The sequence below is a fragment of the Bacillus sp. AR2-1 genome, from assembly GCF_008368755.1.
Lineage (GTDB): Bacteria > Bacillota > Bacilli > Bacillales > Bacillaceae_G > Bacillus_A > Bacillus_A wiedmannii.
In genome coordinates this window covers 345,440-388,385 of sequence record NZ_QORY01000017.1, presented here as the reverse complement: position 1 = coordinate 388,385, position 42,946 = coordinate 345,440, and the positions used below count along the sequence as shown (strand labels likewise).

40 protein-coding genes, 1 pseudogene, 1 riboswitch and 1 other annotated feature are annotated in these 42,946 nt (G+C 34.8%); of the genes and pseudogenes, 12 read left to right on the top strand and 29 right to left on the bottom strand.

Going from position 1 to position 42,946, the window contains the following annotated elements; genetic code table 11:
* Positions 1–126: 126 nt before the first annotated feature.
* Entirely contained in the window at positions 127–939 is an 813-nt protein-coding gene (locus DT250_RS20735) for a polyphosphate kinase 2 family protein (RefSeq protein WP_149213659.1), read from the bottom strand.
* Positions 940–1,188: 249 nt separating this feature from the next.
* Here DT250_RS20735 and DT250_RS20730 point away from each other — a divergent pair, with 249 nt between their 5' ends.
* Entirely contained in the window at positions 1,189–1,653 is a 465-nt protein-coding gene (locus DT250_RS20730) for a hypothetical protein (RefSeq protein WP_149213658.1), read from the top strand.
* A 19-nt stretch (positions 1,654–1,672) separates the two neighbouring features.
* On the opposite strand, the gene DT250_RS20725 is transcribed toward DT250_RS20730, so the two are convergent.
* Positions 1,673–1,951, bottom strand: coding sequence for a hypothetical protein (locus DT250_RS20725; protein WP_149213657.1), 279 nt, complete (start codon positions 1,949–1,951; stop codon positions 1,673–1,675).
* Between the two features lie 29 nt (positions 1,952–1,980).
* On the bottom strand, positions 1,981–3,243 hold the full coding sequence (locus tag DT250_RS20720; RefSeq protein ID WP_149213656.1) for an MFS transporter: 1,263 nt from the start codon (positions 3,241–3,243) through the stop codon (positions 1,981–1,983).
* 137 nt (positions 3,244–3,380) lie between these two features.
* Here DT250_RS20720 and DT250_RS20715 point away from each other — a divergent pair, with 137 nt between their 5' ends.
* Positions 3,381–3,866, top strand: a complete 486-nt coding sequence (locus DT250_RS20715; RefSeq protein WP_149213655.1) for an 8-oxo-dGTP diphosphatase — start codon at positions 3,381–3,383, stop codon at positions 3,864–3,866.
* A 28-nt stretch (positions 3,867–3,894) separates the two neighbouring features.
* Here the strand turns inward: DT250_RS20715 and DT250_RS20710 are convergent, their stop codons facing one another.
* Genes DT250_RS20710 through DT250_RS20700 form a run of 3 tightly spaced genes read right to left on the bottom strand, consistent with a single transcriptional unit; the run spans position 3,895 to position 7,049 of the window.
* Complete coding sequence (locus DT250_RS20710) at positions 3,895–5,520, bottom strand: YndJ family protein (RefSeq protein ID WP_149213654.1); 1,626 nt, start codon at positions 5,518–5,520, stop codon at positions 3,895–3,897.
* 5 nt (positions 5,521–5,525) lie between these two features.
* On the bottom strand, positions 5,526–6,137 hold the full coding sequence (locus tag DT250_RS20705; protein WP_149213653.1) for a DUF4166 domain-containing protein: 612 nt from the start codon (positions 6,135–6,137) through the stop codon (positions 5,526–5,528).
* A gap of 3 nt (positions 6,138–6,140) precedes the next feature.
* Positions 6,141–7,049, bottom strand: coding sequence for a DoxX-like family protein (locus tag DT250_RS20700; RefSeq protein WP_149213652.1), 909 nt, complete (start codon positions 7,047–7,049; stop codon positions 6,141–6,143).
* A gap of 191 nt (positions 7,050–7,240) precedes the next feature.
* Positions 7,241–7,427: riboswitch (Lysine riboswitch) on the top strand.
* 199 nt (positions 7,428–7,626) lie between these two features.
* Between DT250_RS20700 and DT250_RS20690 the strand changes: the two genes are divergently transcribed.
* Positions 7,627–8,856, top strand: a complete 1,230-nt coding sequence (locus DT250_RS20690; RefSeq protein WP_149213651.1) for an aspartate kinase — start codon at positions 7,627–7,629, stop codon at positions 8,854–8,856.
* A 344-nt stretch (positions 8,857–9,200) separates the two neighbouring features.
* Positions 9,201–9,653, top strand: coding sequence for a VOC family protein (locus tag DT250_RS20685; protein ID WP_000002878.1), 453 nt, complete (start codon positions 9,201–9,203; stop codon positions 9,651–9,653).
* 377 nt (positions 9,654–10,030) lie between these two features.
* Here the strand turns inward: DT250_RS20685 and DT250_RS20680 are convergent, their stop codons facing one another.
* The 4 genes and pseudogenes from DT250_RS20680 to asnA all read right to left on the bottom strand — a co-directional run bounded on the left by DT250_RS20680 (position 10,031) and on the right by asnA (position 12,818).
* Positions 10,031–11,143, bottom strand: a complete 1,113-nt coding sequence (locus tag DT250_RS20680; protein ID WP_149213650.1) for an RNA-guided endonuclease TnpB family protein — start codon at positions 11,141–11,143, stop codon at positions 10,031–10,033.
* 118 nt (positions 11,144–11,261) lie between these two features.
* Positions 11,262–11,501: pseudogene (locus DT250_RS20675) on the bottom strand (helix-turn-helix domain-containing protein); the annotation flags it as partial.
* Positions 11,502–11,584: 83 nt separating this feature from the next.
* Positions 11,585–11,698: a helix-turn-helix transcriptional regulator gene (locus tag DT250_RS20670; RefSeq protein WP_088092057.1), complete on the bottom strand. Its 114-nt coding sequence runs from the start codon at positions 11,696–11,698 to the stop codon at positions 11,585–11,587.
* A gap of 136 nt (positions 11,699–11,834) precedes the next feature.
* Entirely contained in the window at positions 11,835–12,818 is a 984-nt protein-coding gene (gene asnA / locus DT250_RS20665) for an aspartate--ammonia ligase (protein ID WP_000284905.1), read from the bottom strand.
* A gap of 70 nt (positions 12,819–12,888) precedes the next feature.
* Positions 12,889–13,147: a binding site (T-box leader), on the bottom strand.
* A 405-nt stretch (positions 13,148–13,552) separates the two neighbouring features.
* Here asnA and DT250_RS20660 point away from each other — a divergent pair.
* A complete protein-coding gene (locus tag DT250_RS20660; protein WP_000047588.1) occupies positions 13,553–13,687 on the top strand; it encodes a DUF3934 domain-containing protein in 135 nt (44 codons plus the stop codon).
* A 95-nt stretch (positions 13,688–13,782) separates the two neighbouring features.
* On the opposite strand, the gene DT250_RS20655 is transcribed toward DT250_RS20660, so the two are convergent.
* The 6 genes from DT250_RS20655 to DT250_RS20630 all read right to left on the bottom strand — a co-directional run bounded on the left by DT250_RS20655 (position 13,783) and on the right by DT250_RS20630 (position 23,928).
* Positions 13,783–16,989 carry a DEAD/DEAH box helicase gene (locus tag DT250_RS20655; protein ID WP_149213649.1) on the bottom strand — a complete coding sequence of 1,069 codons (3,207 nt, stop codon included), beginning with the start codon at positions 16,987–16,989 and terminating at the stop codon, positions 13,783–13,785.
* 118 nt (positions 16,990–17,107) lie between these two features.
* A complete protein-coding gene (locus DT250_RS20650; protein WP_098128363.1) occupies positions 17,108–18,040 on the bottom strand; it encodes a response regulator in 933 nt (310 codons plus the stop codon).
* Positions 18,041–18,042: 2 nt separating this feature from the next.
* Positions 18,043–19,341, bottom strand: coding sequence for a sensor histidine kinase (locus DT250_RS20645; protein ID WP_179952855.1), 1,299 nt, complete (start codon positions 19,339–19,341; stop codon positions 18,043–18,045).
* A 63-nt stretch (positions 19,342–19,404) separates the two neighbouring features.
* The gene (gene malS / locus DT250_RS20640) at positions 19,405–21,117 is read right to left on the bottom strand and encodes an oxaloacetate-decarboxylating malate dehydrogenase (protein WP_142315576.1); all 1,713 of its coding nucleotides are present in this window, start codon (positions 21,115–21,117) and stop codon (positions 19,405–19,407) included.
* A 75-nt stretch (positions 21,118–21,192) separates the two neighbouring features.
* Entirely contained in the window at positions 21,193–22,632 is a 1,440-nt protein-coding gene (aspA, locus tag DT250_RS20635) for an aspartate ammonia-lyase (RefSeq protein ID WP_048543319.1), read from the bottom strand.
* A gap of 24 nt (positions 22,633–22,656) precedes the next feature.
* Positions 22,657–23,928 (bottom strand): cation:dicarboxylate symporter family transporter, encoded by a 1,272-nt coding sequence (locus DT250_RS20630; RefSeq protein ID WP_048543320.1) that lies wholly within the window; start codon positions 23,926–23,928, stop codon positions 22,657–22,659.
* A gap of 376 nt (positions 23,929–24,304) precedes the next feature.
* Here DT250_RS20630 and pyrH point away from each other — a divergent pair, with 376 nt between their 5' ends.
* On the top strand, positions 24,305–25,048 hold the full coding sequence (gene pyrH, locus DT250_RS20625; protein WP_048543321.1) for a UMP kinase: 744 nt from the start codon (positions 24,305–24,307) through the stop codon (positions 25,046–25,048).
* 53 nt (positions 25,049–25,101) lie between these two features.
* Here pyrH and cls read toward each other — a convergent pair whose 3' ends face one another.
* The 6 genes from cls to DT250_RS20595 form a co-directional block, all read right to left on the bottom strand.
* Positions 25,102–26,313: a cardiolipin synthase gene (cls, locus tag DT250_RS20620; RefSeq protein ID WP_149213647.1), complete on the bottom strand. Its 1,212-nt coding sequence runs from the start codon at positions 26,311–26,313 to the stop codon at positions 25,102–25,104.
* 110 nt (positions 26,314–26,423) lie between these two features.
* Positions 26,424–27,569 carry an ABC transporter permease gene (locus DT250_RS20615; RefSeq protein ID WP_149213646.1) on the bottom strand — a complete coding sequence of 382 codons (1,146 nt, stop codon included), beginning with the start codon at positions 27,567–27,569 and terminating at the stop codon, positions 26,424–26,426.
* Position 27,570: 1 nt separating this feature from the next.
* Complete coding sequence (locus DT250_RS20610; RefSeq protein ID WP_149213645.1) at positions 27,571–28,680, bottom strand: ABC transporter permease; 1,110 nt, start codon at positions 28,678–28,680, stop codon at positions 27,571–27,573.
* Positions 28,681–28,717: 37 nt separating this feature from the next.
* A complete protein-coding gene (locus tag DT250_RS20605; protein ID WP_098128366.1) occupies positions 28,718–29,656 on the bottom strand; it encodes an ABC transporter ATP-binding protein in 939 nt (312 codons plus the stop codon).
* A gap of 137 nt (positions 29,657–29,793) precedes the next feature.
* The gene (locus DT250_RS20600) at positions 29,794–30,894 is read right to left on the bottom strand and encodes a sensor histidine kinase (RefSeq protein ID WP_149213644.1); all 1,101 of its coding nucleotides are present in this window, start codon (positions 30,892–30,894) and stop codon (positions 29,794–29,796) included.
* Between the two features lie 4 nt (positions 30,895–30,898).
* Positions 30,899–31,537 (bottom strand): response regulator transcription factor, encoded by a 639-nt coding sequence (locus DT250_RS20595; protein ID WP_060489832.1) that lies wholly within the window; start codon positions 31,535–31,537, stop codon positions 30,899–30,901.
* A 283-nt stretch (positions 31,538–31,820) separates the two neighbouring features.
* On the opposite strand from DT250_RS20595, the gene DT250_RS20585 reads away from it, so the two are divergent.
* Genes DT250_RS20585 through exsE form a run of 4 tightly spaced genes read left to right on the top strand, consistent with a single transcriptional unit; the run spans position 31,821 to position 34,759 of the window.
* Complete coding sequence (locus DT250_RS20585; RefSeq protein ID WP_316251779.1) at positions 31,821–32,303, top strand: RNA polymerase sigma factor; 483 nt, start codon at positions 31,821–31,823, stop codon at positions 32,301–32,303.
* The gene (locus DT250_RS20580) at positions 32,300–32,743 is read left to right on the top strand and encodes a hypothetical protein (RefSeq protein ID WP_087983113.1); all 444 of its coding nucleotides are present in this window, start codon (positions 32,300–32,302) and stop codon (positions 32,741–32,743) included. The genes DT250_RS20585 and DT250_RS20580 overlap by 4 nt, the downstream gene beginning before the upstream one ends.
* Positions 32,736–33,806, top strand: coding sequence for a hypothetical protein (locus DT250_RS20575; protein ID WP_087983115.1), 1,071 nt, complete (start codon positions 32,736–32,738; stop codon positions 33,804–33,806). The genes DT250_RS20580 and DT250_RS20575 overlap by 8 nt, the downstream gene beginning before the upstream one ends.
* Entirely contained in the window at positions 33,803–34,759 is a 957-nt protein-coding gene (gene exsE, locus DT250_RS20570; protein ID WP_137013027.1) for an exosporium protein ExsE, read from the top strand. The genes DT250_RS20575 and exsE overlap by 4 nt, the downstream gene beginning before the upstream one ends.
* Before the next feature lie 29 nt (positions 34,760–34,788).
* Here the strand turns inward: exsE and DT250_RS20565 are convergent, their stop codons facing one another.
* Positions 34,789–36,036, bottom strand: a complete 1,248-nt coding sequence (locus DT250_RS20565) for a DUF445 domain-containing protein (RefSeq protein ID WP_087983120.1) — start codon at positions 36,034–36,036, stop codon at positions 34,789–34,791.
* 156 nt (positions 36,037–36,192) lie between these two features.
* The gene (locus DT250_RS20560; RefSeq protein WP_149213642.1) at positions 36,193–37,524 is read right to left on the bottom strand and encodes a D-serine ammonia-lyase; all 1,332 of its coding nucleotides are present in this window, start codon (positions 37,522–37,524) and stop codon (positions 36,193–36,195) included.
* A 150-nt stretch (positions 37,525–37,674) separates the two neighbouring features.
* On the opposite strand from DT250_RS20560, the gene DT250_RS20555 reads away from it, so the two are divergent.
* Both DT250_RS20555 and DT250_RS20550 read left to right on the top strand, forming a co-directional pair.
* A complete protein-coding gene (locus DT250_RS20555) occupies positions 37,675–38,220 on the top strand; it encodes a helix-turn-helix domain-containing protein (protein WP_000427657.1) in 546 nt (181 codons plus the stop codon).
* Between the two features lie 119 nt (positions 38,221–38,339).
* Complete coding sequence (locus tag DT250_RS20550; protein ID WP_098133614.1) at positions 38,340–39,623, top strand: acyl-CoA thioesterase/bile acid-CoA:amino acid N-acyltransferase family protein; 1,284 nt, start codon at positions 38,340–38,342, stop codon at positions 39,621–39,623.
* A 46-nt stretch (positions 39,624–39,669) separates the two neighbouring features.
* On the opposite strand, the gene DT250_RS20545 is transcribed toward DT250_RS20550, so the two are convergent.
* Genes DT250_RS20545 through DT250_RS20525 form a run of 5 tightly spaced genes read right to left on the bottom strand, consistent with a single transcriptional unit; the run spans position 39,670 to position 42,940 of the window.
* The gene (locus DT250_RS20545; protein WP_149213641.1) at positions 39,670–40,350 is read right to left on the bottom strand and encodes a prolipoprotein diacylglyceryl transferase family protein; all 681 of its coding nucleotides are present in this window, start codon (positions 40,348–40,350) and stop codon (positions 39,670–39,672) included.
* A gap of 18 nt (positions 40,351–40,368) precedes the next feature.
* Positions 40,369–40,923, bottom strand: coding sequence for a TlpA family protein disulfide reductase (locus DT250_RS20540; protein WP_000733169.1), 555 nt, complete (start codon positions 40,921–40,923; stop codon positions 40,369–40,371).
* Between the two features lie 18 nt (positions 40,924–40,941).
* Positions 40,942–41,655, bottom strand: a complete 714-nt coding sequence (gene ccdA / locus DT250_RS20535; RefSeq protein WP_000990445.1) for a cytochrome c-type biogenesis protein CcdA — start codon at positions 41,653–41,655, stop codon at positions 40,942–40,944.
* Positions 41,656–41,709: 54 nt separating this feature from the next.
* Positions 41,710–42,522 (bottom strand): M56 family metallopeptidase, encoded by an 813-nt coding sequence (locus DT250_RS20530; RefSeq protein WP_088608722.1) that lies wholly within the window; start codon positions 42,520–42,522, stop codon positions 41,710–41,712.
* A 1-nt stretch (position 42,523) separates the two neighbouring features.
* Positions 42,524–42,940: a BlaI/MecI/CopY family transcriptional regulator gene (locus DT250_RS20525; protein ID WP_000495070.1), complete on the bottom strand. Its 417-nt coding sequence runs from the start codon at positions 42,938–42,940 to the stop codon at positions 42,524–42,526.
* Positions 42,941–42,946 lie beyond the last annotated feature (6 nt).

The following is a 42,946-nucleotide window of genomic DNA, read 5'->3' as shown; positions in this document are numbered from 1 at the left end:
ATATGATTATTGATTATATACCTCATTCAGTTAATTGTAAAATGTTTCTAAATAAAAACCCCCTGTAATTTTATTATCTAAAATTACAGGGTGGCTCTACTTTATATTTCATATACAAGCTTTGTACTATTTTACAACTTCATCTTGAATAGTTTCAAAGCCTTCTGTCTTTCCATCTTTTATTTCATAATAATACGAAGGTAATTCTATATTATGTTCTAAGAGGTAATCCTCAATTAATGAAATAATAACTTTCAACGTTTTCAAACGTGCGTATAATTTATCGTTACTTGCGATAATTTGCCATTTCGCATTTGGCTTATTTGTTTTTTCAAACATGTCTTCCATTGCTTCAACATACTCGTCCCACTTTTCACGATTACGCCAATCTTCGTCTGTAATTTTCCATCTTTTCAAAGGGTTTTTCTCTCTATCTTTAAACCTCTTTAATTGTTCATCTTTACTAATATGATAGAAGAACTTCCCGATTATATAATGATCATCTGTTAATAGTTTTTCAAAATCATTAATCTCATCATACGCTCTCGTCCACTCCTCCTTTGTAGCAAAACCTTCAACACGCTCAACTAACACACGTCCGTACCATGAGCGATCAAAAATAGTAATTTGCCCGTACTGAGGAAGTTTTCGCCAGAAACGTTGCAAGTAGTGGTACCGTTTTTCATGAGGTGCTGGTGCTCCAATTGGATTTACTTGAAACCCGCGCGGATCAAGATGTTCCGTCACTCGCTTAATTGCTCCGCCTTTTCCAGCCGCATCCCAGCCTTCCATAACGAGCATAACTGCGATTTTTTCTTCTTTTACTATTTGCTGCAATGCTAATAAGCGCCTTTGATATTTTTCAAGTTTCTTATTGTACTTAGATTTCGATTCAATTCTTTTCGTTACATCTACGTTAGCAAGATATCCATTTTCCATAAAACAAATCCCCCTTGTTGTATGACAATGATATTTTAACATAATATTGGAAAATTTTCTCATCAGAAAAAACTGTGTAGAAAAATCTCTACACAGTTTTCATAAAGAATACAGCAGTTAATTTTCGCATTTAAAATGTAAATTACATTCATGAGGGTCATAAATATCACCTTACATTATATGGTATATACTCACATAAAGAGAAGATACTAATAAATAAATCCGTTAAAGAATGGGAGCTCTCTAAAGATGAAGCGAAAAATATTTTCTCTCTTTACACTAATCTGTTTAGCACTACCAATACAAGCTAGTGCGTACACATTTCAATCACTACCAATTGTTTCAAATTCTAAACAGTGGCATATCGAAATTGATAAATCTCATAACGCAAACAAGCAAGCAGTGCAGCCAAAAAAGGGTGTATATGATACATATAGTTTACTCATAAAAAACATCGGTAATGATGTATCAAATGTATCAGTGGAAATACTTGATAACACTCCTACCTCTAAAGCTACTTTTAATCCTACTACGTTACATAACAACGTTTCTAAAAGTCAGACAAGCTCTGACTACATCGTATTCCCTTTAGACTTTAATAGCCATAATTTTAAAGTCGTCATTACTTGGGAAGAAAAAAATTTCTCATACAACGGTCATCCGGTAAATGAGGGGGAACAAATGAAACAAACATTTGTGTTTAATGAAGAATAAGCCCTAATTTAATTAGGGCTTATTCTTCATTTATAAAACCAGATTGAATCGCTTCCGTCACTTCTTCTGTAATTTCCAGCTCTGTTGCTTCCATACTAATTTTCCTATGCCAAATATGTACGGAGGGCTTTTCATTATAAAGATGCTTTATTAATACTAGTTGGTTATATGCTAGCCTATTTTCTCTATAGGTAGCGATATATACTGTGAAATTTTTTGCTTCAACTATCTTTTCTCCCAAAATGTATTTATATCCCAACTCATGTACTAGTAAATCATGTAGGTTTTCTATATTCATATACCATATCCCCCTTTTAGCCTACATAATCAATCGAACCGACGAATACTAGGTACACATAACGCTACTCCAATTGTTACAAGTACTAATATAGCTAGTGTTATAATCGCTATTTCGCCACCTATAACAGTAGCTAACCATCCTACAACCACATAACCTAGTGGCAATAAAGCAAATGAACCTAACATATCAAGGCTTGCCACTCTTCCAAATGCTTCTTCTGGCACAAGCTCTTGTAAACTCGTTTCCCAAATGAGTCCAAATATCATCATACCGAATCCTTCAATTGCCATTAATCCAATTAAAGCAGGGCCCCAAGTAATAAACGGCATTATTAAAAGCGCACAACCGCTTATTAAAACACCACCATAGGCAAGTAATCCCCGCTTACGCCACCGCTCCTTCCCACCAAAAATAAGTGCGGCAATTACAGCTCCAACACCAGAGGATGCCATTCCTAATCCATACACGTAAGCTTCAAAATGATGATGAACATTAAATAACCATGGAATTAATACGACGATAATGCCGGCATAACAAATGTTTACGAAAGAAAAAACCAAAATTGTAATCCATAGCCACGGATGACTTTTTAACACTAAAATACCTTCCATAAACTCTTGTTTGTAATCGACCTTTCTCTTTTCAATGGGTTTTACTTTTTTAAACTTTATTTCACTTAAAAATAATAAACAAAAAAATGATAACAAATACGTTACTGCATCTAATCCAAACCCTATCCCAGCAGATGCAACTGAAACGATCAATCCTCCAAGAGCCGGTCCAATTAGTCGTATACCTTGATTACTCATTTGCGTTAATGCATTAGCTGCATTTCGAATTTCCGATACAAATACTTTCGCTCTTACAGCCGCATACGCCGGCTGAAATATGCCTTCCATAAGTCCGTATAATGCTACGAGTACGTATAGAAGTGGAATTGTTAAAACGTCCATAAATATAAGAGTTGCAAGTAATAGCATTAATATACAGCGAATTATATCTGTAAATAACATTATTTTCACTCGATCAATTCGATCTATGACTAATCCAGCAAACGGTAACGCAAGAATATTAGGTAGCATGTACATTGCCATCGTCATTCCCATTACAACTGTTGAACCTGTTAATGAATACACAACGACTGGTAAAATTACCATCGTTATAGAACTCCCTAAAGTTGAAAGCAATTGTCCAATCAACAAAAACTTAAAATGCCGTGATACTCTAACTGGCAACAATAATTTACCAACATACCCCAAAGCTTTTTCTCTTTGTACTTCCCCTTGCATTTCTCTCTCCTCTTTTCAAATGATTATAAACTTTATAATATATCACTAAAGATTCCTAATATTCTTTTTTAATTATATAAGAAACCATTATGTTATGGTAAAATTATCAAAATAAATATAAAGGAGAATACATGATTATGCCTCAAAATCCTCATAACATCGAGCACCGCATCTATACAATGTGTATGATCCAGCGAAATAATGAAGTTTTACTTATAAAACGCCCCGATCATCGAGGTTTTCCTGGCTACATTGCTCCTGGCGGAAAAGTAGATTTCCCAGAAAGTATCGTTCAAGCTGCTATACGAGAATCGAAAGAGGAAACTGGATTTCACGTTTCTAATTTAATTTTCAAGGGGTTAGACGAATATATAAATCCGAAAGAAAATGTTCGATATATGGTATTCAATTATTGGACAGATTCGTTTGATGGTGAACTTCTTATAAACCCTCCTGAGGGCGAATTATTATGGGTGCCAATTGATGAGGCACTAAATCTTCCTATGCAAAATTGGTTTAAAGAGAGATTCCCATTATTTTTTGAAAAAGGTACGTTTGAAATTCAACGTGTTTGGGACCGGGACTTAGATAAACAAGTTGCTATGACAATTACGCATACGTAAAAAAGCTTGGTATCTCTCCAAGCTTTTTTTACTTTCCTTCTATTTTCTTAATCTCATAATCAATTTCTAAAAACTTAACTCCAAATATCCACATTCTATGGTTAGCTTTTAATATGTGATTCGTGTTCTCTTTTATAATAAAAGTCTCTTCTAACGGTAAACGAATTGTAAAGAAACGAGTATGTAAATAAATCCCCTCATCTCCTTTACCGTTTCTTCTCAGCTTACTAGTAATGATTAAATCATTACTCTTATTACATAATTTTAAAACCCCCGTCATATTCGAATATGGTAAAGGTAATGCAATATTCATATATGTCTCGCTCTTATATGTGTGCTTTGAGTAAAGAGCTACAAAAATAGATTCTCCTGCTTCATTTTTTCTTAGCCAAGCCCTTACATTCTCCCTTCCATCTTTCTCATCTATTATCCCAACGATAGAGCCATGCATCGTTTCCCACTTACCGCCCATTCCTAAATGTATTTGTCCTACACGCTTACTCATTTTCTCATAGCAAAATGCAACCGGACGAAACCAACGAGCCCACTTAATATACGATTGTAACTCATACCCTTTTGTATTTTCATAAAAACGAGTAATACTTAAAGGAATCTTCGCCATGTCAAATCCCTCACTATGAAAATCGTTCATATTATCAACTAAACCTTTGTATTCCTTGCTATCTATTAAACTTCTGTTATGTAAAAATGCTTCACCAACTGTCGTAGTTCCTATTAACCTGCTCATTGGTTTCCCGTAATATTTATGATTCGGAGCACTCTTTTCAATCATCCAGCCGACAAATGCCGGTAACGCTACTCCAATTCCATTGACAACACCGTGAATCCAAACCATTTGAGCAATTGTAATTGTCATTACATGTTTCAAATTCCCATATGAATATACAAGTGAAAACATAATTGTTACCATGAGTGTGCTAGAAGATATGATCAGGAGAACTTTTGCACTAATAGCATTAAATTTCGTACGCCAAACATAAATCCCATAACTATAAATAGCGCATAAATATAGGAAAACTGCAAAAAATTCAAATACTCTTGAGTACGTAATTCCTATTGCAACTGTCATAGGTGAAATGACGATGAAAAACATAATAGCATCATATACTTTACTTCTCTTTTCTCTTTTCCTCCCAATTAAACCAGCTGATAACGGCAATAGAAATGCCGAATAATGAAAGTGTGCAGCTGTAAGCAAAACAATGTCAGAACTAAAGTGCATAATGGAAAGTTTTGCTACAGAAGCAAAAAACCAGAAACCACCTAAAAACAAATAAATAAACGCACTATCGATAGCTGTCTCCTCTAACGGTTTCCATCCTCTTTCTAGCACTCTACTTACACCGAATAACGCAACGATTCCTGTATATACAAACCAAAGTAATGCAAAGAAATAGTGATTTGTTACGAAAGCTAACATTGCACTAATTGCTGCGATTGGATATAAAAGCGATACTAGTTTATAAAAGGATACATATGATCCACTTCTTGTCTTTTTATCAAGAATGCAAAATGACATCGGTATAAATAACAAAATAGATAATAAAATAATTGCTTCAACTGGGTTTACATTTGTCCACTCACATATTAGAAAAACAATATAACAAGCAAGCCCAACTATTATATTTTTCATATCATTTATTTCCTCTCCACAAATGTTCCCTTATATGAAAATAATGAACCGATTAACGGATTGCGTACTTGTACATGAATTCGAAAGCATTGTCGTGTTTCATCATAACTTTCTACAATGTTGGCCTCTCCGTATAAGAATCTAGGTAACGGGACTTTTCTGCCAAACATGTAAAACCATTGTTTCTTTGAGGAAATATGCATTGCCCCCACCTCATCAATATGAAAATTCAATGTAGAAACAAGTATGTGTGGTTCACCAAAACAATCTACAATTTCATTATTCTCTTCATCCAACTGCATAACGGCGTTAAAATATCTTTTCTTATTGTGAAAATAAAAAGTACGATTCCACCGCACAAGTTCATGTCCATATTCATCCCGCTCAGCGGTATTATGTATTGTAAATGGCACTTCCTTCCCCCGCTCAGGGAAAAACATACGGAACTTTGATGCAATTTTTAATATGAATTTTACGAAAAAAGAACCACCATAAATCTCATCCATCTTTCCTTCTCCAGTAAAACTATTTTCTTCTGTAATTTCATAGCGTTTCTGTAATTTTGGATGTAGTTTTTTATAAGAATCCCCTAATAGTCTTTCATACATATTAGCCATACATTATCCCTTTCTCTTCCTCTTGCAATTTTTTGAGCTTGGCAAGTTCGTGCTATTTATATAACCGACAATTGATAATCCCATGATTAGAACGTTTAATGTAATTGGATTAAACGGCTCTGTAAAACTTGCAATATTCGTAAGCCCTGCCGCTATCGTTAAGGCTATTAACATAAAAATATGTACGATAAATACTTTTCGTTTTGGAAATGGCAACAGCCATATGACACCAAAAATAATTTCTAACAATCCAATTATTTTAAGTACAAAAATACTATGTTCAGTTGAACCAATTATCACCGATAGCATTTTTACTTCTTCTGAATGGATAAACATTAGTTTCGGCACTATTCCTTGATATATCCATACAAAAGCAAATAAAAAACATACGAGCCAATATGTCATTGTTCTTCTAATTAGTAACCTAGGGTGCAATCCCTTTTCTAACCATAATTTTAAAGCGTCAAAACTCCAAGCAGTCGCCCAGCCTAATAACGGCCGAAACATATAGAAATCTATTACATTCCCTATACGACCAAACCTCGTATCATAATCATATTGCGTCTCAAAATGAATGTGTTCTTTACGAGGGGTATACTTCCAATAACCACGCCCTGTTTGAATAAGAGATAATCTATTATCCGTCCAAAATTTTAAAGAAGAAATACGTTCTCCCGTTTCTTTTCTTATTTCACCTATCGATTCTCCTTCCCCAGCTATTTCAAGTCCAAATCCGATCTTTGTTTTATATAAAAACTTCTGTGGTTCTCCTTCTTTTTTCTCTAAATATGAAATTTCAGTAAAGCGAGCATCCCATTCTGTATGTATATGTGGTTCTTGCGTGTATTCCCATAATTTCTCCATTGTTGTGTTCATTTCTGCCGAAACATAAATAGGCTTTTTCCCCTTCATTCTTCCACCTCCAATGCACTATAATTTTAATGTACATGCAATGAATTTATTTTGCTACATTTTTCACAAACTTTTCCGCAAAGAGAAAGAATTTTTAAAATTTATACAAAACACTTGATTCCCCGAAAAATTTAAATTATTATAAAACAAATGTTACCAACAACTTTATAAATCAAACACTCTCGCCTAAAACGTGAGATAGAGGTTGCGATACTTATGATTATTCTAATGGAGACACAGAGATGTCTATGAAATTAGATGAAAGGAAGTATTGCCGAAATCGATAATTTTCTCTGCATTTATCGATTGGGGCTGTTTTCGAATAGAAACAGAACTGTCATATGTACAGAAGTGTATGTATGAAGAGCTATCTACAAAAAAGAGATATCATTTTTATGATATTCCTTTTTTGGCGGTTTTTTTATTAGCTCCGTTTTCTGTTTCCCTTTTCCTGTAACAGCACCATCCTCACTTATTTGAGATGGTGTTTTTTGTTTTTCTCTGGTAACTACAGGAATATTGGGATCTATATATGTCCTAATCTATTCTTAAAAATGGATGAAAGAAGGAATTCGTAATGGAAACGATTGTACAAAAATTTGGTGGCACTTCTGTTGGAAGCGTTGAGCGCATTCAACATGTAGCAAATTTAATTATTGAAGAATATGAACGAGGACATAGTATCGTCTCTGTCGTTTCAGCAATGGGAAAAAGCACAGATGAACTCGTAGCACTTGCTGACGCGATTTCAGAAAATCCGAGTAAACGCGAAATGGATATGCTTCTATCAACAGGAGAGCAAGTTACTATTTCATTATTAACGATGGCACTACAAGCAAAAGGTTATAACGCGATTTCATTAACAGGATGGCAAGCTGGTATTACGACAGAATCTGTACATAGTAGTGCACGGATTACTGACATTCATACAGATCGAATTCAATCTTATCTTACTGAAGGTACGATTGTTATTGTAGCTGGCTTCCAAGGAGCCAGTAAAGAACATGAAATTACAACGCTTGGACGTGGTGGTTCTGATACAACTGCTGTTGCATTAGCTGCTGCACTGAAAGCAAAAAAATGTGATATTTACACGGATGTGACCGGTGTATATACGACGGACCCACGAGTTGTAAAAGATGCTTATAAATTAGATGAAATTTCTTATGACGAAATGCTAGAACTAGCAAACCTCGGTGCTGTTGTATTACACCCGCGTGCTGTTGAGTTTGCTAAAAATCATAATGTCATGTTAGAAGTTCGCTCAAGTATGGAACAAGAAAACGGAACAATTGTAAAAGGAGAATGTAACATGGAACAACAATCAATCGTTAAAGGTATTGCATTTGAAGATAATATTACACGCGTCACAATGAAAGGATTGGAACAAGGTGCACTTTCAACAGTTTTCTCTACATTAGCAGCGGCACATATTAATGTAGATATCATCATCCAAAGTATTACAAATGAAGGAACTGTTCACCTCTCCTTCTCAATCCATTCTAATGATTTAAAAGAAACATTAGAGGTATTAGAACAAAATCAAGAAACACTTCACTATGAATCTGTAGAATATGAAAATCATTTAGCAAAAGTATCCATTGTAGGATCTGGTATGGTCTCTAATCCAGGTGTTGCTGCGAATATGTTCACTACTTTAAAAGAAGAAAATATTCATATTAAAATGGTAAGTACATCAGAAATTAAAGTATCTGTCGTTATTGACCGCCTTCATTTAGTAACAGGTGTTGAGGCGCTGCATCAATCATTTATGGCAAAAATTGAGCCTTTAGTGCAGATGAGTTAATTTCCACCGGTAAAACTTTAAAAAATATATGAATCTATTTCCTTCCTATATAAATAGAAACAGGGTAGGACTGTTTTGTGGGAAAGTCGAAGTTATTCTATCGAATAGCAATTACAGTATCAAATTCTTGAAATGATAGCATTCACGAAATAAAGTTCTCGTATATTTCAATAGTAAAGGGTTTACGAAGTGTTATTCGTTAACAAGATTTTATATACTATGCCCGAAAACACCTTGTCACATTTTCCTACACTGTGACAAGATGTTTTTTGTTTAGAAGAGATTTTAGTATAATTATGAGGATAATTAAATAATAAATTTATACATAAAAGGAGATAAAAACTATGGCAAACAACCGATTACTACGAATGGACAATGTCAGCATCGTTGTAGAATCACTTGATAACGCAATCTCTTTCTTCGAGGAGATTGGCTTGAATCTCGAAGGGCGAGCTACTGTTGAAGGTGAATGGGCTGGTCGCGTAACTGGACTCGGTTCTCAGTGCGTAGAGATTGCTATGATGGTTACCCCAGATGGCCACAGCCGAATTGAACTTTCGCGATTTCTCACCCCCCCTACTATTGCAGACCATCGGACAGCTCCTGTAAACGCCCTCGGTTATTTGCGCGTCATGTTCACCGTTGAGGACATTGACGAAATGGTATCCAGACTGACTAAGCATGGTGCTCAGCTCGTTGGTGAAGTAGTTCAGTATGAGAACTCGTATCGACTCTGCTACATTCGTGGAACCGAAGGAATTTTAATCGGTTTAGCGGAAGAACTCGGTAACAAATAAGTAATGTTTTATTAGAATTCTTTACTGAAGTAAAAATATTTGAAAGAACTTTACGCTTAATAAAACTTAGATTTTGAACCCCGTCCTAGCTTTAGAGCGGGGTTATGCTTGTTTGAACTTTTTAACATACTATCAACATCCCGAAATCATTATAAAACAATTCAATTACTTGTTATACTCTTTCCTAGGAAATATAACCGACTCTTCTCACTTCTTATCATATATATCTTTTCTTGTGAACTACCCACCACTTAGTATCTCTTACGAGCTTACTTGAAGTAGGGGCTTCTCGGTTCATCGCTACTTTTGATAGCTAACGAATTTGTCCTAGGACAGCCGAGCTAACTCCCTTGTTCCAAAGGTTATTTTATTACTATTTATGCCAACACTAATAAGCGGATGGCTTCCTTTTTGATATTGATCGCTGCATTATAATCACGGCCAATTGTGAGTCCACACAAACACGCATACGTGCGTTCACATAACGGCATTTCTTTTTTATTTCCACAATTACTACACATCTTTGTAGAAGGAAACCATTTATCTATTTTTACAAGCTGTTTTCCTTGTTCTTGTAGCTTATATGCTAAAAATGTCGTGAACATCCTCCAACTGTTATCCGCTACACTCTTACCAAATCTAAATGCTCGTGACATTCCTTTCATATGTAAGTCTTCGATTGCTACAACGTCAAAACTCGTAGCTAATTCTTTAGACTTATGATGAAGAAAATTTTCACGTTGATTGGCGACCTTTTCATGCAATTTCGCTACACGAATACGTTGTTTATTCCAGCGCTCTGAACCTTTCACACGTCTTGCTAATACTCGTTGTGCCTTCGCTAATTTCTCTAACATCTGACGATAAAAGCGAGGATAATTGGCTTTCTCATCTTCGCTACTCACATACAATTCAGCCATTGCGAAGTCTAATCCAACTACACTTTGTACTTCTTTTTGTACAATCTCTTTTTCATATTCAGTCAAGACGGACACATAGTATTTACCAGTAGGTGTCATCGAAATCGTACACGATTTGATGATATGTTTTGGTGGGATTTCTCTATGTTGCTTCAGTTTTACCATTTTCAACTTTGGTAATTTGATATAACCATGAAATAACATAATATTTCCGTTTACTCGATTCGTTGTATAGGATTTTCTACTTTTTTTACTTTTGAATGTAGGGAAATCACTTTTCCCACTAAAAAAATTCTTATACGCAGTTTGCAAGTTTAATTGCGCGTTGGCCAATGCCAATGAATCAACTTCTTTCAACCATTCATACTCTGTCTTATATTTCGCAGGAGTAGGGAATTTTTCTTTCTTTAGTTCTTCCTTGTTCTCTTTATATTTTTCATATACTTCTTTTCGTTCAACTAACATTTTGTTATACACAAAACGTACACACCCGAATGTTTTTCGTATAAGATGTGCTTGTTCTTCTGTTGGATACAGACGAAATTTATAAGCCTTATTCTGCTTTGGCATATCCATTCACCTCATTTTCCGCTTCATTTTCCATAAGCTATGACGGTGATCACACAACCTGAACACTACAAGATTATTTTCTATTTTCATTGTTATACCAAAATTCCACTCTTATAAGACTGATTATATCAGAGGCGAAATAAATAGGAAAACCAAACTCATTCTCTTTCTCAAAATCCTCATCTTCATCAATATGTATTTTCTCTTTCAAATTTTGGTTCCCTTTTATTAACTCATCGAGCGTAACATTATACATTTCACTCAATAAAATCAAATTTTCAATATCAGGGCAACTTTTATCATTTTCCCACTTACCCCGCTTTAACAGGCAGTAAATCTCATCAAAGCTTTTAAGCACAAACAAGGCAGCCAGATGCGATTAACTGCCTATAAAAGCCCGATTGGTTCAACTAATAATCAGTAGGATAAATCGCCCACTGATTAAAGTTTCACTTTATATACCGCTTGCCTCGTTATACCAATCTTTTTAGCAACATCTTCCTGCGAAAACCCTTTTGACTCTCGTAATCTTTTAAGTTGTTGTCCTAAGCTCATAACGTCCCCTTCTTTAACAAATTATGACATAATAGGAGATAAAAAAGAAAGAAACTATTGGTAAAATCCACTGTAAACCATTCGTTTACACAATAAAAAAGAGAGAATAACTCTTTGAGCTATCCTCTCTCTTCTATTAAAACAGATGAATGTTTTCTTTCTTGCAAGCTTCACGTAAATCGTCAGGCCATACAGAAGATTGAACTTCACCAATATGTGCTTTACGTAAGAAGTACATGCACATTCTTGATTGTCCAATACCACCGCCAATTGTTAACGGTAGTACGTCTTCTAAAATACCTTTATGGAAATCGTACTCACGTTTGAAGTCTTCACCTGTTTTCGTTAACTGCTCATCAAGTGATTTACTATCAACACGAATTCCCATTGATGATAATTCGAATGAAGATTGTAATACTGGGTGCCAGAATAAAATGTCACCGTTTAATTTCCAATCATCATAATCAGCTGCGCGTCCATCATGCTTTTCACCTGAACGAAGTGCATCACCAATTCCGATAATAAAGACTGCACCGTGTTCTTTTGCAATTGCGTGTTCACGATCTTTCGGTGTTAATTCTGGATATTTATCTTCGAGTTCTTGGGAAGTGATGAAAACAACTTCTTCTGGTAAATACTTTCCAAGGAACGGATACTTTTCAAATAAGTGGTCTTCTAAATCTTTGAATATTCCATAAATTGTTCGTACTGTTTCTTGCAAGTAATCTACAGTACGCCATTCTTTTTGAACGATTTTTTCCCAATCCCATTGGTCAACGTAAATGGAATGTGTTGCATCAAGTTCTTCATCACGACGAATCGCGTTCATGTTTGTATATAAACCTTCACCAGCTTCATATCCATATTCATGTAAAGCAAATCGTTTCCATTTCGCTAGTGAATGCACAATTTCTAATTCTTCTCCTGAATGTAACATATCAAACTCAATTGGACGTTCTACACCGTTTAGGTGATCGTTTAATCCTGATTTTTTCGTTACGAATAATGGTGCAGATACGCGGAATAGTTCAAGGCGTTTTGCTAATTGATCCTCGAAAAATGTTTTAACTTCCTTAATTGCGATTTGAGTCTCTCTTACTGTCATTAATGATTGATACATGGTGGTTTCCTCCTAAAATGTTTGGATGTTGTAAAAAGAAGCCAACAAAAAAAGCCCTTCTTTCCCAAAAAACTGGGACGAAAGACTTTGGTTCCGCGGTACCACCCAAATTAGCAACAGAGGTTGCTCACTTATACAATACGGAGATGAAATATCTCGATACTGTTCTTCTTGTAACGGCGAAGTTCCCGGCTAAGTCTACTTTCCAATAAAGGATTTCGGTTAGCAACTCCAGGAGGTTCTTCATAATAGGCTTCGTATCAGGCTCACACCACCCCTGACTCGCTTAGACTACATCCTACTACTACTCGTCCTTTCATAGTCGTTTTGTTGTCACATCTCTGAAACATTTTATTAATGATTATTCTATACAAAAAATAAAGAAAGTCAACAAAAATTTAAAAATATTTTTCAATTCTTTATTTTACGGCTTTATTGATTGTTTTCAATATAACGTCTTCACTTCTTTTGTCTTGTCAATCCAAAAAACGTTTCACTAACCGAAACTAACATATACACAACAAGTAATGTAATCGTTCGAAATATAGAATCCGCAGTATTTCGTATTATTTTCATTTTCTTTGTAATTCCTTTCAGTTTACTTGCAAATTCGTGTTATACTATAGCATTCAAGCAGTTTATTTTTACTTAAAGCAATCATAGTCATTTATAAAGAGTATGTTCTAAATCATTGACTATTATCAAATAAGATTTTTATATAACGGAGTGATCATATGAGTAAAACGAAAGCAAAACCGAAAAAAGGCGTAGGACAAGGTACAGGAAGTAAAGGATGGAATCGTTGGCAATCAAGTGCAAAGAAAAAGGCAGCTGCAAAGCCATATAAAAGTAAAGGGACTAAAAAATAAATTCTGTATTATCTCTTTACTTTGTTCAAAACAAATTATAATTATTACACTAAAAAAGCTATGCTCTCATACATGTGAAAGCATAGCTTTTTATATTAAATCATTAAAATATCTCGTATTTCTTCCTCCGTGATTGATGATAATTTCTCTTCTCCCGGCTCAATCACTTCAGCGATTAAATTTTTCTTACTCTCTTGCAGTTCATGCATTTTTTCCTCAATTGTTCCGTGGGCTACTAATTTTATAACTTGTACTGTATTTTTTTGTCCCATTCGATATGCTCTATCAGCTGCTTGTTGTTCAACAGCTGGATTCCACCATAAATCGTATAATATAACCGTATCGGCACCCGTTAAGTTAAGACCCGTACCACCAGCTTTTAAAGAAATGAGAAATAGATCCCCTTCCCCCTCGTTAAACCGATTACATAGCTCTACACGTTCTTGTGATGGTGTACTCCCGTCTAAATAAAAGTATGGAATCGCTTGACGATTTAACTCACGACCAATAATAGACAGCATCTTCGTAAATTGAGAAAAGATTAAAATTCTCTTACCAGTACTTCTGCATTCCTCTAGTATCTCTAGTAGTTGTTCAAATTTAGCTGAACTCCCCTTATAATCATCAACGAATAAAGCCGGATGATTACAAATTTGTCGCAATCTCGTTAAACCAGCTAATATTCTAATTTTATTTTTACGTAACGTGTCTTTATCTAAATGTTTTAACGTTTCTTCTCTTAACTTCGCTAAATAAGCAGCATATAGTCTCTTTTGATCTGGTAATAACTCCGATGACTGTAAGTGCTCTATTTTATCTGGAAGCTCCTGTAATACGTCTTCTTTTAATCGTCTTAATACGAAAGGTTTTACGCGCTTCGCTATATCTTTGCGCCTTAAATCACCGAATTCTTTTCTTCCTGGTAATAATTCCGGAAATACGACATGGAAGATAGACCATAGCTCTTCTAATGAATTTTCGACAGGCGTTCCCGTTAGCCCGAAACGATATTCAGCTTGAATTGTTTTTACTGCTTTTGCAGTTTGGGTTGTAGGATTTTTAAACGCCTGTGCTTCATCAAGAAACAGTGTATGAAACGGCCTCGCATACGATCTTATATCTCTTCTCAGTAATGGATATGACGTAATTACGACATCAAATTCCACTATGTCTTTTAATATTTTTCGCCGCTCCGTTTGATGTCCATCTGCAATAACCGCTCTAATATGTGGGGCGAATTTTTTCAATTCACTAAACCAATTGTAAACGAGAGAGGACGGTGAAACGACTAATATAGGTATCTTCTTCTCCCGAATTTCAGGCAAAACAGAATCCATGTAAGCGATACTTTGCAGCGTTTTTCCAAGTCCCATATCATCTGCTAAAATACCACCAAAACGGTAATAGGCAAGTGTTTTCATCCACTCGAATCCGTATACTTGATACTCTCTCATTACAGCATGTAAAGTTTGCGGCACTGTAAACTTTAATTTTTTCGGATTTTGAATGCTTTCTACTAAATCTTGAACAGACTCATCTAAACTTAAAACATTACCTTCGTGAAGTCCGTTCATCCATTTTACACTCCGGATAAGCGGAACGTTCACTTCTTCTCCGTGTAAAAACTCTTTCCGAATACCCGATTCTTTCACAAACTGATTAATTTCATTAAATTCTTTGCTCTCTAGTGATAATAAAGAACCATTCGCTAATCGGTAATATTTGCGTTTCTCTTCAAGAGCCACTAATACACCTTTAATTTCTGCTTCCGGTATTCCTTTTATATCAAAACGAAATGATAACCAATCAATTCTTTCTTTTCTTCTCACTCTAATAAGTGGTGCTGTATCCCCTTTATGAATACGTAATTTAATTGCTGTCGTCGCATAAATATCAACTAAGCCTTTTAACGACGGAACGACGTGATATAAAAAGTTATACTCAGCCTCTTCATTATGCATAAAGTAACCACCTTCTGTTTTCGCGAAGGCACTTTCACTCATAATGTCTAAAATCTCTTTTTCCTTTTTCTCATCACGATTAAAAACAGACGGCTGTCCGTCTTCTTCTAACGGATTGATCATGACGTTTCCATAATGAAATTCAAGACCTGCTAACAAACGATTTTTCACTCGATCTAAATACAGTTTTGCTTTTAGCGACGGCGTTTCAACACAATCTGATATTACTTCATCAATTCGTACCGTTCCAAGTTTCATTAATCCTGGCACAACTTTCGCTACGAAATGTTCCATCTTACTTTCAGGAATATAAAACTGATTGCTATTTGAGCGACTCATCATCTTTTGTAATTCAATAAGTCGCATACAATCTTCCATAGGTAAATGATATAATTTCCCATCGTAAAGAGCGTTGTTATACATTTCCATAACTTGAACACGATTTAGGCCGTCTATATGAAGTGTGAATCCACCATTATTTCCTTTCGTAAACTCAAAATGTAATGGCAATAAACCGTTTGAAATTTGTAAGCCCTGAAACTGTTGTTCATTTTGTTTCAACTGTACATACTCAACTTTAGAAAGTGAAGAGAGCATATCTTTCCACGAAGCTGGCGGTATGAATATCATACTTTCATCTTGTTTCGCATGTACTTCTAACGCATCTTCATACATTTTTTCATTATGATACATTTTAATAAGCTGCTGAATAACCGCATCCGTTTCTTGCCTGAAGCTATGTACATCTGGTGTGTATGTAAATTCATTAGAACAATGAAAAGTCTCTCTTTTCTCCACTTTAGAAAGAAATTCTCTAATATGATTTATAAAATATGTTTTCGCAAGTTTTAACTGAATTCCAAGAAGGGCCCCACCACTTTTCGTAGCCACTGGTGAACATATAAAAGCAACATCTAATATTTCACGTGTATCAAAACGGTGTTGTTTACTTTTTGGCTTAAGTGGTTTGTCTGCAAACAACTGAAACATCCCGCTCGTTAATTGATCATTTCCGCTCATATTTTCACTACTAGCAGGGAGCATCACACCCGTTTGCTGGTTATAATTTATTTGTATAAGGACGGCCGCAACATGTTGACAGTACGTTTGAAAAGACGCTAATGAAGGACAACTACATCTCGCAACTACATCACCTTTTTTAGCTTTTTCTACTGTAACATGAAAATCTTCATTCCCTTTTACCGTCGCCTCACAAATTTCTTTCGTTTCATCATAATGATTCACAATTACTTTATTTGCTTTATAATAAGCTTCGCCTCTTTTATATGAGGTCTCTCCGCATACTTCTTTAATAATCGATTTATTTAATGTAAAACTCATTGTTTTGACACTTCCTTAATGTAAAACCATTTTCTCTTACTTAACATTTTACATGCTCTACGAGAAAATATAAAATATTGATTTAACAAAAAAAGATGCTTATTTATAAGCACCTTCTTCACTCTATCTCCATCAACCTTTTCGCCTCAAAATATAACACTTGAATAAATTTCTTCGTATTAATTCGTATATGGCCAGAAGACGCTATTTCATCCTTTGTCATTTCTGTCATTCGTTTTCTAACTACAGTGAAATCAAAAAACTTCGGAGCATAGCTTTCAAATTTCGGATTTGAAAAGTCTGTTAGTCCGAGGGAGGCTAAATGATTCAATGATTGATAAATTGCTCTTCTTACACGTTGTTCAGATGCTTTTCTCTCCTTATCTATATCTGCATCCGAAGCTATATGATCTAATTTTTTTAATGTTATTTGGTGAAAAATATCTTTTAACGCAGGAAAGCCAAATTCAAATGTTTGTGCCTTTTCTTGTCCGTATAAATATTCCAGCATACTAAGTAAATCTTTACTTCCGTTCTCTCCCGCAATACCGAGCTCTGCTAGTAAGAAGCGTCCTGAATCTGATATCTTTTTTCCTTCTTGTACTGTTTCACTACGCATTGGCGGCTTTTCCCACTGAAACACATTATTTAATGATTTTTGAATGTCATGTATAGAACGTTCCAACCGAATACGCTCCATCACTTTTCGTACAACAGATACTACTTCTATTTTGTTTAGTGGTTTTGTAATATAATATTCCACACCAAGTGTATACGCCTCACCAATGAGCTGTTTCGATTCAACTTGGGAAATCATAATAATTTTCCCAGTAAATGAAGACGCTATATGACGAACTGTTTCAATGCCGTCTCTCATCGGCATTAGTAAATCAATAAATAAAATATCTACTTTTTTATAATTTAGCTGTTCTGCTTCAATAAACGCTCCATCTTCCGATTCTCCAATTACTTCCCCAAGATCGCCATCCTCAATAATTTGCGAAAGCATTGAACGGAAAACTTCATCATCATCTACAATATAATAAAACAAACCTATTCCCCTTCCCGCTTTAAACTGCACTCCGGTAAACAAACGATAAACTTACACCCTTTTCCTGTTTCATTGTCTTCTAACCTTACTTCTCCGCCGAGCTCTGTTACCATTTCGTGTATGTAAGAAAGTCCAATACCTGTTGACGGTGTTCCTGTTTGATCATACTTGGAAGTAAACCCTGGCTTAAATACTAATTTCTTATACTTTTGTGCAATACCAGGGCCATCGTCAATTACTTCAAAGATTACATGTTGCTCCCGTTTATATAACTTAATACGTATGAGACCTCTATCTTCAATTGCTTCCACTGCATTGGCAACTAAGTTATTAAAGATTGATAGCACTGTATACACGTGATATGCAGCGTGTTCACCTTCTATATGTTTTGAAAAACGTATATCTTTCCCTAGCATTTCAGCATATTTCTCATTTATTCTTACGATCATTTCTGTAAGCTCATGTCCTTCTACATACTCAGCCACATTTTTATCTAATAACAGTTTAGATAATCCTGCAAAAATCCTTTGATTATCCTTTTTTATTTCGTGCACTTCTCCTGCTATTTTCAATGCTGTTTTACTACTGGAATCATCATCTGTCTGTAAATTTCGATATAGTTGATATGCTTCTTGTGTAATCAATTCTGCATTTTGTAACGTTTTTTTCAAGTGAACAGATTCTACATATAAATTTGAAAGGTGCATGAACATTTTTTCATTTTCTTTTCTAACTTGTGACTCTTTTAATTTCGTTTCATATAAAATCATCATATTTAAAAAGCCAAGTGCAAAGAAACTACGAAAAATAGCAATAATAATTAATTTATTCACTTCAGAAACTGTTATTGTTGTACCGAGTACTACCATATGATAAATCGCAAGTTCTGACATACTTGCGATAATTTCAATTGTAATTCCAAGGCACCCAATAACGATTGGTTTCTGATGAAACTTATTCACCCTACAAAGTGAAAAAAGACTTCCATAAATAAAATAATAAAAGAACACAGGATAGCGCAAATAAAATGATTCTGTCATATGAAATGAACCTTGCATGACCCAGTCAAGACATACGCGGAATAAAACGACACATATACCGACAAGAATACCTGCAGCCACTGCTGGTATTCTTCTTAAAAATAATAATAAAAAGAAGAAAAGCGGTGTCCCAAAGCTAACGCGAAACGTATCGTTAAAAGGATGAAAATTAAGCTCTCCAGCAATCGGAACAACTACCATTAATATAATTAAAAGGGATATATCTTTCTTCCATAATTGATTCCAATTCAAAGGTGCCACTTCCTATACTTTTTTCGACAATAAAAGTGAAAGCCCGCTTATTATAATAAACGGGCTTTATTTCTATATTCTAACCTTTTCTACCGCTTTTATTTGGCGGTACTCCGGCTCCCATATTGCTTCTTTCACTGCAATCTTAATATCGTTATCACTTAAGTTCTCTCTAGCAACACCTTCTGCAACGGCAACTTTCGCTACTTCAATTGCAACCATTTCCGAGATATTACGTAACTCTTCAACCTCTGGCAAAATAGGTGCTCCTGGCTGACTTGTGTCTACCATGCTTGCAACTGCTTCAGCAGCTGCTGCAAACATTCCATCCGTCATGACGCTTGCACGTACGACAATTGTTCCAAGACCAAGACCTGGGAAAATAAGTGCGTTATTTGATTGTCCAATCACATACGTTACACCGTTGTATGTAACTGGTTCAAATGGACTTCCTGTTGCAACTAATGCTCTTCCTTCTGTCCACTCGATTAAATCAGCTGGTTTTGCTTCAGCAAGTGGCGTCGGATTCGACATCGGTAAAATGATTGGTCTTTCTGTGTGAGAAGCCATTTCTTTAATAATCTCTTCTTTAAATGCACCTGCAACAGTTGATGTACCGATTAAAATTGTCGGTTTTACATGTTTCACAACTTCAGCAAGTCCGATCATATCATTTTGCTTCCACTCATTTACTTCCGCTTCTTTTCTTGCATATGGAATTTGGAAATCAAGAAGATCTTCCATATTATCTGTAACTAATCCGTTACGATCAATACACCAGAAACGCTTATATGATTCTTCTTCTGACACACCTACGCGGACCAACGCATCTCTAACTTGATCTGCAATACCGATTCCAGCCGTACCAGCACCAAACACAACAACGCGGTGTTCACTTAATGGTACACCAGAAGCTTTCACTGCCGATAACACAGCAGCAAGTGAAACTGCACCTGTACCTTGAATATCATCATTAAATGTACAAATATCATGACGATATTTATCTAAAATTTTTCGTGCATTTCGAGAGCTAAAGTCTTCCCAATGTAAAAGTGCTTTCGGGAATTGTTTATTTACCGCTTGTACAAACGTATCAATAAATTCATCGTAAGCTTCACCAGTTATACGAGGGTGACGATTTCCAATATAAAATGGATTGTTTAATAGTTCTTCACGATTTGTACCTACATCTAAAATTACCGGTAATACACGACTAGGATCGATTCCAACTGCGGCCGTATAAACAGCTAATTTTCCGATTGCGATGTTTATACCACCAACGCCCCAGTCACCAATTCCAAGTATGCCTTCTCCATCTGTAACAACGACTAAATCAATATTTTCTGCTGTTGCACCGATATTGGCGAAAGCTTCTTCAATACCCGACGGATCGTTAATTGATAAATACACACCACGCGGTTTACGGTATTCATGACTATATCTTTGAATCGCTACACCAACAGTTGGTGTATATACGATTGGTAACATTTCACGTAAATGATTTGTTAATATACGATAAAATAACACTTCATTTCGATCATGTAACGCTGTTAAGTATACATTCTTTAATAAATCGTCCGGCTGAGAACAAAATTGTTCATACGCTCGGCGTGCTTGTTCTTCTAATGTTAAAACCGCTGGCGGTAATAACCCTTTTAAACCTAATTCTTCTCTCTCTTCTTGCGTGAAAGCGACCCCTTTATTTAAAAGTGGTGTTGATAATACTTCTACTCCTCTTAATGTCGTTTCTAATGAACCATTAGAAGCTACTGTAAACTTACTCATAACATCCCTACCTCTATTCATATATAGCATTTCTATATTGTAAACAAAAAAGAGGGGATTGTCCCCCCTCTTCTTTTAATTTTTCTTTAAAAGAGTTGCTCCTGCAATCCCTGGGTGTGTCATTTCGAATGGATCTAGAATTAACTCTAAGTCTTCTTGTGACAGTACACCGTTTTTCACACAAAGTTCTCGAACGGATTGACCTGTTGCAATTGCTTCTTTCGCAACGCGAGCTGCTGCTTCATAACCGATATGAGGGTTCACGGCTGTAATAATTCCTACACTCTTCTCAACATACTCTTTTAAGCGATCTTCATTCGCTTCAATTCCTTTTAAGCAATTATCTGTAAAGGCACGGAAACCGTTATTCATAATGCTAATAGATTGAAGTAAGTTGAAAACAAGTACTGGTTCCATAACGTTTAATTCTAATTGTCCTGCTTCTGAAGCAAGGCAAATTGTATGGTCGTTACCAATTACTTGGAACGCAATTTGATTAATTACTTCTGGCATAACAGGGTTTACTTTCCCTGGCATAATAGAAGAACCTGGTTGACGAGCTGGTAACATAATTTCTGCTAAACCAACACGCGGACCTGATGCCATTAAGCGAAGGTCATTCGCAATTTTAGACATATTCATCATACATACTTTAAGTGCTGCTGATACCTCTGTGTATGCATCCGTATTTTGCGTTGCATCTACTAAGTCTTCTGCACCAACAAGTGGTAATTCACTGATTGCAGCTAAATGTTTTACAACTGCTTCAATATATTCTGGATCTGCATTTAAGCCTGTACCAACTGCAGTTGCTCCCATATTTACTTCATATAGATGTTGACGTGATTGCTTGATACGTTTCATATCACGTTCAAGTACGCGGGAATACGCTTTAAATTCTTGTCCAAGACGAATTGGCACAGCGTCTTGTAAATGTGTACGACCCATTTTAATAACATGATCGAACTGCTCTGCTTTTAATTCAAATACATCATGCATATACCCCATCGTTTGTAATAAACCTTCTAATGCGTTTAATGTTGCGATATGAATCGCCGTTGGGAATGCATCGTTTGTTGATTGCGCCATGTTTACATGACTATTTGGACTAATATAATGATAGTCTCCCTTTTCCATTCCTAATAATTCAAGAGCACGATTGGCCATGACTTCATTTGCGTTCATATTCATTGAAGTACCTGCTCCGCCTTGGATTGGATCTACGATGAAATGATCATGCCATTTTCCATCAAGAATTTCTTGAGCAGCTTCTGCGATCGCGCCGCCCTTGCTCAATTCCAATCTTCCTACATCTGTATTAGCAAGCGCTGCAGCTTTTTTTACAATTGCGAACGCTCTAATTAAACCTTCATGGATTTTATATCCTGTAATTGGGAAGTTTTCAACTGCACGCATTGTTTGTACGCCGTAGTATGCATAATTCGGTACTTCTTTTTCACCTAAAAAATCTTTTTCAATTCGAACACCATTTTTAACTTCAGTTAATGTTGCCATGATTATTCACTCCTTAACGATTTCTTATGCTGCTTTTGTTTCTTTGACTGTTTCTACATATTGTTTTGCTTTCTCATCATCGAATTCGCCTTCCCACTTCGACATAACAATGGCCGCTAATGCATTTCCTAATACATTGACAGATGAGCGAATCATATCTAAAATGCGGTCAATTCCCGCAATTAACGCGATACCTTCTAGTGGTAACCCCATTGAACCTAACGTTGCTAATACAACAACGAACGATGCACCTGGAACTCCCGCCATACCCTTGGATGTTAACATGAGAACGAATAATAACGTTATTTGCTCTGTCAGTGACATGTGCACACCGTACATTTGTGCAACAAACAATGCCGCTAACGCTTGATAAATAGCCGATCCAGTCAAGTTAAATGTATAACCTGTCGGAATTACGAAAGAGGCAACTGCCTTTGGACAACCGAATTCTTCCATTTTTCTCATTATATTAGGTAAAACAGCTTCTGAACTTGCTGTCGTAAATGAAAGAATGAGTTCTTCTTTTAAAATTTTCATTAATGTAAAAATGTTTACGCCAACCATTCGTGCATTAATACCTAATACAATCACAACGAATAGTATAACAGTTACGTATACAGCTAGCACTAGTTTTCCTAAAGGAAGTAGTGTTGCTACACCAAATTTTGCAACCGTAACCGCAATTAATGCGAATACACCAAATGGTGCAAATTTCATAACTTGATTTGTAACCCAAAACATCGCTTCGAGTACACCTTCAAAGAAGTTAAAGACAGGCTTCCCTTTTTCCCCAATTGCCGCAACTCCTAAACCGAATAATACGGAGAAGAAAATAATCGGTAATAAGTCACCTTGTGAAATCGATTCAAATACGTTTTTCGGTACAATATGAACAATCGTCTCAGCGAATCCTTTCTTCTCTGTAGCATCTGCCGTTTGTTTATAAGAAGAAATATCACTTTGCTGTAAATTACTCATATCAACGCCAGTACCTGGTTGGAATATATTCGCCGCAAGTAATCCCATTAAAATAGCAATCGTCGTAATAATTTCGAAATAAAGAATTGTCTTACCACCCAGTTTCCCAAGCTTCTTCATATCTCCTACACCAGCTACTGCAACAATTAATGCTGAAATAACAATCGGTACTACAATCATTTTAATTAAGTGAATAAATATATCCCCAATTGGTGTGATATAAGAAATCGCCGTTTTATTGCCATAAAAGACTGCCCCTACTACAATCCCTAAAACAAGCGCGACAAAAATTTGTGTTGCCAATCCGAATTTTTTCATTTATGTTCATCCCCTTCATGCGAACGCTTTCAATTTGAATTTATAAAAGCTACTCACACATCTTATAAGCGAACCTACAAAATCATACAAAAACCTACAAGTTCGTCACAAAAAATTCGAAAATTTTTCTTTTCTTTTTCATTGACACCTTTTTATTAAAAAGAGATACAATATACTTGATAAGTAATCAGATTGTTTCGTATAATCAAAAAGATATACACTTACAATAAATCAAAATGAAAAGGAGTGGATGGTATGAAAAATTATGTACAAAAATTCGTCCTATCTTCTTCTTTTCTTTTTCATTTTCTTAAAAAGGAACAAAGGCATTTGCCTTTGTTCCTTTTTTATTGCGATCTATATAGGGGGAATTGTTATGAAGCCATATAAAAGAGTCTTAATTAAATTAAGCGGCGGCGCACTTGCTGATCAATCCGGAAATAGCTTTAACTCCAAAAGATTAGAACATATCGCAAACGAAATTATATCCATTATTGACTTAGGTATCGAAGTATCCATTGTCATCGGCGGCGGTAACATTTTCAGAGGTCATCTAGCTGAAGAATGGGGCATTGATCGAGTAGAAGCTGATAATATCGGTACGTTAGGTACAATCATTAACAGCTTAATGCTTCGCGGCGTCTTAACAAGTAAAACAAATAAAGAAGTACGCGTTATGACTTCCATCCCGTTTAATGCAGTAGCAGAGCCTTATATTCGCCTCAGAGCAGTACATCATTTAGATAACGGTTATGTTGTCATTTTTGGCGGCGGTAACGGGCAGCCGTTCGTTACGACAGATTATCCAAGTGTTCAAAGAGCCATTGAAATGAATAGTGACGCAATATTAGTCGCAAAACAAGGAGTAGATGGCGTCTTTACTAGTGATCCAAAACATAATAAATCAGCAAAAATGTACAGAAAACTAAACTATAACGATGTTGTTAGGCAAAACATTCAAGTCATGGATCAAGCCGCTTTATTACTTGCTCGTGATTACAATTTACCAGCACACGTCTTTAACTTTGATGAGCCTGGTGTAATGAAAAGAATTTGCTTAGGGGAGCATGTGGGGACATTAATTAATGATGATGCTTCATTGCTTGTGCATGAAAACTAATTATCTCTCATTAAAAAAGGGTGTCTATAAAAGACATCCTTTTTCATTAACCTTTATAAATAAAAATCCACTAATCCTGCCACTTTCTCCTTACACCGCTCCCAAAAAGATAACTTCTCAAAAAATTGTTTCGTCATCTCTTTCGAATCACGAAAATCTTTTGTTAATGCCTCATTCACTTCTGATACGATAGTCCCACCGTGAATATACAAATTCATCTCATCATTCATATAAAAGCTACGTGCAGTCATGTTCGTTGTACCGATAACAGTTAGTTCATTATCAATTAACATTAACTTCCCATGAAACATTCCTTTTTTATAACCATATACTTTAATTCCATTATTAACAGCTTGACGAATATAAGGATACGCTGCCTCTTTAATGAGAGGAATATCTGGTTTATATGACCAAAGTATTTTCACTGTAACACCACGTTTTTGCGCTTCAATTAAAGCATTCATAAATTCTTTATTTTTCGCTATAAAATAAGGTGTTGTAATTACGATTGAATGCTTCGCTTGTTTTATTAATTCGATATACTTTTCAGCGACGTAATGTCCATTGTAGCTAGTCATCGTATGTAATGTATTCCCTTTACTAGCTTTATTCGTACTTCTTTTTATATTTTCTTTCGTATCTCGTTTCCAATCTAAAGCGAATTGCTCTTCTAAATCTTTTGCTCCTTCTCCTCTTATCCGCACATGATAGTCACGCCAATATCCAAAATGCTTATCTTTCCCTAAATACTCATCTCCTATATTAAAACCACCTGTATAGCCAATCTCCCCATCAATCGTCGTAATACGACGATGATTACGATGGTGAAGTGAATAAAATCCGAATGGCAATTCAGGTTTTCTACTATATGTAAAATGTACACCACTTTCCCGCAATTCACTTATCATCTTGCTTTCAAATGATAAATCATTAATGCGATCAACGGATAAATAGACATTTACTCCTTCTTTTGCCTTCTCTTTTAATAAGTTTAAAAAAGTATGGCTACTTTTATCATCCGACAAAATAAAAAAGTACGTGTAAATAGATTGCTTTGCTTCCCTTATATCAGTAAATAACTGTTTATAAAATGACTTTCCTTCTACAAATAATTGAAAATCACTATAATGAGGTGCATACTCTGTCGGCATGTTTTTCCCAGCTTCCATTTTCCTACCTAAAGTAACATCGATATGCATCCAAATTAAAATAAAAACAACAATAGCAATAATAATAGAAGTAACTCGCAATATTTTTTTAATCATTTTGATTTCCTTCCGCTCATTTTCTTTCTACCCTTCTATTTTGTCATTCCAATTTAGATTTCATGCTTCATACAAAAAAGGATGTGACTTAACGTCACACCCTTTTCATATTAAACAAAGTTTCTCGCATCATTATTTCTTCCAAACTTATAAATAGCAATTAAGAAGAATGCTACCGCAAAGGCAATTAAGATTAATATATTTAAATACAAATCTGAAATCGGAATTCCTTGTTGTAGTTTTGATACCGTATCTAATAGCCATCTTTGCGGAAGAAAATCAGCTACTTTTTGCACTGCTTTCGGCATAATGTCATACGGAAAATAGCATCCAGCGAGTAAACATGTCGGTACAATGATCATATTTTGCAGTGCATTTGCCGATGCTGAGTTTTTCGAAAAAGCGACAAGCACTAACGATATTCCAATCGCTATTAAAGCAAATAGCATGAGTACGCCAAGCATCACTATGAAAGGCATATTGATATTTGTATGAAAAACATTCGTTAGGAATAGGATTGTAATCAGAATTTGTACTGTTAATATCATCATATTTACCCCGACATTAGATAATATGAATTTCTTCCCATCTATTGGCGTTGATAAGAGTCTAAAATACGTTCTATTTTCTTTTTCTTTTAAAATATAACCTGATAAGTTCGCTGCTGAAAATAGCATAAACATAATAAGATAACCCATCGTTTGGTTTGTCATATCTTTATTTTTCGAAGTATCTTCTAGCGTCTCAGTTTTCATTTTAAATGAACCTTTTTGATATCCTGCGTACATACTATCAAATGCACTTTGATCTGTTCCTGCTACTTTACTAATAGCTGCTACATTATCAATATAATTGTATAAATATGATTTTATAAATCCTGTTACTTGATCACCTTTAATCGATGAAATTTCAATATGATTTGGTTTCCCTTCTCGAACACTTTTTGAAAAACCAGAAGCTAATGTAATAACTCCATCAAGTTTTTTGGAAGTAAGTTTATCTTCTACTTCAGATTCTTTAATTTTACTTACCTTTACATGATTTAATCCTTCTAAAAATTTCACCGTATCATTTGCTATAGATTGATTTTCTTTATTTATAACCCCGATATTTAACGTCCCTTGCCCGACATTCCCATACATTGAGAAGGAGATTAGCGTTCCAATTATCGGCAAACTAATAATAATGAATAACCCTTTTTTATTTTTCAAAAGTACAGATAACGTTTTTTGTATGAGCCATAAAATATCTTTCATACTATAGCCCCTCCCGTCTACGTAATGCAATAATTGCAATTAATAAAAAGAGTGCCGAAATGCCAAGATTTAAACATATTACTGGCAGCGCTGCTCCTACATCATTTGCATAAATAATTTTCATAGCAGCTGTGTTTGCCCACGTTAATGGTGATAAATTTGTAACGAAATTTTCTTCTATTACGAAATATGCACCACCAAAAATAGAGGCTAATTGCACAACTACAAGAATAATCGCTCTCGATGATTCAGCTGTTTTCGTAATATATCCAATCCCTAAACCGAAGCTAATTGCTAGAAAGATTTGTGTTAATAAAATAATAAATATGATTCCAAGATGTTCGCCCCAATTCGCTTGAAAGACAAATTTGCTAAATAACATGACAAGTAATACGCAAAGAGCATTTGCTACTAGGCTACCAAGTACTTTTCCAATGAATATTTCAGCCTTACTTATAGGCGCAGCAATGAGGCGATCTCCTGTTTTACGTATTCGTTCTCCACGAATTAAAGAACTCGCTCCCATCCCAGCATATAGCGCAATCATCGTCGTCATTACAACCGCATAGTAATCCATAGAACCTGGCTTTTTCGCAGCTTGTAAAGATATTTCTTTTATATAATCATTATGATTTCCGCTTGAAATAACCGCGCTCACCTTACTAGGATCAACTTTTGCAACTTCGGCCGCTACATTGTACTTATCAATAAATGTTGTAAGCATGCCTTCCACAATACTTCCCTCAATACTACTTTTGTCACTTCCGTAAAATTTCGCACCATCTTTATTTAATTCTACATAAGCAGCATATTTATTTTGCTTCACTTCTTCTTTCCCATCTATACTGCCTGAAGCTTTTTTAAAATGAATACCCGATTTATCGACTTCTTTCGTAAATGCTTCGAACGTTTGAGAAAATGTACTACTCGCTTCATCTTTGTAGAGCACTTGTATATCTTTAATCGCTTGACTATCGCTATCAAATGCATTCGTTAACGCTGTTCCTAACACAAGCATTAGTACAATCGGAAATGCTAACATAAAAACTAAAGTTCTTACGTCTCTGAAATCTCTTTTAATATGCATAACTGCAATATTGAAGATGTTCAATTGATGAACCTCCCTTTACCTTTTCTTCATTTACCTTTTATTTATCTCGTAAGTTTCTTCCAGTCAACGTAAGGAATACTGTTTCTAAGTTCGGAGCCTGCTCCTCTAACGAACGAATTTCAATGTCATGATTAATGAAGTGCTGAATAATTTTATTTAAATTATTTACTCCTGCATCCGAGTTTACCTTGATTACGTTCTCTTCAATTTGAATAGCTTTCACACCGTTTATCTCTTTTAACTTTTCTACATCTAAATTTTCTACTGATTTTACTTCAATCCAAATGTCTTTCGTATCAGTAATAATCGCTTTTAACTGTTCTTTCGTACCTTCTGCAATCACTTTACCGTGATCTACAATTGCTATTTTCGTACAAATCTCTTCTACTTCTTCCATATAGTGGCTCGTGTAAATAATGGTACTTCCCATTTCATTTAATTTTCGAACCGACTGGAGAATATAGTTTCTTGACTGTGGATCAATTCCAACCGTCGGCTCATCCATAATAATTAACTTCGGTCTATGAGCAATCGCACAAGCAATATTCAGTCTTCGTTTCATCCCGCCTGAAAAGTTTTTCGGGTAACTTTTATGTTTATCACTAAGTCCCACAAATTGAAGTGCTTCCTCTACTCTCGCTTTTAGTTCAGCTCCTCTTAACCCGTACAGTCCAGCAAAGAATTTCACATTTTCATAGGCAGTTAACTCTTCATAAATCGCAATATCTTGCGGAACGATACCGATATTCATCTTCGCAAATCGATTATGTTTCTTTATATTTTTTCCTAATATGCTAATTTCACCTTCATTACTTCTTAACAACCCAGCAATCATATTTATCGTTGTACTCTTACCAGCACCATTTGATCCTAAAAAGCCAAATATCTCTCCTTCTTTAATAGATAAAGACATATTATCTACCGCGATGAAATCACCAAATTTTTTCGTTAAATTTTTAATTTCTAATGTATTCATCATTTCACCCCTATTTCGGTTTCTCTGCTATTCATTATAAACAAAAAAAATGAACCTGCTCAGTGCAGAAGTTCATTCTTTTCACATGAGATTATTCACTTTTTTCATATGAGATGATTCATCTTCGTCCCATTTTCTTATATCGGCAACAGCATCGTTACTGAAAAACCACTTCTTCCGTCTACAATAATTTTTCCGTTTACTGATGCTGTTCGCTCCTCCATCCCCATAATCCCGAGACCTTTCTTAACGAGAGCTGCACCTTTTCCATTATCCTTCACCTGTACTTTCACCATCTTGTTAAGTACATGAATATCGATTGAAATAACTGTCGCATCAGCATATTTCATCGCGTTCGTTAGTGCCTCTGTAACATTTTCACCGATAATCTTCCACTGAATCGGTGAGATCATATCTAAATTCCCTTTATATACGAAAGGAATATTTATATCATGCTTACCGGCAAATTCCTCTATGAATAATTTCATACGATGAATGCCAATTTGCTCCGTTGGTGGCTTCATATTTTTTAATGTAACTCTAATACTTTCAATTCCATCTTTCGATATATGAATTGCATTTTGTAATAACTCGGCAGATTTTTCTTTATCTATCCCCATTAATCTCTTTGCTGCTTCCATTTGAATTAGCGCCCCTGTCATCGAGTGGCCAATTTTATCATGAATTTCTTGTGACAACCGATTTCTCTCTTCTAACTTAAATGTGTACTCTGATTGCTTTATGTACTCTTTATTTTCATTTAAGCTTTTCGTCAGCCGCTGCATATCTTTTCGCATCTTATCATTTTGTGATTCAAGCTTTAATACACGCGATAAATACCGTTCTGCCATAGTTAATACGATGAAAGAAAATGTAACAATTAATCCATATGTCATTCGAATACTTTCTTCTGTAAAGATAATAGGAATCATCATAATGATAAAGAGCTGCCATTTCTTCTCTATATAACGAAATATAACTTCATATAAGTTCAATGGTAAAAATAAAATAAAAAACGGATGAACCTTCCATGTAAATAACATAACTATGCCAATTGACAGACTAGATAATATATTTTTGTACGTATCTTGTTTAAATATAGAGATCAGCACATTTACAGAAAGATATAAAAGCAAAGTAAGTATAATCCATGGTAAGTTCACAACATTTAAATAAATGTAACTAAACACAATATATATAAAGACAATTAATTTACTTACAATTAACCAAAATTCCATATCTTTAATCTACTTTCCCTGTTAAATAATAAATCGCAATTTGTGTGCGATGTTCAAGTCCAGTTTTCCCTAAAACTGATGTAATATAATTTGCAATCGTTCCTTCTGATATGAAAAGTTGCTTTGAAATTTCTTTATTCGAGAAACCTTTCGCAATTAATGCGATAATACTAAGTTCTCTTTCTGTAAAAAGACTTGTATCTATTTTACATTCGTCCTCTTTGCTTTCCATTAAATTGCACTTAATTTTATCAAGCACTACATCTTGCATAACAGTTTGACCGTTATATACTCCTTTTATTGCATCACGAATACGCTCTGGATCATTATTTTTTAATAAATAACCTTTCGCCCCGTTTTTTACTGCGTCCAAAATATATTCATCATCATCGAACGTCGTTAAAATTAGCGGTTTCGTTTTCGTCCCTTCACAAATGAATTTCGTTGCCTCTACCCCGTTCATATTTGGCATGCGGACATCTAAAAGAGCGATATCAACGTCGTTCTTTTTGCAATATTCCACTGCTTCTTTCCCATCATTTACTGTATCTACAACTTCGAACTCTTCATATGTATTTAAAATAATTTTCATGCCTTCTCTAATAAAAGAATTATCATCTGCTATTAATATTTTAATTTTCATGTTTGTTAGTATGGACCTTCCCCTACTAATATTCACATCCTTTCTTCACGTAACATTTCCTACTTGCTCATTATATACTTCTCTTTACCATTTTTTCACACCTTTTTTCGTATAGCGTCCTTCCTAAAAATATATTATTCTTTTTTTACAACATGTGTAGGGTGACCGATCATTTCTTACGTCTATATAATAGAATGCGTCAAAAAGGAGGGAGAGACCCATTGAGGAAAAACAATTAATTGAAAAAGCACAGCAAGGAAGCGAACACGCTTTTCGTATCCTTGTGCAAACATATCGTCATTATATTTTTCAAGTTATCTTTTCTATTTTAAGACATGAAGAAGATACGAAAGATGTTACACAAGAAGTATTCGTAAAAATTCACGCCTCTCTCCCTAATTATCAATTTCGCGGATTAAAAACTTGGATGGCGCGTATTGCCACCAATCACGCTATTGATTATAAGAGGAAAAAAGCTAGAGAAAATGAAGAACTCTCCTTATGTAAAGAAACTGAGGAAAATATAAAATCCTCTCATAACGTTGAGGATTTATTATTGACGAAAGAGCAAAAATTACTCATTGCTCAAAAACTGAGAGAACTTCCCGAGAATTACCGTGACGTCGTTCTCTCACATTACTTAGAAGAAAAAAGCTATCAAGAAATTGCTTTGCAGGAAAACATCGAAGTGAAAACAGTCGAAATGAAACTGTATCGGGCAAGAAAATGGATTAAAAAACATTGGAAGGAGGAAGAGTTTCTATGACGCATTATTCAAAAGAAGATTGGCGCAATTATACTTTAGATTTTATAGAAAGCAATGAACGTGAATCTATGGAAGAACACCTTTATGAATGTGATTATTGTTTAGCACTTTATATGGAAAGTATCGATGAACAACATGAAAACCTTCCAATGATAAATGATGATTCATTTACGAATGAAGTTATGACGCAAATTGATTTTGAAACGCTACAACCTAATGAAAATATAAAAACAAACTCATTAAAGCGAACGATTATTCACTACATAATTGCGACCGCAGCTACAATTATTTTTATGGTAAGTGGTTTATTCCAGTATATTTTCACAGCGACATCAAATTTCGAGAAATCTTCAAAACATAACGAGTCTTCTATTTCACAACAAATTGTAAACAAATCGGTAGATACATCAAAAAAGGACGGAGGTTCAAAGCATGAATAAAAATCCCTTTTTAGCACTTGTATTAGGGCTAATTCCTGGGCTTGGACATTTATATTTAAAGAAGTTTGGACGGTTTATTTTATATAGCGGAGGGGCTTTATTACTATTTTCTTTTGCAGTTTTTTGCGTAGTAGAATTAATAGCGCGTGAGTTGGCTTTTATCTCTCTATTTTTACTAGTCGTGTTATGGGTGGTCAATTTACTAGATTTAGTTATCACTATTATTAACCAATCAAAAAAACAAGCAGCCGGAGAATTAACAGATTCCTCTAAAGAAAGCGAACGATTTTATATCATTCTCCTATCCATCATACCTGGACTTGGTCATTTCCAATTAGGGCTTATGCAACGTGGACTTACATTTTTAGTAGCTTGCACAGGGATCGGAAGTATGATTATTTTCGTTGCACTTTTAACATCACAAGAAAGTTTCCTTATCTTCCTTATAACATTACCTGTTTTATGGATTTACAATTTCTTCGATGTTGTTCAGCAACTCCAGAAAAAAGAACGTGGCGAGCAACTAGATGACCGTACTATTTTCGAAGAGTTTGAAGAGCATCGTGAACAAGGAAAGAAGAATAAAACATTCGCTTCTATTTTAGCGATGTTCCCTGGAGCGGGACATATGTATTTAGGCTTACAACGCCGCGGTCTTCAGCTTATGGCAGCCTTTTTACTTTCCATCTATTTACTCGACTTATTAAGACTTTCAGCGTTTTTATTTTTAGTACCAATCATTTGGTTCTATAGCTTCTTTGACGCTTTACAGCAAACTGCAAAGTATGGAAAAGAACGTGTACATGACGAACCTATCATTGATTATTTTATCAATCATCAAAGATGGATCGGTATTGGGTTAATTACACTCGGTGGTTATTATTTATTAGATCAAACACTCCTTCCTATTTTGAATGATTACTTTGCAACTATATTTAACATTCATCTTAGCGAGCTATATTATCGCTATTTCCAAACATCTATCGTTGCACTCCTCTTAATTGGTGGCGGCTTTAAATTGTTACTTGGAAATAAAGAAAACAAAGGTGGTACAAAAGAATGAGAACATGGCGCGTTGGAACATTTTCAATGGGGCTTTCTATTATTTCATTAGGTTGCTTCTTACTATTTTCAGTTGTAAAAGGTACTGAGGTATTAGATTCCTTAACAGCATGGTGGCCTGTTTTACTTATTATTCTTGGCGTGGAAATTTTACTATACCTTCTATTTTCTAAAAAGGAACAATCCTTTATTAAATATGATATTTTTAGTATTTTCTTTATCGGCATTTTAGGAAGCGTTGGAATTGCTTTTTACTGTTTATTATCAACTGGATTACTAGATGAAGTTCGTCATTCTCTTCATACCACTCGCCAAACGAGCAATATTCCAAGTGGACAAATTGATATACCTGAATCTATCAAAAAAATTGTAGTGGATGCAGGACAGCACCCTCTAACAATAGAGGGAAATGATACAAATCAAATTCACCTTCTTGGAACATATGAAATGACGACGAAAAATAATGAAAAACTTAATTTAAAACAAGAAGATTTCCTTTCGGTTCAAACAGCTGGGGAAACGATGTATATTACTTTAAAATCATTACCCGTTCAACATACGTTATGGAATTCAGCACCACAAGTCAAACCGACACTCGTTCTTCCGCAAAATAAAAATGTAGAAGTTCGTGCTTCAAATAACGATTTATCCCTTTATCCAGGTCAATTACAAAATAATTGGTTTGTACAGGAAAGTTCAAATGTATCTGTCCATTTAGCAAAAGAAAGCGATGTATCTTTAATCGCCATAACAAACAAAAAAGAATCCCACGGAAACACACCTTGGGAACAAGTTGAAGATTTAACGAAAAAAGAAGAGAATACTTCAGAAAAAAATAAAGAATTCAACGAACAAGAACATTGGTATAAAAATTCGATTAAAACAGGCAATGGGACGTACAAGTTAAATATTGAAAAAGCTTATAATATCAATATGAGTATTATTGAAAAATAAAAACCTTCCACAATTGTGGAAGGTTTTTCTCATATAATCGCTTTAATTCCTTCTAACACTAATCCAATCATAAATCCGCAAACAGCCCCGTTTACTCGGATCCACTGTAAATCTTTACCGACGTTATTTTCAATCATTTCAATTAACGTTTTATCATCTAACTTATCAAGGTTTTCTTGTACAAGTTTTCCGATTTTCGAATGATTCTTTTCCACAAGTGTGACAACTTGTTTTTGTAACCAATCTTCTATTTTTTGAACAGTCTGTTCATCTTCTTTTATTTTATTCATTTGTGTTTGTAAAAATGGAATAACATATTTATCCGTAAACTCTTCGTTTTTCACAAAAGTAATTGCCCTTTGTTGCACTTGCTCCAGCATCTCTTTAATTTTGTCAGTAGCATTCCAATTGGCAATCCATTTTTCTTTCCAATTTTCTAATTCTTGTAGTAAAGCTTCATTTTCTTTTACATTTATAATTTCTTGACGAATTTTCGATAATATAAGTTGTCTCGTACTATTATCTGCATCTTGTAAGCTGTTAATATTGCTAATAATAAATTTCTGCAAAATGCCGCCAATTTTATCTTCATCTACAATATTCATAAACGATTTCAAAGTAAACTGTAAAAATCCATCTACTTTTATGTTTTCCATCGCCTTCATACCTAAGCTTCCGAGCTGGTAACGTGCTTCATCTTGCGCTGTCCAATCTTTCACTTTTACTAATATGTAATCCAGTGTCTTTTCATCGTACTCTTGCACTACCAATTGATCAACAAGCACTTGTAATATGTTACTTGTATTAATTGTATGCAAATACGTTTTTAATTCTTTTTCAATAATAACCGCTAACTTTTCCGTATCTATTGTAACAATCGCCTTCTCAGCAATTTTTACAATTCCCTTTTTCACAGCGTCAGACTGCATTTCTCTCTCAGCGATTTGCAGTACCATTTGCGCTAGCTGCATTTCTTTTACTTTATTCGTAATACTTTCTTTCGTCAGCCACTCATTTTCTAACGTATGAATGAGCCCTTTCGTTACTCGTTTACGATTTTTAGGTAATAACGCTGTATGAGGAATTGGAATTCCCATCGGATGACGGAATAATGCTGTAACTGCGAACCAATCCGCAAGTCCACCAACTAATCCAGCTTCAAATCCCCCTTGTATAATCTCTCCAGCTACCGTTCCTTGAAAAGGGATAGAAGCCGCAAAACCTACTCCCATAACCCCAAGCGAAATACCCGCTATATATTTAGTCTGTAATGACATCGTATACACATCCTCTTATTATGTAAAATAAAGCTTTTTTGTTATGTTTATTTGATCTTAGTAATCCTTTATATCTATACTATAAAGAACATATGTGAAAATAACAAAGATTTTTATGTACATGAAAAAATGAGGCTATAACTAGCCTCATTTTCCTTATAGTATTAATTCTAAACCTTTCTTATAATACCCACTCATCACATCTTCTGGAACCATACTACCGCCAGTTCCCCACACAATATGAGTACCTTTCTTCATCTTCTCTGTTAACTCTTGTTTTTGTAAATACTCATCTTCTTTGCATACTTTCACTGGCCCTATCATTCCCGCTAGCGCAGAAGGCTCTAAATAAATATTTTCCGTATCAGCTAGTTCTTTTAACAATCTATATAACTCTTCATCACTTACTGTGTAATTTCCACTCAAAAATGGTTCCATCGTTTTACCGACAAATCCAGACGGTCTTCCTACCGCTAGTCCGTCCGCGTCTGTTACATTATCAATCCCGATATCTTGAACGGCAATTTTATCATGAAGTCCTGTCATTAAACCGAGTAACATACATGGAGAGTGCGTTGGCTCCGCAAAGAAACAGTGTACGGTGTCTTTATACAATAACTTTAAACCAAATGCGACTCCGCCAGGTCCGCCCCCTACTCCGCAAGGAAGGTAAACGAATAAAGGGTGCTCTTCATCTACTACAATCTCTAACTCTTCTAATTGCTTTTGTAAACGCGATGCTGCTACTGCGTATCCTAAAAATAAATCATGTGAGTTTTCATCATCTACAAAATAACAGCTAGGATCTGCATCTGCTTGCTGACGCCCCTCTTCTACTGCTTTACTATAATCAGCTTCATATTCAATAACGTTTACACCTTTACTTCTTAATAAATCTTTTTTCCATTCTTTTGCGTCTGCTGACATATGAACAGTTACGTTAAAACCTAGTTTTGCACTCATAATCCCAATGCTTAGTCCTAAATTACCTGTAGAACCTACCGCAATTGAGTATTTTGCAAAAAACTCTCTACATGTATCACTGTCTAAAATGGAATAATCATCTTCTTCTGTTAACATTCCATACTGCAAAGCTAATTTCTCCGCATGCTTCAGCACTTCATAAATGCCGCCTCTAGCTTTAATTGACCCTGATATCGGAAGCCCGCTATCACACTTTAATAGTAATTCACCTAATATAGGTTTCCCGTAATTTTTCTCTAAAGACTGTTTCATAGTAGGTATCTTCACTAAAGGTGATTCTATAATGCCGCCCGTTTCTTTCGTTTCTGGAAAAACTTTCGCAATGTACGGTGCAAAACGCTTTAACCTCTCTTCCGCATCTTTTACATCACCTTCATTCAATGGGGAATCTTTTATTGCCGTTTCATACTTTTCCATGTTCGGATTCACCCAAAACACTTCTTCTGTTGAGATTAATTTATTTAATAGTGGATATTCCTCTTTTAATTTCTCTATTCCCTTCATTTCTCTTCCTCCTCATAACCTTGTAGCTTACGATTCAATAAATTATAATTAAATTAATTTTAATTTAGTTTAACATAAATTATTCACTTTAGTTAATTTTAATTTAATTTATTTAAATATAATTTAATAATTAGTAAGGAGATTTTCATTATGGAAAATATAGATATTGGTAAAAAGATTGAAAAGCAAAGAAAAGAAAAAGGTTTAACTAGTAAAGAACTAGCAACGATGGCAGGTATTACACCATCTATGTTAAGTCAAATTGAGCGTGGGTCTGCTAACCCTTCTATTCAAACATTAAAAGTACTCGCTAAAGCTCTTGATGTTCCAACATTTAGCTTTTTATTGGAAGATACAAATACAGACGATTTAATTGTACGTTCTCATAAACGAAAAAAAATGATTATCGATAATTTATCATATGAATTGCTATCACCTGATTTTACAGGAAATTTAGCAACAGCAATTATGACTGTTCCACCGAATACAGCTTCATCAGAAAATGTACTAGAACATAAAGGTGAAGAGTTAGCATACGTATTAGACGGGAAAATTACATTACATTTAAATGAAGAAGAATACATATTAGAAACGGGTGATAGCGTAAAAATACCTGCTTATTTAAAACATAAATGGGTAAATCAATTCGAGAAAAATGCAATTGTTTTATTTTCTGTTACTCCGCCGATTTTTTAATATATTTAAGAAAAACAGGATAATCATCCTCATATTAATAAAACTCTATTTACAGTAGAGGTCTATTTTGTTATTCGTAGAAAACTTGTTATATATAATTTAAATTGAGGTGTTATGAAATGAACATTCACAAAAAAACGAAGCCCCGCATTCATGTTAGTTCGTCAATCTCATTAATTGATTCTCCCATTCAAATTTATATAACCGGATTAGAACCTTTACAAGAAGTAACAATAAGAGCCTCCAGAATTGCCGAGGGAATAAATGATATATATTTAGAATCAAATGCCACCTTTATTGCATCTAAAAATGGGAATGTAAACCTTACCGAACAAGCACCTATTACTGGCTCTTATACAGGGATTGATGGAATGGGATTATTTTGGTCCTTAGACATTATTAAAATAAACGAACATCACGATTCTATTCGAAATTATAAGAATCCATTGTCGCCTCAAAACTTAACTTTATCACTTGAAATGAATGGATCTACTATCGATGAAATAAACATCTCAAGATTATGGAAATCCAAACAAATCGTTCGGTATCCAATTAGAGAAAATGGATTGATTGCCACCTTTTTCTACAACGAAAATAAAAAAGCGAATCCAGGAATTATTGTACTCGGCGGTTCGGAGGGTGGATTAAATGAATACCTTGCCGCTTTACTTGCATCACATAATTTTTCAGTACTCGCCCTCGCTTATTTCGGAATCGATAATCTACCAAAACAACTTGTAGAAATCCCCCTTGAATATATAAAAACAGCCATTGAGTGGATGAAACAACGTGAAGAAGTCACCAAAAATTGGTTAGGTATACATGGTACCTCTCGAGGAAGTGAACTAGCCCTTTTATCAGCATGCTTTTTCCAAGAAATAAATGCTGTCGCCTCTCTAAATGGTTCCGCTATTGCATTAAGTGGTATTGTACCGTGGTCCGATGCTACAACATTACCTCCTGCTTGGACATATAAAGGGAAAGTATTACCGTATGCGTCTCCAATAAACCCCATATCCGTCGCACTCGAATGTCGTAAAATGTTTGAAGAACATAGGGGAATGCCATATAGAAAGTGGTATAACGCTTTAACTTCAGATTCTAAAGTTGTTGAAAATGCTACTATACCAGTTGAAAAAATTAATGGAGATGTATTGCTAATTGCCGGTGAAGAAGATGAAGCTGATATTGTAAGATTATCAAAAAAAGCAATTAATAGATTGGATACATTTCATTCTCCTCATTTTTATAAACAACTCGTATATAAAGGGGCTGGCCATTCTATCGGCATCCCCTATTTAAGAATAAATTATAACCAAGGGAGCAAAAAAGATAACGCTTTTGCTAGTATTGATTCTTGGAAGGAAACCATTCATTTTTTTCAGAAAAGCGCTCAATCCTAATGATAAAGAGGTATGCGTGTATGAAAATTTCATACATGCATACCTCTTATTTTTTCGGCACCAACAAAATCCCTAAACTAATAAAAAAGAAGCTCATTATTTGCTGTATTGATAAACCAAATAAAACCGAATTTTGTTCACTAATAAGCGAAATAATAATATGAGCAACTCCCTCAACTATTAGAAAAACACTTATATTCTTTCCATTTCCGAGCCTTTCATTTTTCATCCATAACAAGCCGATTATACAAAGGGCGAGGATGATCTCGTATACGAAAATAGGGTGATATAAAAATTTAGATTCATATATTTTCACACCCCAAGGCAATGTCGTTTGTACACCTATTTTGTGGTTGAATAGAAAATAAAAAATAATACTCATACATAGTCCAAAAGGTAATGCATCAAGTAAAATACGAAGCGAAAATTGCTCCTTTTTACTTTTCCTAACAATGTATACACTCGCAATTACACATCCTGCTATAATATGCTGCATACTTCCTACAGCTAATAGTGCCTGCAATGGCGACCTAAAGGCCCATACTGGATTTAAAATTGCCGGTGCAAATTTCCACACAAATACGATGATTAGAAAAGCATTTGTTACTGTATCCATCATTTTTTCATATGGTACACTTTCGTTCTTCATCTTTCGTTTCATCAACATAAATCCAAATAAACTTCCAATTATAAGAGATACGGGTTGTAACCTCACGATCCACTCCATCACTATGAAATCCCCTCTTTAACTCTCAATTAATTTCTTAAATTTCTCTTCTAATTGATCTGGAGGCAATACGCCTCGTACTTGCTCTACGATAATTCCATCTTTATTAACAAAAAATGTCGTTGGTAACGAAAATACTTTATAATCTAATCCAGCTACTCCGTCCATATCTAGTAAAACAGGAAACTTAAATCCGTGACGATCTGCAAATGCACTCGCTTCTTGTACTGGATCTCCAATTGTCGCATTTACCGCAAAAATTTCAACATCCTTTTTATATTTATCATACATACGAACTAAGTCAGGTGCCTCCATTTCACATGGGCCACACCATGATGCCCAAAAATTAATAAGGTATGGCTTGCCTTTTGCATCATTTAACGAATACAGCTTCCCGTCTAACCCTTTTAATGTTATGTTTGGCGCTTTAAATCCTACTTGTGGTAATACTTCTGTTTCTTGTAACTCCGCTTGTTTTGCTTTTCTTTCTTTTTCTTCTTTCTTTGTATTATAAAAATTAACTCCGGCCCAAATTAATGCCCCGGCCAGTATAATCGCAATTAGCTTCTTCACTTTTCTTCCTCCTCATTTTTAAAAGCCTGTAAATCCACCGAATAGACGAATAAAGAATGCGGTAATTTTCGTCATTTGATTTGTATACAATAAAACCCCTGTTACAATCATCATTCCACCGCCAATTTTCATCATGACATTGGCATATGTAACAATCCATTTTACCTTCCCAATAAAGAATGCCATCACGAAAAACGGAACCGCAAACCCAAGAGTATACGCGGTAATATAAAGAAGTGCCCCTTCAGGATTTGTCGCACCAAGCATGAGTACAGCTGAAAATATCGGACCAACACATGGCGTCCAACCCGCTGCATATGTCATACCGACTAAAATCGAGCGAATATATCCAGTCGATTTACTTCTGTATTGTACTTTTTTCTCTGCCATAAGCCACTTAGGTTGAAACAAACCTGTCATAAACAGTCCCATCAAAACAATAAAAACCCCACCAATTTGTTGAATCAATTTTTGGTTAGATGAAAATGTTATTCCAATCCAACTTACCGATAAACCTAACGCATAAAATATAACCGAAAATCCGATCATAAAAAATACGGTATGTATAATCGCTGATTTTTGCATAATTCCACGATTCTCTTTTAAATCTTGAATAGACACACCTGTAATATATGATAAATAAGATGGATATAGCGGTAAAGAACATGGTGATATAAATGACAATACCCCTGCCCCAGCTACAAGCCAAATTGTTAAATCTGCTGCATTCATTTTACTCCCCCTAAAACACTACAATAAGTAGTGTTAATTCTTAAAAAAAAGAGGCTATATGCACTCTCCGACAATAAGTACAATCGACATACAGAATAAACCTAATGTTACATATACCGAATTCGTATGTAATGGAATATTGAGCTTAACAACTTTTTCATTTAACACTTGCTCGATTCGTAAATTTATTGCTGTTTTTGCAAATGAAGCTGTCACACATCGATTTTCCATTGTCTTTATTTTAATTAATTTTAATAACGCACTACCTAATTCGAATGAAGATTTCATCTTTTGCATTGCATATTTATCTGCTGCTAGCTCCTGATACACATGATAGCGCTGCAATAACCCTTTTAATATCGGGATGTACACCATTCCTTCTGCTAATAACGTAAAACAAAATAATTTTAATGGATCTCGATTAGTTTGATGATATTCTTCATGGAAAATAATCGCATCCATTTCTTCATCTGAAAATGTTTGAAGCATGCCTTCTGACATGACAACTTTCGGACGAAATAACCCAATTGTAAATGCCGCAACTTCTAAGGTCGGCAATATATATATTTGTTTTCCTTTTCGAATGAAAGGGATAAGTACTTTTTGTAATTTTTTACTATAGAAAAATTGTCGCCAAATTCTTTTGCACACTATGAGTACTGTAAGTAATAGTAATCCAGCAATTATAATACGAATGAGCGATAATTCCTTCATATGCTTTTCTAATTGAAACAAGCAAAAATTTGAAAAAAAGAACGCCTTATTTTGAAACAGAAATGGATATGTAACGTAATACACTAACATACTGAAAAAGAGGGTACTAACAATTACTGCTAACAATACGATTTTACGCATTTGCCATTTCATTTCATTGATCCTCTTTTTTTAACTGACTCAATTTGTCTTCTAATTTTTTTATTAAAGTCGGATCAGCCTGCTCTAACTCATCTAGCATATGATTTACTACTAAATCTCCAAATTCCCCCATCAATTCCTGTGTCATTTTCTTCGTTTGATTGGATAAGAATTCTTCTTTTGTTTGTACAGTACGATATATGCCACTTCTTTTCACTGTCTGTTTTTCTAAGTGTAATTTCTCTACTAACCTGTTCATAACTGTCATAACAGTGTTAAAATTCACAGGTGATTCTTCACTTAATTTCTGCTGCACTTCTTTAATCGTAATACCCTCGGTAGACCAAACAATCTCCATAATTTTTGCTTCAAGAGGTCCAAAAAAGTGATTTAATCCTTGCTCATTTAATTTATAGTTTTGAGTAAACATAGTATG

Coding starts and splice junctions, on each gene's coding strand:
- DT250_RS20735 (WP_149213659.1), bottom strand. CDS start 939: ATGGAAAATGGATATCTTGCTAACGTAGATGTAACGAAAAGAATTGAA.
- DT250_RS20730 (WP_149213658.1), top strand. CDS start 1,189: ATGAAGCGAAAAATATTTTCTCTCTTTACACTAATCTGTTTAGCACTA.
- DT250_RS20725 (WP_149213657.1), bottom strand. CDS start 1,951: ATGAATATAGAAAACCTACATGATTTACTAGTACATGAGTTGGGATAT.
- DT250_RS20720 (WP_149213656.1), bottom strand. CDS start 3,243: ATGCAAGGGGAAGTACAAAGAGAAAAAGCTTTGGGGTATGTTGGTAAA.
- DT250_RS20715 (WP_149213655.1), top strand. CDS start 3,381: ATGCCTCAAAATCCTCATAACATCGAGCACCGCATCTATACAATGTGT.
- DT250_RS20710 (WP_149213654.1), bottom strand. CDS start 5,520: ATGAAAAATATAATAGTTGGGCTTGCTTGTTATATTGTTTTTCTAATA.
- DT250_RS20705 (WP_149213653.1), bottom strand. CDS start 6,137: ATGGCTAATATGTATGAAAGACTATTAGGGGATTCTTATAAAAAACTA.
- DT250_RS20700 (WP_149213652.1), bottom strand. CDS start 7,049: ATGAAGGGGAAAAAGCCTATTTATGTTTCGGCAGAAATGAACACAACA.
- DT250_RS20690 (WP_149213651.1), top strand. CDS start 7,627: ATGGAAACGATTGTACAAAAATTTGGTGGCACTTCTGTTGGAAGCGTT.
- DT250_RS20685 (WP_000002878.1), top strand. CDS start 9,201: ATGGCAAACAACCGATTACTACGAATGGACAATGTCAGCATCGTTGTA.
- DT250_RS20680 (WP_149213650.1), bottom strand. CDS start 11,143: ATGCCAAAGCAGAATAAGGCTTATAAATTTCGTCTGTATCCAACAGAA.
- DT250_RS20670 (WP_088092057.1), bottom strand. CDS start 11,698: ATGAGCTTAGGACAACAACTTAAAAGATTACGAGAGTCAAAAGGGTTT.
- asnA (WP_000284905.1), bottom strand. CDS start 12,818: ATGTATCAATCATTAATGACAGTAAGAGAGACTCAAATCGCAATTAAG.
- DT250_RS20660 (WP_000047588.1), top strand. CDS start 13,553: ATGAGTAAAACGAAAGCAAAACCGAAAAAAGGCGTAGGACAAGGTACA.
- DT250_RS20655 (WP_149213649.1), bottom strand. CDS start 16,989: ATGAGTTTTACATTAAATAAATCGATTATTAAAGAAGTATGCGGAGAG.
- malS (WP_142315576.1), bottom strand. CDS start 21,117: ATGAGTAAGTTTACAGTAGCTTCTAATGGTTCATTAGAAACGACATTA.
- aspA (WP_048543319.1), bottom strand. CDS start 22,632: ATGGCAACATTAACTGAAGTTAAAAATGGTGTTCGAATTGAAAAAGAT.
- DT250_RS20630 (WP_048543320.1), bottom strand. CDS start 23,928: ATGAAAAAATTCGGATTGGCAACACAAATTTTTGTCGCGCTTGTTTTA.
- pyrH (WP_048543321.1), top strand. CDS start 24,305: ATGAAGCCATATAAAAGAGTCTTAATTAAATTAAGCGGCGGCGCACTT.
- cls (WP_149213647.1), bottom strand. CDS start 26,313: ATGATTAAAAAAATATTGCGAGTTACTTCTATTATTATTGCTATTGTT.
- DT250_RS20615 (WP_149213646.1), bottom strand. CDS start 27,569: ATGAAAGATATTTTATGGCTCATACAAAAAACGTTATCTGTACTTTTG.
- DT250_RS20605 (WP_098128366.1), bottom strand. CDS start 29,656: ATGAATACATTAGAAATTAAAAATTTAACGAAAAAATTTGGTGATTTC.
- DT250_RS20600 (WP_149213644.1), bottom strand. CDS start 30,894: ATGGAATTTTGGTTAATTGTAAGTAAATTAATTGTCTTTATATATATT.
- DT250_RS20595 (WP_060489832.1), bottom strand. CDS start 31,537: ATGAAAATTAAAATATTAATAGCAGATGATAATTCTTTTATTAGAGAA.
- DT250_RS20580 (WP_087983113.1), top strand. CDS start 32,300: ATGACGCATTATTCAAAAGAAGATTGGCGCAATTATACTTTAGATTTT.
- DT250_RS20575 (WP_087983115.1), top strand. CDS start 32,736: ATGAATAAAAATCCCTTTTTAGCACTTGTATTAGGGCTAATTCCTGGG.
- exsE (WP_137013027.1), top strand. CDS start 33,803: ATGAGAACATGGCGCGTTGGAACATTTTCAATGGGGCTTTCTATTATT.
- DT250_RS20565 (WP_087983120.1), bottom strand. CDS start 36,036: ATGTCATTACAGACTAAATATATAGCGGGTATTTCGCTTGGGGTTATG.
- DT250_RS20560 (WP_149213642.1), bottom strand. CDS start 37,524: ATGAAGGGAATAGAGAAATTAAAAGAGGAATATCCACTATTAAATAAA.
- DT250_RS20555 (WP_000427657.1), top strand. CDS start 37,675: ATGGAAAATATAGATATTGGTAAAAAGATTGAAAAGCAAAGAAAAGAA.
- DT250_RS20550 (WP_098133614.1), top strand. CDS start 38,340: ATGAACATTCACAAAAAAACGAAGCCCCGCATTCATGTTAGTTCGTCA.
- DT250_RS20545 (WP_149213641.1), bottom strand. CDS start 40,350: ATGGAGTGGATCGTGAGGTTACAACCCGTATCTCTTATAATTGGAAGT.
- ccdA (WP_000990445.1), bottom strand. CDS start 41,655: ATGAATGCAGCAGATTTAACAATTTGGCTTGTAGCTGGGGCAGGGGTA.
- DT250_RS20530 (WP_088608722.1), bottom strand. CDS start 42,522: ATGAAATGGCAAATGCGTAAAATCGTATTGTTAGCAGTAATTGTTAGT.
- DT250_RS20525 (WP_000495070.1), bottom strand. CDS start 42,940: ATGTTTACTCAAAACTATAAATTAAATGAGCAAGGATTAAATCACTTT.